Annotated in this window: 47 protein-coding genes and 1 pseudogene (2 of these 48 only partly in view); 29 read left to right on the top strand and 19 right to left on the bottom strand. The window is 73.8% G+C overall.

The features are described from left to right. Together SM573_RS25985 and SM573_RS25980 are read left to right on the top strand one after the other, a co-directional pair. Nucleotides 1–2,328: the 3' portion of a sugar-binding protein gene (locus tag SM573_RS25985; RefSeq protein WP_474617273.1), read on the top strand. 369 nt of this gene lie to the left of the window's left edge; 2,328 of the gene's 2,697 nt are visible here — the last part of the coding sequence; its start codon lies beyond the left edge, outside the window; its stop codon occupies nucleotides 2,326–2,328. 191 nt (nucleotides 2,329–2,519) lie between these two features. Then, nucleotides 2,520–2,825, top strand: a complete 306-nt coding sequence (locus SM573_RS25980; RefSeq protein ID WP_474617272.1) for a hypothetical protein — start codon at nucleotides 2,520–2,522, stop codon at nucleotides 2,823–2,825. A gap of 53 nt (nucleotides 2,826–2,878) precedes the next feature. Here SM573_RS25980 and SM573_RS25975 read toward each other — a convergent pair whose 3' ends face one another. Then, entirely contained in the window at nucleotides 2,879–4,051 is a 1,173-nt protein-coding gene (locus SM573_RS25975) for an ROK family transcriptional regulator (protein WP_474617271.1), read from the bottom strand. Nucleotides 4,052–4,106: 55 nt separating this feature from the next. Between SM573_RS25975 and SM573_RS25970 the strand changes: the two genes are divergently transcribed. Next, nucleotides 4,107–4,745, top strand: a complete 639-nt coding sequence (locus SM573_RS25970) for an HAD-IA family hydrolase (protein ID WP_474610800.1) — start codon at nucleotides 4,107–4,109, stop codon at nucleotides 4,743–4,745. A 132-nt stretch (nucleotides 4,746–4,877) separates the two neighbouring features. On the opposite strand, the gene SM573_RS25965 is transcribed toward SM573_RS25970, so the two are convergent. The 3 genes from SM573_RS25965 to pdxY form a co-directional block, all read right to left on the bottom strand. Next, the gene (locus tag SM573_RS25965) at nucleotides 4,878–5,666 is read right to left on the bottom strand and encodes an aminotransferase class IV (protein WP_474617290.1); all 789 of its coding nucleotides are present in this window, start codon (nucleotides 5,664–5,666) and stop codon (nucleotides 4,878–4,880) included. A gap of 226 nt (nucleotides 5,667–5,892) precedes the next feature. After that, on the bottom strand, nucleotides 5,893–6,354 hold the full coding sequence (locus SM573_RS25960; protein ID WP_474617270.1) for an STAS domain-containing protein: 462 nt from the start codon (nucleotides 6,352–6,354) through the stop codon (nucleotides 5,893–5,895). 236 nt (nucleotides 6,355–6,590) lie between these two features. Then, nucleotides 6,591–7,442: a pyridoxal kinase PdxY gene (pdxY, locus tag SM573_RS25955; RefSeq protein WP_474617269.1), complete on the bottom strand. Its 852-nt coding sequence runs from the start codon at nucleotides 7,440–7,442 to the stop codon at nucleotides 6,591–6,593. 237 nt (nucleotides 7,443–7,679) lie between these two features. Between pdxY and SM573_RS25950 the strand changes: the two genes are divergently transcribed. Beyond that, nucleotides 7,680–8,021, top strand: coding sequence for a YciI family protein (locus tag SM573_RS25950; RefSeq protein ID WP_474610803.1), 342 nt, complete (start codon nucleotides 7,680–7,682; stop codon nucleotides 8,019–8,021). Continuing rightward, complete coding sequence (locus SM573_RS25945) at nucleotides 8,018–9,208, top strand: RNA polymerase sigma factor (RefSeq protein ID WP_474617268.1); 1,191 nt, start codon at nucleotides 8,018–8,020, stop codon at nucleotides 9,206–9,208. The genes SM573_RS25950 and SM573_RS25945 overlap by 4 nt, the downstream gene beginning before the upstream one ends. A gap of 157 nt (nucleotides 9,209–9,365) precedes the next feature. Here SM573_RS25945 and argS read toward each other — a convergent pair whose 3' ends face one another. Further along, on the bottom strand, nucleotides 9,366–11,084 hold the full coding sequence (argS, locus tag SM573_RS25940) for an arginine--tRNA ligase (RefSeq protein WP_474610980.1): 1,719 nt from the start codon (nucleotides 11,082–11,084) through the stop codon (nucleotides 9,366–9,368). Between the two features lie 460 nt (nucleotides 11,085–11,544). On the opposite strand from argS, the gene SM573_RS25935 reads away from it, so the two are divergent. Beyond that, nucleotides 11,545–13,761, top strand: a complete 2,217-nt coding sequence (locus tag SM573_RS25935) for a hypothetical protein (protein WP_474617267.1) — start codon at nucleotides 11,545–11,547, stop codon at nucleotides 13,759–13,761. 111 nt (nucleotides 13,762–13,872) lie between these two features. On the opposite strand, the gene SM573_RS25930 is transcribed toward SM573_RS25935, so the two are convergent. Next, entirely contained in the window at nucleotides 13,873–15,711 is a 1,839-nt protein-coding gene (locus tag SM573_RS25930) for a glycoside hydrolase family 15 protein (RefSeq protein WP_474617266.1), read from the bottom strand. A 149-nt stretch (nucleotides 15,712–15,860) separates the two neighbouring features. On the opposite strand from SM573_RS25930, the pseudogene SM573_RS25925 reads away from it, so the two are divergent. Next, nucleotides 15,861–17,131 (top strand): annotated as a pseudogene (locus SM573_RS25925) (MalY/PatB family protein). Between the two features lie 55 nt (nucleotides 17,132–17,186). Here SM573_RS25925 and SM573_RS25920 read toward each other — a convergent pair. Beyond that, nucleotides 17,187–18,593, bottom strand: a complete 1,407-nt coding sequence (locus SM573_RS25920) for an aminotransferase-like domain-containing protein (protein WP_474617265.1) — start codon at nucleotides 18,591–18,593, stop codon at nucleotides 17,187–17,189. Nucleotides 18,594–18,645: 52 nt separating this feature from the next. On the opposite strand from SM573_RS25920, the gene SM573_RS25915 reads away from it, so the two are divergent. Continuing rightward, nucleotides 18,646–19,524 carry a DMT family transporter gene (locus SM573_RS25915; RefSeq protein ID WP_474610809.1) on the top strand — a complete coding sequence of 293 codons (879 nt, stop codon included), beginning with the start codon at nucleotides 18,646–18,648 and terminating at the stop codon, nucleotides 19,522–19,524. An 11-nt stretch (nucleotides 19,525–19,535) separates the two neighbouring features. Here SM573_RS25915 and SM573_RS25910 read toward each other — a convergent pair whose 3' ends face one another. Continuing rightward, on the bottom strand, nucleotides 19,536–20,324 hold the full coding sequence (locus SM573_RS25910; RefSeq protein ID WP_474610810.1) for an SIR2 family NAD-dependent protein deacylase: 789 nt from the start codon (nucleotides 20,322–20,324) through the stop codon (nucleotides 19,536–19,538). 77 nt (nucleotides 20,325–20,401) lie between these two features. Beyond that, nucleotides 20,402–21,475, bottom strand: coding sequence for a glycoside hydrolase family 19 protein (locus SM573_RS25905; RefSeq protein ID WP_474610811.1), 1,074 nt, complete (start codon nucleotides 21,473–21,475; stop codon nucleotides 20,402–20,404). 144 nt (nucleotides 21,476–21,619) lie between these two features. Between SM573_RS25905 and SM573_RS25900 the strand changes: the two genes are divergently transcribed. The 3 genes from SM573_RS25900 to SM573_RS25890 all read left to right on the top strand — a co-directional run bounded on the left by SM573_RS25900 (nucleotide 21,620) and on the right by SM573_RS25890 (nucleotide 25,316). Next, nucleotides 21,620–22,126, top strand: coding sequence for a hypothetical protein (locus tag SM573_RS25900; RefSeq protein WP_474610812.1), 507 nt, complete (start codon nucleotides 21,620–21,622; stop codon nucleotides 22,124–22,126). Between the two features lie 70 nt (nucleotides 22,127–22,196). Then, on the top strand, nucleotides 22,197–22,583 hold the full coding sequence (locus SM573_RS25895; RefSeq protein ID WP_474617264.1) for an MmcQ/YjbR family DNA-binding protein: 387 nt from the start codon (nucleotides 22,197–22,199) through the stop codon (nucleotides 22,581–22,583). Nucleotides 22,584–22,853: 270 nt separating this feature from the next. Further along, nucleotides 22,854–25,316 (top strand): M14 family zinc carboxypeptidase, encoded by a 2,463-nt coding sequence (locus SM573_RS25890; RefSeq protein ID WP_474617263.1) that lies wholly within the window; start codon nucleotides 22,854–22,856, stop codon nucleotides 25,314–25,316. Between the two features lie 99 nt (nucleotides 25,317–25,415). On the opposite strand, the gene SM573_RS25885 is transcribed toward SM573_RS25890, so the two are convergent. Next, complete coding sequence (locus tag SM573_RS25885) at nucleotides 25,416–25,955, bottom strand: GNAT family N-acetyltransferase (RefSeq protein ID WP_474610815.1); 540 nt, start codon at nucleotides 25,953–25,955, stop codon at nucleotides 25,416–25,418. 398 nt (nucleotides 25,956–26,353) lie between these two features. Between SM573_RS25885 and SM573_RS25880 the strand changes: the two genes are divergently transcribed. Both SM573_RS25880 and SM573_RS25875 read left to right on the top strand, forming a co-directional pair. After that, nucleotides 26,354–28,189, top strand: coding sequence for a hypothetical protein (locus tag SM573_RS25880; RefSeq protein ID WP_474617262.1), 1,836 nt, complete (start codon nucleotides 26,354–26,356; stop codon nucleotides 28,187–28,189). Between the two features lie 110 nt (nucleotides 28,190–28,299). After that, nucleotides 28,300–28,851 carry a hypothetical protein gene (locus tag SM573_RS25875; protein WP_474617261.1) on the top strand — a complete coding sequence of 184 codons (552 nt, stop codon included), beginning with the start codon at nucleotides 28,300–28,302 and terminating at the stop codon, nucleotides 28,849–28,851. Between the two features lie 191 nt (nucleotides 28,852–29,042). On the opposite strand, the gene SM573_RS25870 is transcribed toward SM573_RS25875, so the two are convergent. Then, on the bottom strand, nucleotides 29,043–30,440 hold the full coding sequence (locus tag SM573_RS25870) for a peroxidase family protein (protein WP_474617260.1): 1,398 nt from the start codon (nucleotides 30,438–30,440) through the stop codon (nucleotides 29,043–29,045). Between the two features lie 410 nt (nucleotides 30,441–30,850). On the opposite strand from SM573_RS25870, the gene SM573_RS25865 reads away from it, so the two are divergent. Then, nucleotides 30,851–31,588, top strand: a complete 738-nt coding sequence (locus SM573_RS25865; RefSeq protein WP_474610819.1) for an SDR family oxidoreductase — start codon at nucleotides 30,851–30,853, stop codon at nucleotides 31,586–31,588. Nucleotides 31,589–31,650: 62 nt separating this feature from the next. Here the strand turns inward: SM573_RS25865 and SM573_RS25860 are convergent, their stop codons facing one another. Beyond that, on the bottom strand, nucleotides 31,651–32,541 hold the full coding sequence (locus SM573_RS25860; RefSeq protein ID WP_474617259.1) for an RNA polymerase sigma-70 factor: 891 nt from the start codon (nucleotides 32,539–32,541) through the stop codon (nucleotides 31,651–31,653). 266 nt (nucleotides 32,542–32,807) lie between these two features. On the opposite strand from SM573_RS25860, the gene SM573_RS25855 reads away from it, so the two are divergent. The 3 genes from SM573_RS25855 (at nucleotide 32,808) to SM573_RS25845 (ending at nucleotide 36,654) form a co-directional block, all read left to right on the top strand. Continuing rightward, nucleotides 32,808–33,422, top strand: coding sequence for a TMEM175 family protein (locus SM573_RS25855; protein ID WP_474610821.1), 615 nt, complete (start codon nucleotides 32,808–32,810; stop codon nucleotides 33,420–33,422). Between the two features lie 111 nt (nucleotides 33,423–33,533). Then, a complete protein-coding gene (locus SM573_RS25850; RefSeq protein WP_474610822.1) occupies nucleotides 33,534–35,312 on the top strand; it encodes a glycoside hydrolase family 15 protein in 1,779 nt (592 codons plus the stop codon). Nucleotides 35,313–35,451: 139 nt separating this feature from the next. After that, nucleotides 35,452–36,654 carry an erythromycin esterase family protein gene (locus SM573_RS25845; RefSeq protein WP_474617258.1) on the top strand — a complete coding sequence of 401 codons (1,203 nt, stop codon included), beginning with the start codon at nucleotides 35,452–35,454 and terminating at the stop codon, nucleotides 36,652–36,654. 12 nt (nucleotides 36,655–36,666) lie between these two features. Here SM573_RS25845 and SM573_RS25840 read toward each other — a convergent pair whose 3' ends face one another. After that, on the bottom strand, nucleotides 36,667–37,767 hold the full coding sequence (locus tag SM573_RS25840) for a DNA glycosylase AlkZ-like family protein (protein ID WP_474617257.1): 1,101 nt from the start codon (nucleotides 37,765–37,767) through the stop codon (nucleotides 36,667–36,669). An 85-nt stretch (nucleotides 37,768–37,852) separates the two neighbouring features. On the opposite strand from SM573_RS25840, the gene SM573_RS25835 reads away from it, so the two are divergent. Next, a complete protein-coding gene (locus tag SM573_RS25835; protein ID WP_474617256.1) occupies nucleotides 37,853–39,058 on the top strand; it encodes a cytochrome P450 in 1,206 nt (401 codons plus the stop codon). Between the two features lie 83 nt (nucleotides 39,059–39,141). On the opposite strand, the gene SM573_RS25830 is transcribed toward SM573_RS25835, so the two are convergent. The 3 genes from SM573_RS25830 to SM573_RS25820 all read right to left on the bottom strand — a co-directional run bounded on the left by SM573_RS25830 (nucleotide 39,142) and on the right by SM573_RS25820 (nucleotide 43,347). Then, a complete protein-coding gene (locus SM573_RS25830; RefSeq protein ID WP_474617255.1) occupies nucleotides 39,142–40,329 on the bottom strand; it encodes a low temperature requirement protein A in 1,188 nt (395 codons plus the stop codon). A gap of 70 nt (nucleotides 40,330–40,399) precedes the next feature. Then, nucleotides 40,400–42,001: a glycosyltransferase family 2 protein gene (locus tag SM573_RS25825; protein ID WP_474617254.1), complete on the bottom strand. Its 1,602-nt coding sequence runs from the start codon at nucleotides 41,999–42,001 to the stop codon at nucleotides 40,400–40,402. Further along, entirely contained in the window at nucleotides 41,998–43,347 is a 1,350-nt protein-coding gene (locus SM573_RS25820; protein ID WP_474610981.1) for a glycosyltransferase family 4 protein, read from the bottom strand. The genes SM573_RS25825 and SM573_RS25820 overlap by 4 nt, the downstream gene beginning before the upstream one ends. 359 nt (nucleotides 43,348–43,706) lie before the next feature. Between SM573_RS25820 and SM573_RS25815 the strand changes: the two genes are divergently transcribed. From SM573_RS25815 to SM573_RS25780, 8 genes are all read left to right on the top strand, one after another. Continuing rightward, nucleotides 43,707–44,771 carry a glycosyltransferase family 2 protein gene (locus tag SM573_RS25815; RefSeq protein WP_474610828.1) on the top strand — a complete coding sequence of 355 codons (1,065 nt, stop codon included), beginning with the start codon at nucleotides 43,707–43,709 and terminating at the stop codon, nucleotides 44,769–44,771. A 9-nt stretch (nucleotides 44,772–44,780) separates the two neighbouring features. Then, nucleotides 44,781–45,953, top strand: coding sequence for a glycosyltransferase (locus SM573_RS25810; protein ID WP_474617253.1), 1,173 nt, complete (start codon nucleotides 44,781–44,783; stop codon nucleotides 45,951–45,953). A 34-nt stretch (nucleotides 45,954–45,987) separates the two neighbouring features. Further along, entirely contained in the window at nucleotides 45,988–46,458 is a 471-nt protein-coding gene (locus tag SM573_RS25805) for a MarR family winged helix-turn-helix transcriptional regulator (protein ID WP_474610830.1), read from the top strand. 389 nt (nucleotides 46,459–46,847) lie between these two features. Further along, nucleotides 46,848–47,471: a flavodoxin family protein gene (locus SM573_RS25800; protein WP_474617252.1), complete on the top strand. Its 624-nt coding sequence runs from the start codon at nucleotides 46,848–46,850 to the stop codon at nucleotides 47,469–47,471. Nucleotides 47,472–47,695: 224 nt separating this feature from the next. Next, on the top strand, nucleotides 47,696–48,445 hold the full coding sequence (locus tag SM573_RS25795; RefSeq protein ID WP_474610832.1) for an SDR family NAD(P)-dependent oxidoreductase: 750 nt from the start codon (nucleotides 47,696–47,698) through the stop codon (nucleotides 48,443–48,445). A 523-nt stretch (nucleotides 48,446–48,968) separates the two neighbouring features. Further along, complete coding sequence (locus SM573_RS25790) at nucleotides 48,969–49,733, top strand: SDR family NAD(P)-dependent oxidoreductase (RefSeq protein ID WP_474610833.1); 765 nt, start codon at nucleotides 48,969–48,971, stop codon at nucleotides 49,731–49,733. A gap of 63 nt (nucleotides 49,734–49,796) precedes the next feature. Next, nucleotides 49,797–50,096 (top strand): muconolactone Delta-isomerase family protein, encoded by a 300-nt coding sequence (locus SM573_RS25785; RefSeq protein WP_474610834.1) that lies wholly within the window; start codon nucleotides 49,797–49,799, stop codon nucleotides 50,094–50,096. Between the two features lie 53 nt (nucleotides 50,097–50,149). Then, a complete protein-coding gene (locus SM573_RS25780) occupies nucleotides 50,150–50,515 on the top strand; it encodes a nuclear transport factor 2 family protein (RefSeq protein WP_474610835.1) in 366 nt (121 codons plus the stop codon). Between the two features lie 65 nt (nucleotides 50,516–50,580). Here the strand turns inward: SM573_RS25780 and SM573_RS25775 are convergent, their stop codons facing one another. The 3 genes from SM573_RS25775 to SM573_RS25765 form a co-directional block, all read right to left on the bottom strand. Continuing rightward, on the bottom strand, nucleotides 50,581–52,218 hold the full coding sequence (locus SM573_RS25775) for a BCCT family transporter (protein ID WP_474610836.1): 1,638 nt from the start codon (nucleotides 52,216–52,218) through the stop codon (nucleotides 50,581–50,583). Nucleotides 52,219–52,527: 309 nt separating this feature from the next. After that, nucleotides 52,528–52,998 carry a TspO/MBR family protein gene (locus tag SM573_RS25770; protein WP_474617251.1) on the bottom strand — a complete coding sequence of 157 codons (471 nt, stop codon included), beginning with the start codon at nucleotides 52,996–52,998 and terminating at the stop codon, nucleotides 52,528–52,530. Nucleotides 52,999–53,157: 159 nt separating this feature from the next. Then, the gene (locus SM573_RS25765) at nucleotides 53,158–55,686 is read right to left on the bottom strand and encodes an alkaline phosphatase D family protein (RefSeq protein WP_474610838.1); all 2,529 of its coding nucleotides are present in this window, start codon (nucleotides 55,684–55,686) and stop codon (nucleotides 53,158–53,160) included. A 223-nt stretch (nucleotides 55,687–55,909) separates the two neighbouring features. Here SM573_RS25765 and SM573_RS25760 point away from each other — a divergent pair, with 223 nt between their 5' ends. From SM573_RS25760 to SM573_RS25750, 3 genes are all read left to right on the top strand, one after another. Continuing rightward, the gene (locus tag SM573_RS25760) at nucleotides 55,910–56,707 is read left to right on the top strand and encodes an SAM-dependent methyltransferase (RefSeq protein ID WP_474610839.1); all 798 of its coding nucleotides are present in this window, start codon (nucleotides 55,910–55,912) and stop codon (nucleotides 56,705–56,707) included. Nucleotides 56,708–56,873: 166 nt separating this feature from the next. Continuing rightward, a complete protein-coding gene (locus tag SM573_RS25755) occupies nucleotides 56,874–57,440 on the top strand; it encodes an RNA polymerase sigma factor (RefSeq protein ID WP_474610840.1) in 567 nt (188 codons plus the stop codon). Further along, a protein-coding gene (locus SM573_RS25750) for a hypothetical protein (protein ID WP_474610841.1) crosses the window boundary here: on the top strand, nucleotides 57,437–57,671 show its start. 833 nt of this gene lie beyond the right edge of the window; 235 of the gene's 1,068 nt are visible here — the first part of the coding sequence; the start codon lies at nucleotides 57,437–57,439; its stop codon lies off the right edge, out of view. Before SM573_RS25755 ends, SM573_RS25750 begins: the two co-directional genes overlap by 4 nt.

Raw genomic sequence — 57,671 nt, 5'->3', positions numbered from 1 at the left:
GCGCCGCTGTCCGAGCGGATCTGGGGCCACGACGAGACCCTGGCCCAGATCGTCCGCGTCATCCGGACCACCCGGCCCGAGATCGTCATGACCATGAATCCCTCCCCCACGCCGGGCAACCACGGCAACCACCAGCAGGCCGCGCGCTTCGCCGCGGAGGCGTTCCACGCCGCCGCCGACCCGAACGCCTTCCCCGAGCAGCTGCGCCGGGAAGGGCTGCGCGTCTTCCAGCCCGCGAAGTTCCTGCGTACCGGCGGCACCGGCACGTCGTCGGCCGGGCCGGACTGCGCGGCGAGCTTCCGGCCGACCGTCCCCACCGACCAGGTCTTCGGCGTCTGGGAAGGTGCCCGGAGCGCGTCCGGCCAGACCTGGGCGGAGATCGAGGTCGACGCCCGCCGTGACTACCGGACGCAGGGCTGGGCGAACACCGCCGCCGCACCGACCGACCCGGCCGCCATCCGCTGCGACTTCTACACGCTGGTCGACAGCCGGATCCCGTACGACCCGACGGACACCTCGCCCGAGGCGATCCTGCGCGGCTCCGTCCTGCCGCCGGCCCGGGGTGGGCTGCCCCAGGGCACCGGGTTGTACCTCACCACCGACCGGTTCGACGTCGCCCCCGGGCAGACCATCGAGGTGACCGCCCATGTCCAGGCCCCCGCCGGGCAGGCCCTCAAGGCGCCGCGCCTGGCCCTACGCGCCCCCGACGGCTGGACCGTCCGCGGCGGCGGTCACCTCGGCGCCGCCGTCCCGGCGGGCAAGGAACGGCGGGTCACCTTCACCGTCACCGTGCCGAAGGGCGCCGAGACCGGCGGGCAGAGACTGCTCCGGGCCACCCTGACCACGAAGGGCCAGGGCGGCGGCACCACCGACGAGGCGGTCCGGGTGGTCGCCGACGTGCGGGGCACCCTCGAACCGCTGCCCGAGGTGGGGACGTTCCGCACCTGGGCCGCCGAGGGCGGGTACGGCCAGCTCGACACCCTGATCAAGCCGGTGCTCACCATCGGCTCCGGCGGCAGCCGGGAGGTCCGGGTCGATCTGCGCAACCACGGCACGAGCCCGAAGAGCGGCACCGTCACCCTGGGCCTGCCCGACGGCTTCACCGCCGACTCGGCCACCAAGCGCTACACCGATCTGCCAGCCGGCGCGACCGGCGCCGTCACCTTCACGGTGACCAACAGCGACGACTCCCTGCCGACGGCGAACGAGGGCGGGGTCGGTGGCGACTACGATCTCACCATCACCACGACGAGCGCCGCCGGGAGCACCGTCGAGACCGGAGCGCTGGAGATCGTGCCGACCACCGAGATCCCGGCCAGCGGCCCGGGGCACGCCGTGGACGGGGTCGCCGGCGCGGGCGAGTACCCCGGCGAGGAGCTGGACTTCTCCCGCATCTGGGAGGGGCAGGCGGTGACCCCGCAGGACGCCTCGGTGAAGGGCCGCGTCGCGTGGACCGAGGACGCGCTGAAGGTCTTCGTCCAGGTCACCGACGACGTGCTGGGCCGCACGGTGGTGCCGCAGGACTGCAAGCGGCAGCGGCGTACGGACAGCGTCGAGATCATCGTCGACCCGAAGGGGAACTCGACGGACACCTCGACGGTCTTCAAGGCGGGGATCTTCCCGACCACCGACGACCCGGCCAACGGCAACCCGCCCTGCTGGCAGCGGGACGCGGACAACCGGCAGGGGCCGGGTGACCAGACCGCACCCGGGATGCGGGTGGTCAGCAAGGTCAGCGAGCCGTACACGGGGTACACCATCGAGGCGAGCATCCCGTTCGACGTGCTGCCGGACGCGGTCGACCCGGGGCGGATGGGCTTCAACGTGCTCGTCTACGACTCCGACACCCAGGATCTGACCTCGCAGTCCCGGCTCGGCTGGTCGACCTTCACCGGCGTACGGGCCGACCCGTACCGCTACGGCCTGGCCACCCTGCCCGGCTACGACCCGCCGCGGCGCGAGGCGAGCACGCCGGTGTTCCCCGACACCGCCGCCCGGAGCGTGCACAGCCCCCAGACGATCGCCCAGTCGGCCGTCGACGGGGTGGCCCCGGCGGCCGTGGCGAAACTGCCTGCCCGTGCCCTCACCCTGAGCCGTCCCCGGGTGGTCCACGGTGGAATCGAGGTGACGGTGCGCGCCGACCGGTCCGGCACGGCGTACCTGTACTCCTGGGACGGCGACCGGTCACTGGGCAGCCGGAGCGTCGACCTGCGCACAGGCCGTCCGGTGACGGTGCTGGTGCCGGTGGACGGCGGTAGGCCGGCCTCCGTCCTGGCCGCCTTCGAGACCGCCGGCGGCGCGCTGGCGCGGCAGGTGACGCTGCGCTGAGTCCCCGGGCCCGGCCCGGCGGTGACCCGCCGGGCCGGGCCCACCCGAGCACGCGATCTGTAACAGCGCCGCGAGGCGCGACGCCGGTACAGATGGGAGGCCGGGCCGCACGGCACTTCCCGGGTGGACGGCTCCCATCACCGGCGTTCCCGTCCGCCCGCGACCTGGACGGCACGCGCACAGGAAGTTTCATGGCTGAGTCGACACCGCGGGTCTCCCCCGCACCACCACCGTCCCGCCGCGGCGGCACCGCCGCCACCCGCCCCGCCGCGACCCGTACCGCTCTCGACGGTCCGCTCCCCGAGGCGCAGTCGGCGCCGGCGCAGGAGAGAGCGCCGGAGCCGCCGGCCCAGGAGGGGCGCACCGGCACGTGCCGGCACTGTGGGCAGTCCCTCTTCGAGGACTCGCTCTGGGGATGGATGCACGACGGCGGCCGGTACCTGTGCCAGGACCCGGCCACGGGCGAGCTGCTCTGCCAACCGGCCACGCCGGGCTGAGGTCGCCGGGAGCGCGGGCGGCCCGTCGGCGAGCAGCCGCGGCCGGCCAGGCGCTACCGGGCGGCCCACCGGGCCAGGGCCGCCTCGCTGGTCGTGTGGTCGAGGCCGGCGACGGCGGCGCCGCGCAGCGGCCCCTGCTCCCCGTGCCTCGCGTCGACGACGGGTGGGGGCTCCGCACGGCGGAAGGCCATGAGGCCCTCGGTGTAGGCACGCCCGAAGGCCTCGGGGGCTCCGCGACGGATCGCGGGGCCGAGTCCACCGAGGGTGACCAGCTCGGGGTCGTGACTGTTGACGAGGCCCGCGATGCCGGCCGCGAGGGCACCCGCGACGGTGCTGACGGCACGTCGGGCGCGTGCGTCCTCCGTGGCGCGGTCGAGGACGGCGCGAGCGTAGCCGCGCGGGTCGGCGGGTGCTGGTTCGCCGAGGTGGCGGGCGAGCGCGCGGCCGTCGACGTCGAGGTCCCAGCAGCCCCGAGCGCCGCACGGGCAGCGCACGGCGCGATCCCCCAGGGGTAGGTGGCCGTACTCGCCGGCGGCGCCGTGCGCGCCCGTCAGCGGACGGCCGTCGACGGTGAGGGCGCCACCGACGCCGACCTCGATGATGAGGTGCAGGGCGGTGCCCGCGCTGGTGGCCGCGCCGGTACGGGCCTCGGCGACACCGGCCAGGGTGGCGTCGTTGCCGAGGAGCAGCGGAATCCCGGTGCCCCCGGTCACGGCGCCGAGGTCGATCTGTCCCCAGCCGAGCGTGGCGGCCTGGACCAGATGCTGGCGGTGGATCGTGCCGGCGATGGCGAGGGACACCGCGCGCAGCCGTCGGCCGTAGCGGGCGCGGGCCTGCTCGACCACGCCACGGATGGTGGCGAGTACGGCGGTCGGTCGGCGGTCGTGCGGGTGGCGGCGCGGGGCGTGCAGCTGCCCGTCGACGGTGGCGACGGCGTGGCTCCAGTCGTCGGAACGCAGGTGGACCGCGAGGACGACAGGCCCGTCGGGGTGCGGCGCCAGGACGGTGGTGGGCCGGCCCCGGCCCCGGGCCGGCGCCGGCGACTCGGTGAGCAGCCGCAGTTCCCGCATGCGGGTGGTGAGTTCGGTGGCGAATCCGCTGGTCAGGTGCAGCTCGCGGGCCAGCTCGGCGCGGGTGATGCCGGGCCGGCGGAGGAGCGTGGCCAACACCTGCGACACGGTGTGCCACCGGGCCGTGTCGGCGCGCTGTCGGGACGGGGTTGCCATCGAGGGCCTGCACCACCTTATCCTCGTGTCACGAGCATATTAGTGGAGGTGGGGCGTGGACCTGTCGACGGTCGCTGCCGTGCTGCTGGACATGGACGGCACTCTCGTGGATTCCGACGCGGCGGTCGAGCGGGCGTGGCGGGTGTGGGCCGCCGAGTACGGCGTCGAGCCGCACGCCGCCGTCGCGATCGCGCACGGCAGCCCCGCCGAGCGCACGGTGCGCCGGCTGCTGCCGCGACTGAACGACGCGGCGGTCGACACGGCCGCGGCCCGGCAGCTCGCGCTGCAGTACGACGACCTCTCCGACGTCACCGCCACCCACGGCGCACGGCAACTCCTGGCGACGCTGGCCCGGCTCGGCCTGCCCTGGGCCGTGGTGACCAGCGCCGACACCCGCCTGGCCAAGGCCCGCCTGGCGGCCGCCGGCATCGACGCGCCGGTCCTCGTCACGGTCGACGACGTGAGCGTCGGCAAGCCCGACCCCGAGGGCTACCGACGCGCCGCCGAGCTGCTCGACGTGCCACCCGAGCGGTGCCTCGTCGTCGAGGACGCCGCCGTCGGCGTGCGGGCGGGGCGCGCGGCCGGCGCGCTGACGGCGGGCCTCAAGGGCGTCGACGCCGACCTGCGCCTCGCTGACCTGGCGCACTTGGCCGACCTGCTGTCCCGGGCGCGCCGACAGCCGCTCGCGGAGTGACGACCCGACCCGGGACGCGTCCGGCCCCGGGCGGCGCTGGGAGGGCGCGGGGCATCGGCTGTGCGCCCGACCCCGTGCGGCGGGTCGGTGCGCACCGGCCGGGGCGAGTCAGAAGGGCACGGCCGGGACGGGTCAGAAGGGCTCGGCCGGGATCGCCTCGTAACCGGCGCGCAGCCGGTCGAGCAGCCGCGGCTCGGCGGCGAGCGCGCGGCCGTCGATCGCGTCCACCGCGCGGATCCCCGCGCCGGAGCTGGTGACGAAGGCCGCGTAGCCGGGCGGCAGGTCGTCGAGCCGGACCGGCACCCGGCGCACCGGCACGCCGATCGTCCCCGACACCCGGTCGAGCAGGCGGGCCGTCACCCCGGGCAGGCAGTCCGCCTCGGGCCACCACACCTCGCCCGACACGACGAAACCGATGTTCCAGGTGGCTCCCTCGCTGACCCGACCGCCACCGTCGACGAAGAGCACGTCGTCGAAACCGGCGCGCTGGGCCAGGCGCCGCTCGCGTACGGCGCCGAAGACGCCCACGTGCTTGACCCCCGGCAGGTCCCGCCGATGACGGACCGTCCGCAGGCGTACCGCGGGCGCCACCGCCGGCCCCGCCGGGCGCAGGCTGACCAGCACCCGGGGCCGCGCCTCGGCGCCGGGGCGGACGACGCCGAGATCCGGGTCGAACACGGTGATCCGCAGCATCGTCGGTGGATCGGCCCGGGCGGCCACCCGCCGGGCCAGCCCGCGCACCCGATCGGTGTCGAGACGGACGCCGAAGAGCGCGTCGCAGTCGCGCACCAGGCGGTCGAGGTGCAGGTCGAGCCCGCGCACCCCACCCCGCTCCACCCGGACGGTGGTGAAGTGGCCGTAGTTGACCAGCGCCAGCGCCGCCAGGTCCCCGGCGCGCGCGGGCTCGCCGTCGAGTTCCATCACCGCCCCATCCTGGCATCGCGGAGCGCTCGGGCCAGCCGCCCGTCACGAGCAGCGCCGGGTCGCTGTCGTGGTCGCCGCGCGGCGGCAGCCCGTCGGCACCGGGACGGCCGGCGTGCCGGCCGCGCCGCCGGCCCCCGCCGGTCGCGGGTCCTCTGGGGACGGGGGCCGCCGCTGGGTGCGGGCGGCATCAGCCGCCCTCCGATGACGGGCACCCGCCCGGACCCTATTCGACGAGAGGATCTCGACCGCCCACCCGGGCGGTGGTGCGGTGGTGGTGCCGGGACAAGGGACCCGCGTTGACGGAGCTGACGTGGGCGAGCACCGCCGCGGCCCCCGTCGGAGCGGGTGGCGGTGGGAAGTCGAAGAGCCGCCCGACCGCGCTGAGCGTCAGCACGCGCTCGGGCACGCCGACGGCGGCGGTGATGGTCACCCGCTGTCCGCGGGCCAGCGCGGTCTCCCGGAGCCGCACCAGCACGGCGAGCGCGGCGCAGTCGAGATACCGCAGCCCGGTCAGGTCGAGGGCCAGGTGCACGACCCGCGGCGCGGACAGCAGATGGCGGAGGTCGTGCTCCAGTTGGTCGGCGGTGGCCAGGTCTGCCTCACCACTCAGCGTGACCTCTCGCACCGCCGGGCCGGTGTCGTGGTGGTCGCAGCGCAGCACGCCACGATCGGCAAGCGTGTTCATCGAAGAACTCGATCCTCGCTCCGGCGAAGGGCGATCGCAGGGCCGGACGAGGTAGCCACCTTCGGTCCGGCGCCGGGGAGGACAAAGCTATGTGCGGCGGTGCCGACCTCGACGTGGCGCATGGGGCGCCACCCCGAACGGTACCCGCGACCACCGCAGCCCGCCATCGGTCGCGCCCCGGCGCCTGCGGCTGACGGCCGTCACGGATGCGGAACGGCCGACGTGTCGGTCTCGCCTCAGCGCAGGCGCCGCGCGGCGAATCGCGCCGGCGGGTCGGCGATCGCGTCCTGCGCGGCGATCAGCTGAAGCTCCCGGGTGCCGGCCGCGAGGGTCGCCTCGAGGACGGCGAAGACCGAGCCGACCGTGCGCTCCAGTGCCACGGCGGGCGACCGCGTCGTCCACAGGTGGGCGAGGTAGAGCGCCGCCGTGATGTCGCCGCCGCCGTTCGGGGTGATCGGCAGCAGCGGGGTGGTCACCGCCCAGGCGCCCTCGTCCGAGACGGCCACGACCTCCAGGGATCCCTCGGGCACGTCGCGGTGGAGCACGCTGGTGACCAGGACGTGCCGCGGGCCCGTCTCGCGCACCACGTCGACCGCCGCCAGCAGCTCCGCCAGGGAGTTCGTCGTGCGGTTGGCGAGGAAGTCCAGCTCGAAGTGGTTCGGCGTGATGATGTCCGCCCGCGGCACCACCACGTCGCGCAGGTACTCCGGGATCCCCGGCCGCACGAACATCCCCCGGCCGACGTCGCCCATCACCGGATCGCAGCAGTACACCGCCCGCGGGTTCGCCGCCTTGACCTTCGCCACCGCGTCGAGGATCACCGCGCCCATGGCCGGGTCGCCCTGGTAGCCCGAGAGCACCGCGTCGGCGCTGCCGAGGACCCCGCGGTCCCCGATGCCCTCGATCACCTCCGCCACGTCGGCCGGCGCCAGCAACGGCCCGCGCCACGCCCCGTACCCGGTGTGGTTGGAGAAGTGGACGGTGAGGACGGGCCAGACCTCGTGCCCGAGCCGCTGGAGGGGGAAGACGGCCGCGGAGTTGCCGACGTGGCCGTAGGCGACCGAGGACTGGATGGACAAGATCTTCACCGGCTCATCATGGCGGTTCCCGCCGGCGCCACGCGCACGACCCGGCACTTCTGTCGGCCAGGCCGCACCGGGCAGCCTCGCACGCCGGTCGACAGCACGCCGGACGACGTCGTGCCGCGCGGGCGACAGGTCCGGAAGAATGCCAGCCTGATGTCGTGTCCGGTCCCCCGCCGGTCGTCTGCTCTGTAGAGGGGCCGGCGCCCGCGGGCACCTCGCGACGAGGGGAAGGTGTGACCGATGAAGTACGTGCTGATGTTCGTCGACACGGAGGAGTTCGCCGCCGATCTGGCCGCCATGGACGAGACCGAGCGGGACCGGGCCTACGCCCGGGTCCGGCAGTGGTTCGCCGACAACCAGGAGAAGATCACCCACCACCGCTACCTGCTGCCGGCGGACACCGCGACCACCCTCCGGCTCGACCGGGCCGAGCCGTTGGTCACCGACGGGCCGTTCGTGGAGGGCAAGGAGGTGGTCAGCGGCTACGCCGAGATCGACGTCACGGACCTCGACGAGGCCCTGCGGCTGGCCCGGTCGTGGCCCGCCTGCCCGGTGGTGGAGATCCGTCCGATCGCCGGATGAGCGAGCCGTCGCACGCCGAGTTGGCCCGCGTGGTCCGCGACCACGCGGGCCGGCTGGCCGCGTCGCTCGTGCACCTGGTCGGGGACTTCGCCACCGCCGAGGACCTCGTCCAGGACGCCGTCGAGGCGGCGCTGGCCCACTGGCCGGTCGACGGCATCCCGGAACGGCCCGACGGCTGGCTCTACACCGTCGCCCGGCGCCGTGGCCTGGACCTGCTGCGTCGGGGGCACCGACACCGGAGGAAGCTCGCCCTCGTGCCGTGGCCGTCCGAGCCGGTGCCCGACGACCGGCTGCGGCTCATGTTCACCTGCTGCCATCCCGCCCTGCCGCGTCCCGCGCAGGTGGCGTTGACCCTGCGCGTCGTGTGCGGGCTCACGACCGCGCAGATCGCCAGGGCGTTCCTCGTGCCGGAGACGACCGTGGCGCAACGCATCACCCGCGCGAAACGGAAGATCAGCGACGCCGGCATCCCGTACCGCATCCCGGACGCCGACGAGCTCGGCGGCCGGCTGGCCGAGGTCCTCGCGGTGGTCTACCTGCTGTTCAACGAGGGCTACCTCACCAGCGGCGGCCCGCAGCCGCAGTCCCGTGACCTGGTGGACGACGCCGAGTTCCTCGCCACGCTGCTGCACCAGCTCATGCCCGCCGAGCCCGAGGTGGCCGGGCTGCTCGCCCTGATCCGGCTGCACCGCGCCCGCACGGCGGCCCGCTTCGCACCCGACGGTCGCATCATCCAGCTGCCCGAGCAGGACCGCGCCCGCTGGGACCAGGACGCGATCGCCGGCGCCACCCGGCTGCTGGCCCGTGCCGCCGCGGCCGGGCGGCCCGGGCCGTACCAGCTCCAGGCCGCGATCGTGGCCTGTCACGCGGAGGCCGACCGCTGGGAGGCCACCGACTGGGCGCAGATCGTCGTGCTCTACGACATGCTGCTGCGCCTCGCCCCGTCGCCCGTGACCCGGCTGCACCGCGCGATCGCGCTGCGCTACGTCGACGGCCCCGCGCCCGCCCTGGCCGAGCTCGACGGCCTGGGCGCCGCGCTCGACGGCTACCACCTCTTCCACGCCACCCGGGCCGAGCTGCTCCGCGCCCTCGGTCGGCAGGACCAGGCTCGCGCGGCCGACGAGCGGGCGCTCCGGCTCGCCACCAACGAGGCCGAGCGACAACTCCTCCGCCGACGCTTCGCGTGACCGGCGCCGCCGCCGCGGCCGGCGACCGTCCGGTGACCGCGGCCGGCGGCCGTCCGGTGACCGCGGCCGGCGACCGGGGACAGCGGCCGGGGCCGGCGACCGGGCGGCGGAGCCCGGTCGGAGCGACCGGCGACGCCGCGCGCGGGCGGGGTACGGGTCACATCCGCTCCATGGTGCGGATACCGAGCAGGTGCAGCCCCTGGCGCAGCGTCCGGGCGGTCAGCTCGGCCAGCAGCAGTCGGCTTCCCCGCAGCTCGTCGGGGGCCCGCAGCACCGGACAGCGCTCGTAGAAGGCGCTGAACGCCGTCGCGAGCCGGTACAGGTGGCCGGCGAGGTGGTGGAACTCCAGGCTCCGCTCCACCTCCCGCACGACCGTCGCGAGGCCGAGCAGCTCGATCGCCAGCGCCCGCTCGGCCGGCTCGGCGAGCACGACCGGGGTGTCCGGCCGGACGGCGGTCCCGGCCCGCCGCAGCAGCGACCGGATCCGGGCGTACGCGTACTGGAGGTAGGGCGCCGTGTCCCCGTTCAGGGAGAGCATCCGCTCCATGTCGAGGACGTAGTCCTTCGTCCGGTCGGTGGACAGGTCGGCGTACTTGATCGCGCCGATGCCCACGGCCCGGCCGATCTCGGCGGCGGACTCCGCGTCCAGGTCGGGATTCTTGGCGCGGGCGAGATCGGTGGCGCGGCGTACGGCCTCCTCCAGCAGCCCGACCAGCTTCACGGACTCGCCGGCCCGGCTGCGCAGCATCCGACCGTCGGCGCCGAGGATCGAGCCGAAACCCACGTGCTCGGCCCGGACGGGCGGGCGCAGCCAACCGGCCGCCCCGGCGACGGCGAAGACCATCGCGAAGTGGTCCCGCTGTGGCAGCCCGACCACGTACAGCAGCCGGGTCGCGCCCACGCCCTCGATGCGCTGGCGCAGCGCGGCCAGATCGGTGGCCGGGTAGCCGTAGCCGCCGTCGCTCTTGCGCACGATCAGCGGCAGCGGATCGCCGTCGCGGCCGGTGAACCCGGGCGGGAACACGCAGTCGGCGCCACCGCTGGCCACGAGCAGTCCCAGCCGGTCGAGGTCGTCGACCACGGTGCCGAGCCGGTCGTTGTACGCGCTCTCACCCCGGAAGTCCGCACCGGTCAGCGTCACGTCGAGCAGGTCGTACACGGACAGGAAGTAGCGCTCGGACTGCGCGACGAGCAGCCGCCACAGGCGCCGCGTGCGCTCGTCGCCGCGCTGCAACGCGACCACCCGCCGACGCGACCGCTCCCGGAACGCCTCGCTGCCGTCGAACTTCGACCGGGCCGCCCGGTAGAAGGCGTCCAGGTCACCCACCGACAGCTCGTGGGCGGCCCCGGCCTCACCGAGGTCAAGCAGGTGCTCGATCAGCATCCCGAACGGGGTGCCCCAGTCGCCCAGGTGGTTGACCCGCACCACGCGGTGACCGAGCCAGTCGAGCAGCCGTACGGCGGCGTCGCCGATGACGGTGGACCGCAGATGCCCCACGTGCATCTCCTTGGCCACGTTCGGTGCCGAGTAGTCGACCACCACCGTCTCCGGCGCCGGGGTGAGCGGCACGCCGAGCCGCTCGTCGCCGGCCAGCCCGGAGACCATCCGGGCCAGGGCGCCGTCGGCGACGGTCAGGTTGAGGAAGCCGGGCCCGGAGACCACCGCCGACACGCCGAGGTCGTCGAGCGCCGCGTGCTCCAGCACCTGGCCGGCGATGTCACGCGGGGGACGGCCGAGGCGCCGGGCCAGCGCCAGCGCCGCGTCGGACTGGAAGTCCGCACGCGGCGACCGGCGCACCAGCGGGTCGACCGGGGAGCCGGCGACGGTCGCGAACGCCGGCGCCAGCCGGTCGGTGAGCAGCCCTTCAAGATCCATGTGTACGCCGATCTCGCTCGGCCCGCGCACGACGCGGGCCACCGGATGGGGAGACGCGGGCGGATCGAGGGCGAACGGTGACCACCGGCGGCTCGATCCGCCGGTCGCAGGGGGAAGGTCAGCGCGGGCGGGCGACGGATCGCCGGCGTCGCTCCGCACCGACCTGGACGTCGTACGACGTTCCGGTGCACTGAGCGGTCGCGCTGGTCATGCAGGGCACCCTAGCGGACCAACGCGGCCGGCGGAACCGCGATCCCGAGTCGGGTCGGCCGGCCGGCGGCATCCGGCTCCGAGAACCGCCCGCGACACGGGCTCGTCCACGGACGGGCCGCCGAACGCGGGCGCCGGTCCCGGTGGTCCGGCGGTTGGCTCCGCCCGGGCGGGGTAGACCGGCCCGATGGCGGAGGCGTGGCCGACCGGCGTGATCCGGTCCGGCCGCCCAGGACGGCTCGGGGGGCCGATGTCCGATGCGTCGCGGTTCGGCGGGCCGGGGCCCGACGACGTGGTGGAGCTGCGGGTGCACGGGGCTGCCAGCGCGGACACGGGCCTGGTGTGGGACCTGCCGCGGATCGAGCAGGTCGCGGGTGACGTCAACGGTGGCTTCTACCGGGCCCGCCCCTGCGCCGACCCGCCCGGTCGACGCGTGACGGTGGAGGCGTACCGCTGGGCCGACCTGCCCTCCGGGACCGTGCTGCGGACCCTGTCGCTGGTGTTCCTGCTGCCGTTCATGCTGGTCAACGTGGCGATCTGGATGCGCCCGGACAGCCCTGCCTCCGACGCGGCGGTGCGGTCCGTGTGCCGGCTGCTGGCCCTCACGCTCACCGCGCTGTACGTGCTCGCCGTCGCCGGCGTCGCGCTGGACCTGATCGCGTGGCGGTGCATGGGCTCGCCGCACTGCCTGGCCGGGCGCAGTTGGCTGTCCTGGCTGGGCGGGCAGCCGGTCGGGCTGCGGCTGGCGGTGCTCGCGCTCGTCCCGGCCGCCGCCATCGCCGTGGTCTGGCGCCTCGGCGCCCGCCCCGGACGGGTGTTCGAGGCGTTCCGCGCCCCCGGGACGGAGGGCTCCGGGCACCGGCTCGGCACGGTCGGCCAGTGGGACGCCGAGCCGCTCGTGGGTCGGCTGCGCTCCCTCCACGTCGCGGCGGCGTTCGCGACGCTCGACGTCACCCTGCTCGCCGCGCGGATCCCGACCGGGGGCTCGGCCGGCACGATCGCGCTGCTGGTCGTCGCCGGGGCGGTCCTGGCCGCCTGCGCGGTCCTGCTGTGCACGCCCTCGCTGATCGACCGGGCCGCCGTGGAGTCGCGACGCGACCGGGTCGCCCGGACGCTGCGGACGGCCGCCGTCGTCCTGACGGTGGTGGTGGCGGCCCACGTCCTGACCGCCCCGCCAGGTTGGCACGACGGAGGTGGGCTACCGGGCTACGACTCGGTCCTCACGGGGCTGTTCGTCGCCCAGACGGCCCTGCTGGTCGTGCTGGCCGCCGTGCTGCTCTGGGGCCGGGACCGCCGGCCGGGAGCCATGCCGCTGCTCGGGCTGGGCGCGCTGGCGATCGCGGCCGCGGCGGTCAGCCTGGCGGTGGCGTTCTCCGCCGAACTCGTCTACCGGGTCGCGGACTACCTGGACCGGGACACGCCGACGGGCGAGGGTATCGCCACCGGTCCGCCGCGGGCGTACACCTGGGCGATCGTCGGGTTCTTCCGGGCGGTGCTGGTCACGCTCGTCGTGGCGGGCCTGGTGACGCTGATCTCCCGACGGGCGCGCCTGCGCGCCGCGGCGGCGGTCGTCGCCCGCGACCATCCCGATCCGCCGGCCGGAGCGGGCCCGCGGCTGCGGCAGGTGCGCAGGGCCGTGGCCCGGGCCCGGTTCTCCGAGAACCTGATCCCGCTCGCCGTGGTCTACGCCTGCCTCGCCGGGTTCGGCACGGCGACCACGACCGTCGGCCTGCTGGGGCTGCACCCGATCGGTGTCGTGGAGCGGTACGCGGGAGTGCCCGCCGGGGCCGCCACCCTCGCCATCGCGTTCGGCAGCTGGGTGATCGCCGGGATCGTCGTCGGCCTGGTGGCCGGCGGGATCTTCGCCTACCGCACCGTCCCGTTCCGGCGTCACATCGGCATCCTGTGGGACCTCGGCACGTTCTGGCCCCGCGCCGCCCACCCGTTCGCGCCGCCCTGCTACGCCGAACGGGCCGTGCCGGAGCTGGCCCGGCGGATCACCTACCTGGTGGGACGCGGGCACGCCGTGCTGCTCACCGGGCACAGCCACGGTTCGGTGCTGGCCGCCGCGACGGTGCTCCAGCTGCCGCCCGGGGTCAGCGGCCGCGTCGCGCTGCTGACCCACGCGTCGCCGCTGCGCCGGCTCTACGCCCGGCTCTTCCCCGCGTACGTCGACGAGGAGGTGCTGCACGAGATCGGCACGCGCGTCGGCTGGCGGTGGGTGAACCTGTGGCGCGAGACCGACGCGATCGGTGGTGGGATCTTCTCCGGCCACCGACCGGGCACGCCCGCCACCGTCCGCGGGCCGGCGGCCTCGGTCGACCGGAGGCTGCGCGACCCGGTGGACGTGGTGGCTCCGCCCGGCGACAGCGTCCCCCCGCCGATCCAGGGTCACCGGCCCTGCGAATCCGACCCCCGGTTCGCCGAGGCGGCGCGCGAGCTGGTCGAACGCCTGCGCGGCGCGTGACAGCCGCCGCGCGACAGTGCGGCGTCTCGCGGAGCCGAGAACTGTCACAGCGCCTCGGCAACGTCGCCCGCGTGACCGGCCCCGCAGACGTCCCCGCCCGCTCTCCTCGACTCAGGGTCGGGCGTCCAGCAGTTCGTCGAGCTTCATGGCCGTGTTGATCAGGGAGAGGTGGCTGAATGCCTGCGGGAAGTTGCCGGTCTGCTCGCCGGTGGGCGCGATCTGTTCCGAGTAGAGCCCGAGCGGGCTGCTGTAGGTGAGCATCTTTTCGAAGGTCAGCGTGGCGTCGTCCAGGCGCCCGGACTGCGCGAGGGCCTGGACATACCAGAACGTGCACATGGTGAAGGTGCTCTCGCTGCCGGGGAGGCCGTCCGGTGCGGCGCTCGGGCGGTACCGGTAGACGAGGCTGTCGGAGACGAGTTCGGCGTCCATGGCCCGCAAGGTGGACTGCCAGATCGGGTCGGTGGGCGAGACGAACCCGACGGCCGGCATCGCGAGCAGGGCCGCGTCCGGGACGTCCGTCTCGTAGTGCTGGGCGAAGGCGCCGCGTTCGGGTCGGAAGCCGCGGCTCATGATCTGCTCGTAGACCTGGTTCCGGTTGCTCGCCCACCGGGTGGTGTCGCCCGGCCTGCCGAGCTGGTGCGCGAGCCGGACCGCGCGGTCGAGCGCCACCCAGGACATGAGCCGTCCGTAGGTGTAGTCCTTCCGGTCGCCCCGGGGCTCCCAGATCCCGTCCTCCGGCTGGTCCCAGTGCCGGCAGAGCCAGTCCACCATCCGTACGGTGCTCAGCCACCCCTCGTGGCCGATCTGCAGGCCGTGGCGGTCAGCCACGAGCAGGGCGTCGAGCACCTCGCCGTAGATGTCGAGCTGCAGTTGGCCGGCAGCGTCGTTGCCCACCCGCACGGGCGCCGAGCCGCGGTATCCCTCGAGGTGGCCGAGCAGCTCCTCGGAGAGGTCGGGTGATCCGTCCACCCGGTACATGATCTGCAGCGGCGCCCCCTGCTCCCCCGCGTCCCGGATCCGGTCGTTGACCCAGCGCATGTAGTCCTGCGCCTCGTCGGTGAAGCCCAGGCCGAGCAGCGTGTGCACGGAGAACGACGCGTCGCGGATCCAGGTGTAGCGGTAGTCCCAGTTGCGTTCGCCGCCGATGTGCTCCGGCAGCGCGACCGTGGGCGCGGCGATGAGCGCGCCGGTCGGGGCGTACGTCATGAGCTTCAGGGTCATGGCGGAGCGCTCCACCATCTCGCGCCATCGCCCGCGGTAGCGGGAGCGGGCGAGCCAGCGCCGCCAGAACTCCCGCGTCTGGTACAGCATGTCGCGCACCTCGGTCGGATCGAGGAAACGCGGCCGGCCCAGTGACACCCCGGTCTCCAGGACGACGGCCCCGGACTCCCCCTCCCGCAGGGTGGCGGTCGCCCAGACGCCACCGTCGTCGACAGCGTGGGTGTCCCGCTCGTCGGGTCGACTCTCGGGATATCGCACGATGCTCACGGAGAGGGAGAGCAGGCGAGCGCGGAACACCGTCCCCTCGGGATACCTGTCGACCTCGTGCGGATCCCGGCCGTAGTTGAAGCGGGGCCGGCAGTCGACCCGGAAACGCATGACGCCCCGGACCACCCGCAGCATCCGCACCACGCGATGCCGGTCGGTCGGCTGGTCGCCCGCCACCGGCATGAAGTCCACGAGCTCACCCACGCCGTCGGCGCTGAGGAACCGGGTGATCAGGATCGGCGTGCCGGGCAGGTACAGCTGCTTGCTCACGTACTCGACGCCCTCGTCCGGCGACACCTGGAAGTACCCACCCCGGTGCCGGTCGAGCAGCCCGCCGAAGATGCTGGGCGAGTCGAAGCGTGGCGCGCAGAACCAGTCCAACGTCCCGTCCATCGCGACCAGCGCCGCCGTCTGCAGGTCGCCGATCAGGCCGTGCGCCTCCACGGCAGGGTACGAATCCACCCGGCCCCCCGTCGTCCTCATCGGGCAGAACACCCATCATTGCCGATAATCGGCACAGCCACGGCTCAACCGACCACTCTGGCCGCCGGCGCCGCCGGGAGGATGCGGCCGGCCGGGCACGCCCACGGCGTACGCCTATGGTGGACGGCATGGCCGGCTCCGCCCCCTCCCCCGACGGCTCCCCCGGAAACCCGCTCTCCCGGCTCAGCCTGCGCGAGCTGCGGGAGCGCACCAGCGTGAAGTGGCGGATGCACCCGCCCGACGTGCTCCCCCTCTGGGTGGCGGAGATGGACGTCCCCTCGCTCCCCCCGTCGCCGACGCACTACGCCGCGCGGTCGACCTCGGCGACACCGGCTATCCGCACGGCACGGCGTACGCGGAGGCGCTCGGCGACTTCGCCGCCCGGCGCTGGGGATGGCACGACCTCCCCGTCGACCGCACGACCGTCGTGCCCGACGTGATGATGGGCGTCGTCGAGGTCCTCCGGCTGGTCACCGACCCGGGCGACGCGGTGGTGGTGTGCTCCCCCGTGTACCCGCCGTTCTACGCGTTCGTCAGCCACGCGGACCGGCGGGTGGTCGAGGCCCCGCTCGGCCCCGACCTGCGCGTGGACCTGGCCGCGCTCGACGAGGCCTTCCGCCGCGCGCGACGGTACGGGCGCCGGCCGGCGTTCCTGCTGTGCAACCCGCACAACCCGACGGGCGTGGTGCACCGCCGCGACGAGCTGGAGGGTGTCGCCGCGCTGGCCGACCGGCACGGCGTACGGGTCGTCTCCGACGAGATCCACGCTCCCCTGGTGCTCCCCGGTGCCCGCTTCACCCCGTATCTCACGGTGGCCGGCTCGGCGACCGCGTTCGCCCTGACCTCGGCCTCCAAGGCGTGGAACCTCGCCGGCCTCAAGGCGGCGCTCGCGATCACCGGGCCAGAGGCCGCCGCCGACCTGGCCCGCATGCCGGAGGAGGTCGGCCACGGCCCCAGCCACCTGGGCGTCCTGGCGCACACCGCGGCGTTCCGCGACGGCGGCGGGTGGCTCGACCTCCTCCTCGACGGCCTCGACGCCAACCGCACACTGCTGGAGACCTTGCTGCCGGCGCACCTGCCGTCCGTCGGTTACCACCGTCCGGAGGGCACCTACCTCGCCTGGCTGGACTGCACGGGGCTGGGCGTCGACACCGCCCAGCCGACCGGCGAGCCCGGCGCGGCCAGCGACCTGGCCGGGCCGGCGAGGATGTTCCTCGACCGGGCGCGGGTCGCCCTCAGCTCCGGGCACGTGTTCGGCACCGGCGGGGTGGGCTTCGTACGACTCAACTTCGCCACCTCACCCGCGATCCTCACGGAGGCCGTCACCCGCATGGGCCGGGCCGTCGAGGAGCCGCAGCCGCCGGCCGGCCACACCACCGAGCGCTCACGGGTCGGCTGACGCCACCGGCTCCGGTGCCCGCGCCGGGCGGCAGCGCCAGCGCGTCCCGCCGGGGTCAGGGACGTGTCGTCTCCCGCCCGAGGGCGCGGGCGAGGCGGCCGACCGCCTCGTCCATGACCTCGGGCGGGGCGGCGGCGTAGGTGAGACGCAGGTGCGGCGCTGGCGGCTCGGCCGCGTACCAGGGGCGGCCGGGGAAGACGACGACGCCCTCGGCGGCGGCCGTGGCGGCCAGCGCGACGTCGTCGACGCCGTCGGACAGCCGGGCCCACAGGTGCAGGCCGCCGCGCGGGACCACGGGTGGGACGAGGTCCGGCAGCCGCCGGCGCAGGGCGGCCAGCAGCGCCTCGCGCCGGGCCCTTAGCGCCGTGCGCAGGGCGCGGCGGTGCCGCGTCCACGCGGGAGCGCTGACGAACTCCAGCGCAGCCTGCTGCATCGGGCCGGCGACGAAGAGGTCGTCGAGCAGCCTGGCCGAGCGCAGCCGGGCGCCGGCCGGGCCTCGGGCGCCGATCGCGGCGATGCGCAGGCCCGGCGCGGCGGCCTTGGTCAGGGAACGCAGGTAGATCACGTGCCCGTCGGGGTCGTCCGCGGCCAGCGGTGGCGGCGCTTCCCCGTCGATGGTCAGGTCACGGGCGTAGTCGTCCTCGATCAGGAACGCCCCGGCGTCGCGGGCGACGGCGGCGACCTCGGGCCGGCGGTGCGCCGCCAGCGTCGCTCCGGTGGGGTTGGCGTGCAGCGGTTGGCAGTAGAAGAGTCGTGCGCCGGTGCGGGCGAACGCGGCGGCGAGCTGGTCGGGCCGCACACCGTCCGCGTCGGCGGGCACCGGCACCACGCGCAGCCCGGCCGCCCGGGCCACGGCCAGCGCCCCCAGGTAGGTCGGGGACTCGACGAGCAGCGTGTCGCCGGGCGCGGTGAGGGCACGCAACGCCGACGACAGCGCCGCCTGCCCGCCCGGGCAGATCACCATGTCGTCGGCGCGCAGCCCGGCGCCGGCCTCACGCGCGAACCACGCGCGCAGGTCCGCGCGCCCCTCCGTCGGCCCGCGCAGCCACGCGGCGGGTTGGCGGGCGGCGCGAGCCAGCGCCGCGCCGAGCGCCGCGGCCGGCTGGAGGTCCTCGTCCAGGTAACCGCCGGACAACGGGATCATCCCCTGTGGAGGCGTCGCCAGCAGCGCCTGCAACTCCTCCTCACCGGGTCTGCGCGCGCCGAGCGCCACCGTCTGCCACGACAGGTCGGGCGCGCGCGGCTCGTCCGTGACGGCGGCGACGAAGGTGCCCTTGCCGGGTCGCGTCTCGACGAGGCCCTGTGCCACCAGGTGCCGGACGGCCTCGGAGACGGTGACCGGCGAGGCCTGGTGCCGCGCGGTCAGCTCACGCACCGAGGGCAACCGCGCCCCGGGGGCCGACTCGGTGACCACCCGACGCAGATCTTGGATAACGCGGTCAACAGCGTTACCGTTGTCCATGAGTGGTAAGAGTAGCGTTACTGTCGCCGTCCCGGTAACGGCGGATCGGGTCGTGGGCCTGTCCCTCGGCGCGCTGGGCGTGCTCGCCTTCAGCATGTCGCTGCCCGCCACCCGGGTGGCCGTGCAGCAGCTCGACCCGTGGTTCGTCGCCTTCGGCCGGGCCGTCGGCGCGGCGTTCCTGGCCTGGGCGTACCTGCGGGTCACCGGCGCGCCCCGGCCGACCCGCGGCCAGTGGCGCCGGCTGTCTATCGTCGCCCTCGGCGTCGTGGTCGGTTTTCCGCTGTTCACATCGCTGGCGTTGACGACCCAGACCTCGGCGCACGGCGCGGTCGTCATCACCGTGCTGCCCGCCGTGACCGCGGTGTTCGCGGTGCTGCGTGCCGGTGAGCGCCCATCGCCGTTGTTCTGGCTCGGCACCGTCGCGGGCCTGGTGGCCGTACTCGCCTTCCTGGCCACCAGCGGGTCCGTGCCCGGCTCGCTGTCCACCGCCGACCTGTTCCTGCTCGCGGCGGTCGTCCTGTGCGGGCTGGGGTACGCCGAGGGCGGCGTGCTGGCGCGGGAACTGGGCGGCGCCCGGACGATCTGCTGGGCGCTGGTGCTCTCGCTGCCCGCGACCCTGCTCCTCACGTTCGTCGCCGCCGCGGCGCACCCGCCACGCGCCGGCGCCACCGCCTGGTCGGGGTTCGCCTACCTCACCACGGTCTCCATGTTCCTGGGCTTCTTCGCCTGGTACGCGGGGCTGGCCCGCGGTGGCATCGCCCAGGTCGGCCAGATCCAGCTCGCGCAGCCCGTGCTCACCCTGCTCTGGTCCGCGCTACTGCTCGGCGAGCCGATCACCGCCGCCTCGGTCGGGGCGGCGCTGGTGGTGCTGGCCTGCGTGGTGCTGATCCAGCGCACCCGCGGCGGCGCGGCGGCCGTCCGGGAGTGCTGAGCGCGCGGGCGTCACCCGGCGGCGGTCCCGTCCCAAGCGGCGGCGAGCAGGGGCGGGAGGACCTGCGCGGCGGTGCCGCGCAGGTTGACGGCGCAGACCTCGTCGAGCGGGGTCCGCTCCGGGTTCACCTGGATCACGGTGGCTCCCGAGCGCGCCGCGACCCGGGGAAGCTCGGCGGCCGGGTGGACGACGCCGGAGGTGCCGACGGTGACGAACACGTCGCAGGTGGCGGCCGCCTCGACCGCCGCGGTCAGGGCCGCCTCCGGCAGCGACTCCCCGAACCACACCACGCCGGGGCGGACGAGCGCCGCGCAGGACCGGCAGCGGGGCGGCGGAATCCGGCCACCGTCGTGCGGCGGCGCGGACTCGACCCCTGCCGCGTCCTCGAAGGCCGCCGGGTGGGCGTCCGCGGCGACGCAGCGGGGCGCGAAGAGGCTGCCGTGCAGGTGGACGACGCCCGAGCTGCCGGCCCGTTCGTGCAGGTCGTCGACGTTCTGGGTGACGACGGTGGTGCCGGGGATCCGGGCCTGGATGGCGGCGATCGCCAGGTGCCCGGGGTGGGGCTCGGCCCGGCGCACCCGCGCGCGCCGCCACTCGTACCAGCCCCAGACCAGGTCCGGGTCGGCGTGGAACGCCTCCGCCGTGGCGAGTTGCTGGGGGGCGAAGCGCGCCCAGAGGCCGGTGAGGTCGTCGCGGAAGGTGGGCACCCCGCTCTCGGCCGAGACCCCGGCGCCGGTGAACACGACCACGCGACGGGCCTCGCCGAGGAGCCGCGCGGCGGGCAGCAGGTCAGCGTCCATAAGGGCGATCCTGCCACCGGGAGGAGGGCTACCCGGCCGGGCCCCGCCACCGCGTGGTGACGAGGCCCGGGCACGGATCAGCAGTAGAGGTTGGCACCGGCGGGCACGCCGAGGATGCCGACGAACTGCTGGTACCTCGTGACACGGCTCTGCACCTGCGCGGGGTTGCCCCCGTTGCACTCGATCGAGCCGTTGATGCTGCGGATGGTCTCGCCGAACCCGGCGCCGGTGACCATCGCGTGGTGCGCGGTCATCGTGCCCGGCCCGTTCTGGGTCATCCAGTACCAGATGGCGGTCTTCCAGGCCACCGCGGCGTCGTTCTGCACCAGCCACGGGTTGGTCAGCAGGGGCAGCCCGAGGGCGTTGCCGGCGGCGTTGTAGTTGAAGTTCCAGCTCAGCTGGATCGGACCGCGTCCGTAGTAGGCCGCCTGCCCGGCCGGGCAGCCGTACGGCTGGTTCGGGTCGCAGTAGTGCGGGTAGTTCGCCTGGTTCTGCTCCACGATGTGGACGAGCCCGCCGGTCTCGTGGTGCACGTTCGCGAGGAAGGCCGCGGCCTCCTGACGCTGGACGGTGACGCTGCCGGTCTTGGTGAACGCCGGGTACGCGCTGAGCGCGGCCACGAGACCGGAGTACGTGTAGAACGAGTTGCGGCTCGGGAACATCTGGTTGAACTGGGCCTCGCTGACCGCGAAGCCGCCGGTGGGGGGCGGGGTGGTCGGCGGCGTGCCGCTACAGGTGTAGGGCTCCCAGTACCAGGTGCTGATCACGGGGTCGTAGCCGGGATTGTCGTGCTCGGCGATGTAGTAGAGGCCGTTGGTGTACCGCACGATCGACCCGGCCGGGTACCAGGTGCCGGCGACCCAGTTCGGGTGGTCGCAGCCTCCGGTGGGCGGTGGCGTGCCGCCACCTCCGCAGGCGCCGAGGTCCTGCCAGACGCCGGTGCTGCCCGGCGGTGCCTCGTTCTGGGTCCACCACTTCGCCTGGTAGTTGCGGCCGTTGTGGGAGGCCTGGTCGCCTCCCCAGTAGACGGCCGAGGACTGCCACGGTGCCGCGCAGGCCGCGGCCGATGCCGGGGCCGACGGGATGATCGCCACCAGTGCGCCGGCGGCAGCCAGTGCCGCGAGCGCGACCAGGGCGCGCAGTCTCGACATGCGCTCACTCCTTTCCGGGATACCACGGGCCGACGGCGGGGGTACGCATCGACGACAATGACTGTAACACTTTCTGTTCACAAACCTAACTATTGGGCGGGCCCGGGCTCCCGCCATGTCGGACGCGGCTGAGATGATCAGCTCATGGAGTTCGTGCTCGATCCGCCGCGCGGCGTCGGACCGCTGCGGCTCGGGATGACATCCGCCGAGGCACGCGCGGCGCTGGAGACGCTCGCCCCGTTGGCGCCGACCGCTCACGGGGAGCTGGCCCTGCACCTGCCGAGCGGCCTCGGTTTCAGCGTGGGCTTCGGGGTCGGCCCGACCCGGGGCCGGGTGAACGCGATCGAGCTGTGGCGTCCGCACGAGCGCGACGTGGTGCGGTACCGCGACGTCGACGTCTTCGGCCTGCCCGCGCCGGAGGTCGTGCAGCGGTTGCGCCGCCACATCGACCTCGTGCCCGACGAGGACGACGACGCCTTCACCGCGCGCGAGGTGTACCTCGCGCTGTGGCGGCCGTACGAGGCGGACGACGACCCGGCCGACGAGCAGGGCCACTACTTCCAGTCCGTGCTCATCGCCCGCCCCGGCTACGACGACACGCCCGCCGAGGCGGCGGCCCGGCTGGCCGCCGGCGGCGAGCCGGGATACTGACCCGCGGGGCGGGACCGCGCGACCGGTTAGGCTGTCCGGATGCGGCGAGCGGCGTCCCGGAGGGATCTGGATGGCTGACGCCGACGACGTCCGCCGGCTGGCTCTGGCACTCCCGCATGTGGTCGAGATCGACAGTGCGGGCTTCGACTTCCGGGTCGGCGACAAGGGATTCGTGTGGTCGTATCCCGAGCGCCGCCCCGGCCAGCCCCGCCGGATCCGCACCGATGTCGCGGTGCTGTACGTCGGCGACGAGGCGGAGAAGCAGGCGCTGCTCCTCGGCGAGCCCGACCTCTTCTTCACCACCCCCGCGTACGACGGGCTGCCCCTGGTCATGGTGTGGCTGGCGCGGGTGACGGTGGATCGCCTGACGGAACTGGTCACCGACGCCTGGCGCATGCGCGCCCCGGAGTCGCTGGCCGGTGCCCTCGACGTCACCGATCCCGCGCACCGCGCCTGACCCGCCGACGGAGCGCCACGGCACGGCCAGCGCCCGGCGACGCTCAAGTCTTGCTCAAATCCTGATCACGCCGCCCATCGATGTGACGGATGCACATACGCTCACCGCAGCCGTCCACCCACGGCTCTCCCGATCCTTCTCGCGGCGGCGACCGTCGTCGTGCCCGGCCCCGCCGTGCGCGACCGGGCTCCACCGTCCCGGATGGATCAGCCCGGCCCGCACGAGGGCCGGACACACGTCGACACACGCCGCAAGCAGAAGGAGGGGAGAATGCGACGCAGACAACGCGTCATGGCGCTCATCGCGCTGCCCGCCCTGGTGGGGGGCATCCTCACCGCGACCACACCCGCGGGCGCGGACCCGAGCGCCACGGCGAGCCGGTCAGCGCTCGAGCAGCAGGACCAGGCACGCCTCGTACACCTGCGGCTGGCCGGCGCCGACATGCTCGACAGGGTGCTCGCCGCCGGCTTCGACCTCGAACACGGCCTCCGGCGCGTGCCGGACGGCATCGAGGCCGAGGCGGTGGTGACCGCCGAGCAGATCGCCCAGTTGGAGGCGATGGGCGCCGAACTCCTCGCCGACGGCGAAGGCTTCGTGTGGAGCGACGAGGCCGACGGCGGCTTCGGCGCCTCCGGCGCGCGAGCCGTCCAGCCGCTCAGCCACGAGGCGACGGTGCGGATCGTCCGCGCCGACTGGTTCACCACGAAGGGCCAGGGTTTCCTCTACGTCGAGGCGCGGACCACCGAGGGGCAGCAGTCGGACCCGGTCGTCGGGATGCAGCTCGAGAACGACTCGGGCCGGGGCACCGCGTTCGGCTTCGCCCGGACCATGAGCCGCTTCGTCGACTCCGGGCAGTACATGTTCCACCGGAACCTGTTCAAGCTCGACGCGCGGCCGAGCCAGATCCGGGTCACCAGCTCGACCGGCGGCGTCGCCAGCGGCAGCGTCTCGGACTGGCTGGAGGACGCGCCGCCGCCGCTGACGGAGAACCGCGGTTACCGGTACGACTTCGTCGACGGGTACCGGACCCCGCAGCAGCTCTACGCCCGCGCTCACGAGATCGCCCGGCAGTACCCGGACATCGCCCAGATCATCTACCTGCCGAACAAGACGAACGGTTACCAGCGCAAGGCGCAGGCCACCATCGGTGGCACCGGGCAGTCCGCGGTGGTGGTCAGCTCGGCGGCGTGGGGCCACGAGGGCGGCAACGAGATCACGGTGGAGTTCGTGGACCGGCCGGGAGCGGACCTGCCGCTCGGCGTCGAGGTGGCGGGCAAGGCGGTCCGGGTCCTGCTCGGCAAGGACTCCTCGGGCGCGCTCGCGAGCACCGCGGCGCAGGTGGCGGCGGCGCTGGAGAGCGGGTCCCAGGGCCTCATCGACCGGGCGCACCCGTACCGCACCAACGCGGGCACCGGCATCGTCGCCCCCACGGCCGCGCCCGTCGCGCTGACCGACTTCCTCGACCAGAAGCGCGCCGGCGCGCCGGAGGGCGAGGTGCCGCGCGGCCCGGCCACGATCCCGGTCCTGCGGATCGGCACGCACCGGGACGGCAGCAAGCCCGGCGTCCTGATCCAAGCGCAGGACCACGCCCGCGAGTGGGTGCCCGCGACGACCACGCTGGAGACGGCCGAGCGTCTGGTGCACAACTACCGGTCCGACCGGGAGACGAAGAAGATCGTCAACGACACCGACATCTTCCTCATCCTGTCCAACAACCCCGACGGCGCGAACTACAGCTTCTACAACAACAACATGCAGCGCCGGAACCTGACGAACCACTGCCCGGACGAGAACGCCGACCCGGGCCGGCGCAACTCCTGGGGCGTCGACCTGAACCGGAACTACCGGGTCGGGTCGGGTCACGACGGCTACGCGGGCGCGTCCACCAGCTGCGTCAGCGACACCTACCAGGGCCCGGAGAAGCTCTCCGAGCCCGAGGCGAAGAACATCATCTGGCTCGTGGAGAAGTACACCAACATCAAGTTCATGATGTCGGTGCACTCCAACGGCGGCCAGCTGTTCTGGCAGCCCGGCGCGTACATCGCGAACGGGCGGATCACCACGCCGCGTCCCCCGCTCGGCGACGAGGCGTTCTACTGGCAGTCGGCCGCCCGGATCCTGTCGCAGGTCAAGGCGCACCGGGAGACCGTCGTGACGCCGGAGAACGTCGGCGGGTCGTCGGACGTCCTCTACTCCTCCGCCGGCAACGTGCGCGAGGACCTGTACCACACGTACGGGATCTACGCCTTCGGCTGGGAGGTCGGCGGCTCGGTCTACAACCCGGCCACCGGCAACTGGCAGGGCGGCTCGTTCCAGCCGGAGTGGGTGGGCAACCCGGAGCTGGTGAGCGGGCACGCCGAGACGATGGAGTACGCCAACGGGATCATGGAGATGTTCCGGGTCGCGGCGGAGTGGGGCAAGGACAAGAAGGACCCGACGTCGCGCCTCGTTCCGGGCGGCGGGAAGTACCGCGGACCGGTCGACGTGCGTTTCGAGACGAACGAGCCGGCGACCATCTACTACACCACGGACGGCAGCCGGCCCACGCTCCAGTCGCCCCGCTACGAGGCGACCGAGTTCCGTGAGCCGGGTCAGGTGTTCCACGTGACCGAGACGACGACGTTCAAGTGGTTCTCGGTCGACGCCGCCGGCAACGTCGAGCGCAACTACGACCCGACGAAGAGCAACAAGCGCAACAACTACCGCACGGCCACGATCACCGTCAGGAATTAGGCCGCTGTCGTCGCCTCGTCGGTGTGGGTCCGCCCGCACCGGCGAGGCGCTGGCCGGTCGCGATCGGGTGGTCTCCCGTAGGGCCGACCCGCCGCCCCGTCAGCCGAGCTTGCGGGTCAGCGTCTCGAACGCGAGGTCGGGCCGGCGGGGCTGGCCGAACCGCTCGTCGCCGTACGGGAACGGGGTCAGCTCCCCGGTGCGGACGTAGCCACGCCGCACGTACCAGGCGATGAGGTCCTCGCGTTGGGTGATGACCGTCATCCGCATCTCGCCGGCGCCCCACTCGTCGCGGGCGAACCGCTCGGCCTCCGCGAGCAGGTGCCGCCCCAGGCCGTCGCGCTGCCGCAGCGGCGAGACCGCGAACATGCCGAAGTAGGCGTGATCGTCACGGCGCTCCAGTTGGCAGCAGGCCACGATGCCCGCGCCGTCCTCCTCGGTGACCAGCATCGTCCCGTTCGGGCTCGTCACCGCGGCCGCCACCATGTCGGGGTCGACGCGCTGGCCGTCGAGCAGGTCCGCCTCGTGGGTCCAGCCGACCCGACTGCGGTCTCCCCGGTACGCCGACTCGACGAGGTCGACGAGGACGTCGACGTCCTCGACGCGGGCGACGCGGGTGGTGCGGGCTCCAGGGCTGGTCATCAGTGGTGCTCCAGGTGTCCGGGAAGGTCGCCGACCAGCGTACGCAGGCCGACCCGCGGGCGCCCACCGACCCTGCGGCGCGCGCCAGGCGTACGGGCCCGTTCGGGAGGACGGGCGGCGGGCCGGTGGCGCCGCGGCGGCCTCGAGGGCGGGCGCGGGCGCGGTCGGGCCGTTGACGACGGCATCGACCTGCTTTAGGGTCCCCGGTTAACGGTCCGGGCCGTAATGTCGGGTGGCTGCGGGCAGCCTCGGTATCACACCGCTCGAAGGGATGCACGATGTCGGGAAACCTCTCACGGCGGGCCGTGCTCGCAGGCATCGGCGCGGTAACAGCCGGAGCCGTATTTCCACCGTCTGCGCATGCCGCGTCCGACGAGGACCCCGCTGACGCGCCCGGCGTGACGATCAGCGACCTCGGTCCCGCCTCCCAGGTGCTCAACTTCGGCAACGGCGTACGGGTCGGCGACGAGATCTGGTTCGCCACCCGGCAGATCCTGCCGACCCGTGTCGCCGCGTACGACCTCACCCAGCGCCGGATCACCAAGACCGCGCTGATCCCCGGCGTGCCCGGCATCTGGGGCATCGACGCGGTGGGCACCGACGTCTTCGTCTCCTCCTACTCCCCCGGCCTGCTGTTCCGGGTGGACACCCGCACTCTCGACGTGACCCGGGTGCTCGACCTGCGCCAGGAGGTCGGCTGGACCACCAAGGCCTCTCCCGACGGGCGGATCTTCGTCGGCACCTACCCGTCCGCCCGGCTCTGGGAGTACGACCCGGCGACCGGCCGCGCCACCGACCACGGCCGGATGGACCCCGACGACACCTACGTCCGCGACCTGGTGGCGACCGAGACCACCGTCTACTGCGGCATCGGCTCCCGGGCCGGGCTGGTCGCCTACGACCGGGCCACCGGAACGCGGACCGACATCCTCCCGGCCGGCCTGCGCGACCGCACCTTCGGCGCGGTCTGTCACCTCGCCGGTGACCACCTCGTGGTCGGCATCTCGCCCACCGCCGAGGTCCTCGTGGTCGACACCCGCGACCACAGCCGGCACCAGGTCCTCACGACGCCCGACGACTCGTTCGTCGTCGGCGTCACCAGCCGTGGCGACGAGATCTTCTACACCACCCGCCCGAGCGGTTCGCTCTACCGCTTCCGCCTCGGCGACAGCGCGCCCACACTGGTCGCAGTGCCGGTGGCGGAGGCGTCGAACGTGCGGCTCGGCTTCCTCGACGACGGCCGGCTGTGGGCCGTCCAGAGCGCTGGCGGCATCGTCTTCGACCTGGACGCCCGCACCACGGAGGCGCTGGACATGAGCTCGCCGGAGCTCGCCCCCACGCCGGAGCGGCCGATGTCGCTATGCCACGCCGGGGACCGCGTCGTCGTCGGGGGCACCCTCGGAGTGCAGGTCGTCTCCACCGAGGTCGACCCCGTCTTCCCCACCTTCCGGGTGCCCTTCGGCGGCGAGGCCAAGGACATGGTGGCGTCCGGCGCGGTGGTGCACATGGGCGTCTACACCCTGGCCCGCTACCTCACCATGCCCGCCGACGGACGGACGGCGACCGAGGTGGCGCGGGTCGACGCCGCCCAGGAGCAGACCCGGCCGACGGCGGTGGCCGTCGACCGGCGCCGCGGCCTGGTGCTGATGTCCACCGAGCCGGACTACGGCCGGTGGGAGGGCGCCCTCAACATCTTCGACGGCCGGCGGTTCCGCAGCTGGCGGGGCATCCTGCCGGACCAGACGGTGCAGTCCCTCTGCCCCGACCCGCACGGCGTCTTCCTCGGCGGCAGCATCGTCAACGGCTACGGCACCACCCCGACCACCACCCGCGCGAAGCTCGGCTACTTCGACCACCGCACCGAGCGGCTCGCCTGGCTCGTCGAGCCGACCGCGGGCGAGGTGATCGTCGACCTGAAGCTCATCGGCCGGGTGCTGGTCGGCGTGACCCGCGACGGTGAGCTGTTCGCCCTCGACCCGCGCACCCGGACGGTGCTCTGGCGAGTCGACGTCGGCGCGGTCGGCGGAAAGCTGGCGGTGATCGACGACCGGGTCTTCGGCACCGACGGGGGCAGCCTGTGGACGGTTCGCGTCGGTCGGCGGGCGCCGGAGCCGTACGTGCTCGCCGACGGGCTCGACCAGACCTGGTTCGGTGCGCCCGAAGTGGTCACCGACGGGGCGAGGAGCCTGTTCACCATCCGGGGCGTCAATCTGATCCGGGTCGACCTGGACTGACGGTCGCGGCGCGTCGGCGTCGGGGCGTCCTCCGACGCCCCGACGGCGGCCCCGCGGGCGGCCCGGCGGCCCCGCGGAGGTTGGCGTGTGGTCGTCAGCGCGGTGGGTAGATGTCCCGCATGCTGACGCGCGCGATGTGGCAGGGCATGCTGGCTGGTCTCGCCGGCACGGCCGTGATGACGATGGCGGAGAAGACCGAACAGCGGTTCACCGGCCGACCCGACTCCTACGTGCCGGCCCGCGTGCTGGAACGGGTGGCGAACCTGCCGGAGAAGCCGGGACGCCAACCCCGTTCGCTCAACCTCGCCATGCACTACGGGCAGGGCGCCCTCGTCGGCGTGCTGCGCGCGGTCATGGCGAACGCGGGGCTGCGCGGACCGTGGGCCTCGACGATGTTCAGCGTGGTCCGGCTGACGTCCGACCAGATCCTGGAGAACGCCACCGGGGTGGGCGCCCCGCCGCAGACCTGGCCGCGTCGGGAGCTCGCGGTCGACCTGCTTCACAAGACGATCTACGGGTTCGCGACCGGCGTCGTCGCCGACGCGTTGGCCGCGCGGAGCGGACCGGGGCCCGGGCAGCTCCACGCGGCCAAGCGGCCCGGCCGGCGGGAGGACGTGGGCCCGGTACGCCGCGCGGTGGCCGCCCGGAGCCGCCGCGGCTGAGGCTCCCGCTCCGCCTGAGCGCGCCGGCAGGTGCCGGCACGACACCGGCTACCACGACCGCCGCGCGTCCCAACCGCGCCGTGGTGGTCGTCCGCGGCGCCATCCGCCACGAGCGCCCGCGACTGGCGGACGAGCCGGAGGGCGACCGCGTGGGCGCCGGCCCCCGGCAGCCGGTGCGGGCGCGCGCCCCGTCACGCCGCCCCGGCCGGCCGGTGACGGTCGCCCAGGGTGAGCAGGTCCGCCAGGCCGAAGCCGGCGCCCGCGGCGGGCAGGTCCGGCGCCCAGTCCGGGTCCAGGTTGAGGTAGCTCCCCGGGTCGGCGCGGAGCAGCCCGATCAGCACCTCGGCCACGATCCGGCCGCCGACCGGCCCCAGCCGGTCGCCGCCGGCCCGGTGCTCGGCCTCCTTCAGCACGTAGAACCAGAGCGGGGTGCCCTGCGGCCACGTCTGCTCCAGTTCGTCGGCGGTCAACGGCGTCACGCCGAGGAGCCGGGCGACGGCCTCTCCGCTGGGCAGTCTCGTGGTCTCACCGCGCAGCAGGTCGCGTACCGCGAGGGAGCGGTAGGCGGCGGCGTCGACCGCCCCGGTGACCTGCTCGGGAAGCCCGATGAGGCTCGCGGCGAGCCGGCCGTCTAGGCGCTTGGCGCGCTGCGCGGGCGGACGGCCGGGCACGTCGAAGATCTGCGCGAGGTCCAGCCGACGGTCGGCCGGCAGCGGGCCGAACCCGACGAGGTCGGGGAAGAGGGGCACCGCCGGGCCGCCCTCGACGAGTCGGTAGGTGTGCCGGATCTGGCCGTGGCCGTAGCGGTAGGCCGCGTCGGCGAACTCCAGCGGGATGTACGCCTCTCCGGGCGGCGGCGCGAACCAACGGCCGCCCTCGTCGAGCACCTGCTCGACCAGGGGCGCGCCGACGAGCCGGGGCAGGAAGTCGTGCACCACGATCCACTGGTAGTGCCGGACGAGGCTGCCGCGCGCCCGCTCGAAGACCTCGGCCTCCGGCACCCCCTGCTCGCGCAGCAGGTCGACCAGGCCGTTGTGCGCGTGCAGCAGGGCGACGTGCAGGCTCAGCGAGAACAGGTGCACGTCGTTGCGGGGGTCGCCGATGAGGGCCACCCCCTGCTGGTTACGGGGGACGTCGCGCCCCTCCCCGCCGAGCAGGAACTTCGCCGGGTCGGCGACGTCGAACAGGTACGGCGAGCCGATCGGCCCGTCCGAATAGATGATCTCCAGGTTGAGCATCGGGGTGCGGGCGTTGCGCAGGGCCTCGGGGGCGACGCCGCCGGTCAGGGATGAGCGGTCGGCCGTGATGTCGTGGGCGACGAGCTGGCCGAAGAAGGGCCAACCGGCGGCCTCGGTGGCGTCGTCGCCCCCGGCGGTCAGCTGGTCCAGCACCGCCGCGGCGTCGCAGATCCCGCCGTCGCCGCCCGCGCGCACCAGCAGCTCGGGGTCGGTGCCCAGCGGGTCGAGGTCGCGGAACATGCGGCCGTAGCGGGCCGCGCCGGTGGGCCGGTCCACGGCGCGCAGCGGGCTGAGACAGTGGTCGCGGGACGCCCCGCGGCGGCCGTGCGGAGGTGGCGGAGCGCTGCCCACCCGTCGAGGGTATGCCGGCGCGACGTCCGGGCCGGCCCCGTTGGGCAACAGCGCCGCCGTCCCGCCGGCCGGCACCGACGCGGCGCCTTGCCGGGCGCCGCCCTCGACGGCCCGGTGACCGCCGTCCGCGGCCCGGGCGGCGTCGAGACGCGCGTGTGGGCAGGCTTGCCCGCCGGGGTTGCTCATGGTTCCTCCGTGGCAGGGGTGGGGTCCGGGACGGCGGTGACGTGCCGCCCTCCCGGTGCCAGCTGGGACCGGGCAGCGGCCCCGCCTGTGACAGCCCGGCGTGTCCCGCCGGGTGCCGTGGCGCTGTTCGCCGGATCACACCCGGCGCTGTCACAACCCGCCGACCAGTCCGGTCGTAGCGCGTGAGAGCGCATTTCTCCTCCGGGAAAGGGAAGGTCGAGCACATGAAGATCGCTGTCATCGGTGGTACCGGGCTCATCGGATCGCAGGTGGTCAAGATCCTGAACGCGGCCGGGCACGAGGCGGTGCCCCACTCCCCGTCGACCACCGGCGTGGACCTGCTCACCGGGCAGGGCCTGCCCGAGGCGCTGAACGGGGCCGACGTCGTCGTCAACCTGACGAACTCGCCGACCTTCGACGAGGCCTCCCCCGCGTACTTCCAGACCACCATGGACAACATGCTCGCGGCCGCCAGGGACGCCGGCGTCGGTCACGCCGTCGTCCTGTCGATCGTGGGCGCCGACGAGGTGCCGGACCTGGTCTACTACCGGGCGAAGGTGCTCCAGGAGGACATCCTCAAGGCCGGTCCGGTGCCGTACTCCGTCGTCCGGTCGACGCAGTTCTTCGAGTTCGTCGACGCGGTGCTGTCGTGGACCGCCGACGAGAACACCGTCCGCCTGCCCGCCACGCTCGTCCAGCCGATCGCCGCGGCCGACATCTCCCAGGCCGTGGCCGACGTCAGCGCCGGCGCCCCGCTGCAGGGCACCCGCAACGTCGCCGGCCCCGAGGTCTTCCCGCTCGACGAGCTGGGCAGGATCACCCTCGCCGCGCACGGCGACCAGCGCACCGTCGTCACCGACAACAGCGCCGGGATGTTCGCCGCCGCCTCGGGCGACGCCCTGATCGCCAAGGGCGACGCCGTGATCGCGAAGACGACCTACCGGGAGTGGCTCGCGCGCTGACCCCGGCGGGGCCCGCACGACACCCGTTCGTGCGGGCCCGCGGGCGGTTCGTGACACGGGCCTCAGGCCGGGGCCGAGACGGCCGTGTTCTTCTCCGGGTTCATCTGCCACAGCACCCGGTCGATGCCGTCGGCCGAGGCGGTGACCGTGAGCACCGCGTACACCTCGCCGTCGCGCCGCAGCACGGCGGACGTCCGGCCGTTGGTCTCCGCCCAACTCACCTCGACGTCCCGCCAGAACCAGGAGATCGCGTCCAGGAACCTCACGACGGGCGCGATCCCCACCACCGGCCGGCGGGCGACGCCCAGCGCGCCGTTGCCGTCCGACAGGCTGGTCACGTCCGCGGCGAGGAGCCGCTCCAACGCGGTCATGTCGCCGGAGCGGGCGGCCGCGACGAACGTGGTCAGCAGCTCCCGCTGCGCCGCGGCGCTGACGGGAGCACGCCGCTCACTCGCCATGTGCCGCCGCGCCCGGCTCACGAGTTGGCGGACCGCGGGTTCGGTCGACTGCAGGATGTCGGCGATCTGCCCGTACGGGTAGTCGAACGCCTCGCGCAGGACGTACGCGGCACGCTCGTGCGGCGTGAGCTTCTCCATCAGCAGCAGGGCCGCGAACTCCAGCGCCTCACCCCGCTCGGCGCCGAGGTACGGGTCGGCGCTCGTGTCGACCGGCTCCGGCAGCCACGGCCCGACGTACGTCTCCCGCCGGACCCGCGCCGACCGCAGCGCGTTGATGGCCAGCCGGGTGGTCGTGGTCGCCAGGAATGCGCCCGGGTTGACCACGGCACGGCGGTCGGTCGCCTGCCACCGCAGCCACACCTCCTGCACGAGATCCTCGGCCTCGGCGGCGCTGCTGAGCATGCGGTACGCGATCCCGAACAGGCGCGGCCGCACGCTGGTGAAGACGGCCGCGGCCTCGTCGAGATCGTCCGAGCCCACCGGCTCCTGGGCCACACCGGAATCCGTCACCGCTCGCCCCCGTCCGCTCGTGCCGTGGCCGCCGCCGAGCCCATGGTGGGCCGGTCGCACCGGGATCGCCAACTGCGGGTCCACGGCAGTGACGTTGGCGACGCCGCGCCTGTCACAGATACCGCGGCTGCCCTGTCTCGACTCGGTGAAGACACCGGAGACCTCCGAGCGGGGAGCCGCATGACCGACCAGAAGCCGACAGGCGGGCCTCCGGGCCGCCCGAGACGTGCCGACCGGCGAAGGGGGACGTGGTGAGAACCAGTCGACTGGAGGCCTTCAGCGACGGGGTGCTCGCCATCATCATCACGATCATGGTGCTGGAGCTGACGGTGCCGGAGGGTCACGACCTCTCCGACCTCGTCCACACCACCGGCGTGGGGCTGCTGACGTACCTGCTCAGCTTCGTCTACGTGGGGATCTACTGGAACAACCACCACCACATGTTCCACCTGGTCGCGCGGGTCAGGGGCGCGGTGCTGTGGGCGAACCTGGCGCTGCTGTTCGCCCTGTCGCTGTTCCCCTTCACGACGGCCTGGGTGGACGAGTCGATGTTCGCGCGGACCCCGGTCGTCGTCTACGGTCTGAACCTCCTCGGCGCCGCCGTCGCCTACTTCGTGCTCCAGACCGTGATCATCCGAGGTCAGGGGGCGGAATCGCCGCTGCGCAGAGCCGTCGGCAGGGACCTCAAGGGCAAGCTCTCCCCGCCACTGCACGTCGTCGGGATCCTCAGCGCCCTGACGGTCGACCGGAGCGGGCACGTCGGCGTCTGGCTCGCCCTGGCGTGCTTCGTCGCCGTGGCGGTCATGTGGATCGTCCCCGACCGCCGCATCGACCGGGTGGTCCGTGAGCACGAGGCGGCGACCTGAGGGCGCGGTTCCCCCGCCCCTGGAGGTGGGCCGGGCGCGTACCCGACGGTGGACCGTCGACGGGAGTGCCGCCCGCGTTAGCGGGGCCGGGATCGCGGGTAAGCGCGCCGGGTGTCCGCGGTCGCCATCGCCGACTACGGCCTGCTCTCCGACAGCACGACTGCCGCGCTGGTCAGCCGCGACGGCTCCGTCGACTGGTGGTGCCCGGGCCGGTTCGACGCACCGTCGGTGTTCGGCCGGCTGCTGGACCCCGACGCCGGGCACTGGGCGCTCGGCCCGGTGACCACCGGGCCGGGCACCCGCTCCGAACGGGCGTACGTCGAGGGCACCCTGGTGCTGCGCACCGTGCACCACACCGGCGACGGCAGCGTCGCGGTGACGGAGGCGCTCCTCGCCGAGCCGGGGGCGCGCGGGCACGAACTGGGGCGCACCTCCCCGATGGTCCTGGCCCGCGTGGTCGAAGGGCTCACCGGCCGGGTGCGGATGCGGTGCGAGTTCGTTCCTCGTCCCGAGTACGGGCTGGTCACGCCGTACCTGCACGGCGCCGACGGTGAGGTGCGGCTCGGCGCCGGTCCGCTCGCCCTGACTCTGCGCGCCCCCGTCCCGCTGGAGTGCACGCAGGGCCGGGCATACGGTGAGTTCACCGTGACCGCCGGCCAGGTCCTCGCCTTCGACCTGGCGCACGCGCCGGCCTACGGTCCGCCCCCGCGCCGCCTGGATCCGGTGGCGTCGCTCGCCGACACGATCGAGGCCTGGCGGGCGATGCGGGAGATGCACCCCTACCGGGGGCGCTACCCCGATCTGGTGCGGCGGAGCATGCTCGTGGTGCAGGGCCTGACCTACCAGCCCAGCGGCGCCGTGGTGGCCGCGGTGACCGCCTCGCTGCCGGAGGACCTCGGCGGCGCGCGCAACTACGACTACCGGTACGCCTGGCTGCGCGACTTCTTCCTCACCATGCGGGCCCTCTGGGTGGCCGCCTGCCCGGACGACACCGGCCGGCTCTTCGGTTGGGCGGCCCGCTCCGCCGGTCGCAGCGGCGACGAGCCGGTGCCGATCATGTACGGGGTGACGGGCGAGCGGAACATCTCCGAGTACACCCTGGAGCACCTGCGGGGGTACGCCGACAGCGGACCGGTCCGGATCGGCAACGACGCCTGGCGGCAGCGCCAGAACGACGTGCCCGGCGAGGTGTTGCTCTGCGCCTACCTGCTTCGGGATCACCTCGGCGAGCTGTCGGACGAGCTGCGGGCGCTGCTGATCGGTCTGGCCGAGCAGGCGACCCGCTGGCGCGAGCCGGACGCCGGCATGTGGGAGGAGCGGGGTGCCGGGCGGCACAACCTGGCCTCGAAGGCGCTGTGCTGGGGTGCGCTGGACAGCGCGGTCAAGCTGGCGCCCGTGCTCGGCCGGCAGGCGGATCCACGACGATGGGCGGCCGTCCGGGACGAGATCCGGGCCGAGGTGCTGCCGGCGGCCTGGAACGAGCGCGTCGGCGCCTTCACCGGTGTGCTCGGCTCACCGGAGCTGGACGCGTCGGTCCTGGTGCTGCCGTTCACCGGGATGGTGTCAGCCACCGATCCCCGGATGCGGGCCACCGTCGAGGCGGTCGCCCGGGAGTTGACGACCGACGGTCTGGTGCGACGGTGGCCCGACGACCCAGCCGGCTTCGTGGCGTGCACGTTCTGGCTGGTCGAGTGTCTGGCGATGGCCGGTGAGGCGGAGCGCGCCACCGCGCTGTTCGAGCGCACGGCTGCCCGGGCGAACGACCTCGGACTGTTCGCCGAGCAGATCGATCCCCGCACCGGCGCGCACCTGGGCAACGCTCCCCTGGCGCTCTCCCACGTCGCCCTGGTCGGCGCCGCGTGGCGGCTCACCAGGCCGAGCTTCGTCTGAGACGGGTGCCGCGGAATGCCCCGCGCCGCCGAGCCGTCCGCCCGCTCGCCGAGGTCGGGCCGGTTGAGGGTTTTGCCCTCTAGTCGTGCTGGAATCGGTGAAAAGTCTCCACCGATGGTTCAACGATACGGTCGAGGTCATGACTGCCGGCATCACCGACATCGCCCATCCCGTGACCGCTTCCACCGTCATGAGCCTGCTTCCGGGCCGGCCACGGCTGCTCGCCCTCGGCGAGCCCACCCACGGCGAGGACGCCCTGCTCGACCTGCGCAACGACCTCTTCCGGCAGCTCGTCGAAGAGGAGGGCTACCGGACGATCGCGATCGAGAGCGACTGCCTCATGGGTCTGACCGTCGACGAGCACGTCACCGCGGGCACGGGCACCCTCGACGCGGCCATGGAGCACGGCTTCAGCCACGAGTGGGGCGCCTTCCCGGGCAACCGTGAGCTGGTGCGCTGGATGCGCGCGTACAACGACGGTCGACCCGCGGCCGAGCAGGTGCGCTTCGCCGGTTTCGACGGCCCGCTGGAGATCACCGGCGCCGCGAGCCCTCGACAGGCCCTCACCGCGCTCCACCGCTACCTCGCCGCCCGGGTCGACGCCGACCTGCTCCCCTGCACCGCGGAGACGCTCGACCGCCTGCTCGGCGCCGACGACCGGTGGACCGAGCCCGCGGCGATGACGGACCCGTCCCGGTCCGTGGGGCAGACGCCCGAGGCCCGGGAGCTGCGGCTGCTCGCCGACGAGCTGGCCGCAACGCTCGATGCGCAGACACCCCAGCTCGTCGCGGCCTCCTCCCGGGAGGACTGGGATCGGGCGCGACTGTACGCGCGCACCGCGACCGGGCTGCTGCGCTACCACTTCGGGATGGCCGACGCGTCACCGAGCCGCCTGGCGCGGCTGGTGGGCCTGCGGGACTCGATGATGGCCGCCAACCTGCTCGCCCTCGCCGAGCGGGGCCCGGTGCTGGTGCACGGCCACAACGGCCACCTCCAGCGGACCCGGAGCAGCATGCGGATGGGCGGCCGAGCGGTGCGGTGGTGGAGCGCCGGCGCGATCGTCGACGCCCATCTGGGCGCGGGGTACGCCTTCCTCGCCACCGCCGTCGGCACGATCCGCCACCGGGGAGTCGACGCCCCGCCGCCGGACACCGTCGAAGGGCTGCTGTACGCGCTGCCGCAGGAGCGTCACCTCGCCGACAGCCGCCGGCTGGCCGGCGCCCTCGCCACCGCGCCGGCCGTCGCCCGGGTGTCCCCCTGGTTCGGCTACGCCCCGCTCGATCCGGCGCACGTGGCCGACACCGACGCGATCGTGTTCGTCAGGGACTCCCGGCGGAGCTGACCTACCGGGTGTTCAGCCCGGCAGGACCAGGCTCAGCCGCAGCCAGTCCGCCAGGTCGCCGATCTCCCGGCGGACGGCCTCGGTCATGGCCCGGGTGAACGGCACGTCCTCGTGGATCGCGTCCACGCGGAGCAGCCCGGCCCCGCGGTCGGCCGTCGCGTCGAGCTTGCCCACCAACCGGTCCCCGGACAGGATGGGCATCGCCCAGTAGCCCCAGCGGCGCTTGGCGGCCGGCTTGTACATCTCCAGTTGGTAGTCGTACCCGAAGAGCTCGGCGATCCGGGTGCGGTCGTAGACGAGCCGGTCCAGCGGGGACAGCAGCGCCGTCCGGCCGGTGAACGGCCGGTCCAGCAGGTCGGGGTCGACCCGCCACTGGCCCTTCACGCCGTCGACGACGGCGGGTTCGCCGGCGGCCGACACGTCGTTCGGCTCCCCCGGGCTCTTCGGGGCGCGGGCACGGGCGATCCCCAGTGCCCGGAGGCGGCGCGCGTCCCGCACGCGCGCCGCCTCCTCGTAGGGCACCACCTCGTCGGGGTAGACCCGCTCCGCGAGGTCCCACAGGCGCTCGGTGCCGCGGCGGCCGGCGGCCGCGACCTCACCGCGCCGCACCAGGAAATCGATCATCTTGGCGACGTTGCGGTTGTTGGTCCAGCCGGAGGAGCGCCAGGGGACGACGCACGTGTCGGGGAGGTCGCGCACGGTCAGCGGCCCGTCGGCGCGCAGGCGGGCGAGGATGTCCAACCGGCAGCCGTTGTTCGCCGCCAGCCAGTCCCGCAGCTCCTCCTGCCAGCCCCGCAGCGGAGGACGGCCGGGCCACTCGGCCATCTCGGCACGGTAGAGCGCGATGTCCTCCGGCGGGCGGACGTAGCCGTCCAGCTCCAGCAGGGTCTGCTCGTCGAGCGCTTGCCGGAGCCGGCCGGGCGAGTACGAGGAACCGAGCCGGCTCCACAGGACCAGGTCGGCGCTGGGCGCGACGGCGGCGGTCGGGTCGTTCTGCACCAGCGTCAACCGGCGTACGACACCGACCATCCCGGTCGGACGGGGCGCGTCCAGGAGTTGGGCGCGCACGGCGAGGCGACGCGCGTCGGCGCGGGACAGCGTGTGCACGGTCACCGCCTGACACTAGTGGCGCTGTCGTCGCCTGGGCGACGCCGGAGATGATGCAGGAGAGCAGAGGGCTCTCAGGGGAGGCGCAAGGATGGACTACCAGAGCGCACTGGCGTCGCTGTTCCAGCCCGAGGGACGCGTGGACCCGTACCCGGCCTACGACGTGCTCCGCGCGCACGCTCCGATCTTCCAGGCGCTCGACGGCCGCTGGTTCGTCACCACCCACGCGCTCACGAACCGGGTGCTGCGCGACCCGGGCCTGCGCGTCGCGGACGCCGCCGACTACGACGGCTTCTGGCCGGACTGGCGGCGCAACCGCGGCGTCGCCTCGATCGTGCTGTCCATGCTGCAGACCAATCCGCCGGACCACACGCGGGTCCGCCGCGCCGCGGCGGCCACCTTCACCGCCCGCCGGATCGCCGAGATGCGCGACGTCGTCAGCGGCCTGGCCGAGGACCTGATCAAGGCCATGCCGGCCCGGACCGACTTCATGAGCGCCTTCGCGTTCCCGCTGCCGATCGGCGTGATCTGCGCGCTGCTGGGCGTGCCGGAGGCGGACCGTTCCTGGTTCCGGCAGCGCGCCGCGGACCTGACCGTGGTGTTGGAGCCGATCAGCACGGAGGAGGAGATGCGGCTCGCCGACGTGGCCGGCCGCGACCTGGAGGCCTACTTCACCGACCTTATCGAGCAGCGGCGCCGCGCCCCTCGGGAGGACCTGACCAGCGCCCTCGTCGCCGCGCACGACCACGGCACCGCCGGCGCCGCGCTGACCGGCGAGACCCTGCTCGCCAACCTGATCCTGCTGCTGATCGCCGGCTTCGAGACCACCACCAACCTGCTCGGCACCGGCCTCCGGCTCCTGCTGGAGCGTCCCGAGCAGGCGGACCGGTTGCGCGCCGACCCCCGCCGCGCGCCGGCGTTCGTCGAGGAGATCCTCCGGTACGACTCCCCGGTGCAGCTCACGACGCGGTTCGCCACCCGCCCGACGGATCTCGGCGGCGGGGTGCGGCTCGCCCCCGGCGCGGAGGTGACCATGCTGCTGGGTGCCGCCAACCGGGACCCGGCCCGCTACCCGGACCCGCACCGGTTCGATCCGGACCGCCCGAACGTGCAGCCGGTCTCGTTCGGCGGCGGCGCGCACTACTGTCTCGGCGCCCCGCTGGCGCGGCTGGAGGCTCAGGTCGCGTTCCCGCTGCTGCTGACGATGCTGCCCCGGTTGCGCCTGGCCGGCCCGGCCGAGCGGCGCGACCGGCTGGTGCTGCGCGGCTACGCCACGCTGCCGGTCACGACCGACTGATCCGCGCCGGGGGTTCGGCCCGAGGCCCCTGCCGGTGACGGCGTCGCGATCCCGCTGGTCGCGGCGGTCGGGCCGGGACCGGATCACCAGCGGGTGCGGATGCGCCAGCGGGTGCGGTAGACCGGCCGCCCCCAGTGCGGAACGAAGGCGATCACCATCATCCCGACGGTGACGACGGCGGCCACGGCGAGCGCCGGTAGTCCTCCCGTGAACGGCACCGTCACCGCGAGGACGAGCAGGCCTACCGGCAGCCGCCACAGCATCGCCCGGAACACCACGAGCGCGTACACGGTGCGGCCGGCGAGGAAGACCAGCGGGCCGGTCACCACCACCGCCAACTGGGTGGCGTCGATCTCGCCGCCGGGATCGCTGGCCACGATGTCGCCACCGGCGGCGACCAGCACCACACCGGCCACCATGACCAGGTGCGCGTAGGCCGCCACGAGGGCGATGCGGCCGGGGCTGGTCGCCTCGTCGATCCCCGTGGCGAGGTGGTCGGCCACGTAGACGATGTAGATCCGCCACATCGTCACCGTCAGGACGAAGAGGAAGATCACTCCCACCGTCCGCAGCGACACGAACGGTGGGTCGCCGTAGTGCCGCACCCCGACCAGGATGATCTCGCCAAGGCAGACGATGAACATCTGGCGGTAGCGTTCCGCCAGGTGGTCACCGCCCACCCGAAGCTCCTCGGCGCCGGCGCGGCCGAGCCGCGGCAGCGGATAGCCGAAGAGGCCGACCGCGTAGTCAGTCGCGATCGCCGCGCCCCAGAGGACCAGCCGGATCGGGCTGGGCAGGAACGCGCCGGCCAGCCACAGCACGCCGGTCAGGCAGAACCAGACGAGCACCCGCAGGGGCCGTCTCTGCAGCGCGTGCCCACGCAGGGCCGTCACCAGGATCAGCCCGCGACAGAGGTGCAGGCCCACGTACGCCCCGGCGAAGGCGATCCCGCTGGCTCCCTCGAAGGCGCTGCTGACGGCCAACGACATCAGCAGGCCCCCGAAGAGCACGCCGAGGACGATCACCTGGACGAGCGGCTGACGCGGGTCGTACCAGTCCGTCGTGTAGGCGGTGACCGTCCAGACCCACCAGATCGCGGCGAGCAGGACCACGGTCTCCACCGCGTGGAGCCAGCTGAGGTGGCCGGTCAGCCGGTCGGAGAGCCGGGTCAGCGCGACGATGAGGCCGAGGTCGAACAGCAGCTCCAGGTAGGAGATCCGGCGGGGAGTCTCCTGACCGCGCAGGATCCACCCCGACCGCGCCCGCGCCACCGCCCCCGTTCCTCCGGACAATCCCGTCCAGAATTCGTACCACGGCCGGCCCGGCACTTGTGCCGGGTTGCTACCGGCGGCGGGGCAGCACCCGGCGCAGCTGCGCGGCGACCCGGGCGGCGGTCACCGGCACCACCGAGATCATCAGTCGGCCGGAGGCGTCACGGACCGGCGTGACCACGTACAGTCGGGCGCCCCGCCGGCGCAGCAGGGGCGCGGTCGAGCGTACGGCGGGGGCGCGCACGGCGGCCGAGCCGGCCGCGCCGGTCGCCGTGGCCGCGCCCACGGCGCGCGCCGGGTCGAAGGCGCCGACCTGGGCGGACAGCGCCCGGCGCTGGCCGGTGGCCCCGGTGTTCGCGAGCAGGTCGGCCACCCGGAACCGGATCCGCAGCGTGGTGCCCCGCGGTCCCCGGCCGGCGGGGGTGACCTCGCCGGGGATCTCCTCGGCGCTGACCGACAGCGGCTGCGCGCCCGCCGCGGGCAGCTCGGGCAGGGGGCTGACCGCGGTGACGGTGAGCACCCTCTCGCCTCGCTCGTCGGTCTCCCAGGCCAGCCCGGTGGCGTCGAGCTTCGCGGACCAGTCCGGCGCGTCGGTCACGTCGAAGCAGGAGTCCGGCAGGCCGCGGTCCGGTGCGCGGAAGCCGGGGTAGGCCGCGTACCGGCGGTCGCCCTCGACGACGGTGGGTGGCACGCCGCCGCGGGCGTCCTGCCGGATCACCGCGAGCAGGTCGTCGAGGGCGCCGTCGCGGGTCAACGCCAGCCGGATCCGGGTCTCGGCGTTGATCTGCGCGGCGATCGGCTCGGTGAGGTGCGTGCGGACCAGCCGTCCCACGCCGTCGTGGACGAGCTGCTGGGTGTCCCGGTCCAGGAGCAGCAGGTCGTCCTCGACCAGCTTGGCGATCTCGTGATCGAAGCGGCGGGCGAGGACGGCGTCGCGCTTCGGACCGGCCGGGATCAGTTCGGCCACGAACGCGGTGGTGGCCTCGACGGTCCGCAGCCGGTCGGCGTGCCGGCTGAGGTAGGTGATGTTGGTGGCCCGGTGCCGGCGGACGGCGTAGTAGTAGTCGTAGTCGGCGAGTACGGAGATGCGCCGGGCCCGGTAGCACGCCTCCAGCGTGAAGGGCAGGTCACTGCCGAGCGGCAGGTCCTCCCGGTACCGGATACCGTGCTTCTCCAGCAGCTCACGCCGGAACAGCTTCGTGTTGGCCAGTGAGCGCGGCAGCGGCGAGTCGAACAGATCCACGTCGGCCTGCGTTCGGGCGAAGATGTCCTGGTAGATGTGGCGGCTGTTGACCCCGACGACCCGGCCGAGCACCACGTCGGACTCCCACCGGTCGGCCGCCTCGACGAGCCGGCGCAGCGCGTCGGGGCCGAGGTGGTCGTCGGCGCCGAGGAAGAACACGTACCGGCCGGTGGCCGCGTCGAGGCCCCGGTTGAACGGGCCGGCCGGGCCGCCCGAGTTGGCCTGGTGGAGAACGGTGAAGACGCCGGGGTGCCGGGCGGCGTACCGGTCCAGCTCGGCGCCGCCGGCGTCGGTCGACCCGTCGTCGACCGCGACGACCTGGAGCCGGCCCGGGCCGATGGTCTGCGCCACCAGCGAGTCCAGGCAGCGGGTCAGGTAGGGCATGGTGTTGTAGACCGCCACCACCACGCTGACGTCGGGGACGGTCACCGGGGCGGCACCGCCAGGCCCGCTTCGGCGTCGGCGGGCGCCAGCAGCCGTCGGTAGAGCGCGTCCAACCGGCTCGCCTGGGCCTCCCAGGTCCAGCCCGGCAGCGGCGAGTCCGGCCCGTCGTAGACCGCCCGGTAGCGCGCCGGGTCGGCGAGCACGGCCCGCACGGCCCGGACCAGGTCGGCGACGTCCCGGGCCCGGAACACCTCGCCCTGGCCGGTGGCCCGGACGGTCTGCGCCATCGTCCGCACGTCGCTCACCACGATCGGCAGCCGGGCGTGGGAGTACTCGAAGAACTTGGTGATCAGGGCGATCTCGTGGTTGGGCCAGTGGTGCAGCGGGATGAGCCCCACGTCGGCGCCGCTGAGGAACGCCACGAGCTGCCGGTACGGCACGTACGGCACCGCGTGCACGCGGTCGGCCGCGCCGAGCCGGTCGGCGCGGGCCAGCACCTGTCGCACGTACGGCGCGTCGAGGTCGCCGACGACCAGGGCCAGGTGCACGCCGGGCAGCCGGGGCAGCGCGTCGACCACCGTGTCCACGCCGCGCTGCACCGCCATCGCGCCGCTGTAGACCAGCAGCGGGGTGTCCGGGGCGACCCCGCAGCGCTGCCGCAGGTCCGGGGCGGGCTCGTCGTCGTCGCCCGCCGCCTCGCCGGCCACCGGGGCGTTGAGCAGCACGGCCGGGCGCTCGGCCAGACCGTGGTCGCGTTGCAGGAGTTCGGCGAGGGCCTCCGACACGGTGACGACCGCGTCGGCCTCCCCCACGTACTCGCGCACGTACGCGAGGTGGGCGGGGAGCCAGCGGGCGTTGTCGCGGCGGGGCTTGGCGCCGGGCAGCCACTCGTGCGCGTCCCAGACCAGCCGCACCGGGCGCCCGTCGGCGCGGGCGCGTCGCACGGCCCGGGCGGCCACGCCGAGCATCCGGAAGTCGTGCGCGTGGACGAGGTCCGGCCGCAGCTCGTCGATGACCGGGCCGAAGAGGCGCTCGTAGCCCCAGAGCCCGGGTTCGAGCCGCCGCCAGGACCGGTCGCCCTGCACCGAACGCCAGAACACGACCTGGGCGTGCTCGACCGGCCGGCGCGCCAGCCGGGCGGCGCGCAGCGGCACCCCACCCCGACGCACCAGCCGCGCGCGCAGGCCGCGCAGCCCGCCGGGCGGCGAGGTGGCGGTGTTCGCGTGGCCGCCCATCGGCAGCACCCGCACCCGGGCCTCGCCGAGCTGCCAGGTCCGCTCGTCGTCGCGGCGGGCACACCCGAGCAGGATCACGTCCCAGCCCGCGTCCGCCGCCGACCGGGCCGCCTTCTGCACCCGGGAGTCGCCCTCGACCGCGTTGTCGACGAGCATGACCACCCGCCTCCGGCGCTCGTGCGGCGCGGCGTCGAGCTGCATGAACGATCTCTCCCATTCTCCGTCCGGCTGGTGCCCGGCGAGTGTACGGCAGATTCTCGCGGTCACGACAGGACCGGCAAGGGGCCTCGGAATTGTCCACCAGGCGCCCTTCAGCACCGCGTTGGCCTGGGAAGACACCCGGAATCGCCCTTTTCGGCAGACGATCGACACCCGCCATTAACCCGGCGCACACAATGCGCCCACTAGCGTTCCGATAGCCATTCGATCGCGAATTTCCAGGACACGACCGGATCGCCGGCTGGTTCGACGTCGGCGAATACATCTCGAAATCACGTACGAGTGAGCGAGTATTCATGAGCCGTACACCTGACGTCAGCGTGGTGATCCCCACCTGCGACCGGCCGGACCTGGTGATCCGCGCGGTCCGCAGCGCCCTGACCCAGACCGTCGACACCATCGAGGTCCTCGTCGTGGTGGACGGCGGCGACGAGGCGACCCGGCGGGCCCTGGCCGCCGTGCCCGACGACCGGCTACGGGTGCTGTCGCTGCCCGAACGCGGCGGCGCCCCCAACGCCCGCAACGTCGGTGTCGCCGCGGCCCGCGCGCCGTGGACGGCCTTCCTCGACGACGACGACGAGTGGCTGCCCGAGAAGCTCGAGGTGCAACTCGCCACGGCGGCGACGGCCCGGGAGAGCATGCCCGTCGTGGCCAGCCGGCTGGTCAACCGCACCCCGCGGGCGGAGTTCGTGCTGCCGCGTCGGCTGCCCGAGCCCGGCGAGCCGATCAGCGAGTACCTCACCGTGCGGCGGGGCCTGTTCCACGGCGACGGCTTCATCCAGACCTCGACCATCATGGCGCCGACCGAGTTGCTGCGCCGCGTGCCGTTCACCGTCGGGCTGCGCCGCCAGCAGGAGCTTGACTGGACGCTGCGGGCCGTCGCCCACCCCGACGTCGAGCTGCTGATGACCGCCGAGCCGCTGGTCGTCTGGCACCAGGACGAGGACCGCCCACGGATCAGCCTCCAGTCGCCGTGGGAGGCGCAGTTCGAGTGGCTGAAGGGCATCCGTCCGCTGCTCACCCCGCGCGCGTACGCGGCGCTGGCGATGAGCGTGATCAGCTCGATGGCGGCCACGACGCGCAGCCTCCGGGTGTTCCGGATGCTGCTCGCCGAGGCCCGCCGGCACGGCCGGCCCAGCCTCATCGACTACGTCACCTACCTGCAGATCTGGGTGCTCCCACCGGACCTGCGGCACACGCTGCGCGACCGCCTGCTCGACCGGCGGCGGGGCCGGAACACGACGCCGGACCCGGGACCGGTCCACGCCCCGCACGATTCACGGGCCGTGCACGCCGAGCCACGACCGGCCGTGTTCGCCGAACCGGATCCGGTCGCCGGTTCCGGTGTCCGGCCGCAGTAGGGTCCGGTCATGCCGCAGCCGACGGTGGTCGTCTGGCGCAGCCACCTGCTGCCCGGGTCGGAGACCTTCGTCCGTCACCAGGCCGACGCGCTGACCCGGTGGCGGCCCCGGTTCCTGGGTGCGGTCGGGGTCGCCTCGCCGGTGGCCCGCGACAGCGACGTCATCGCCTTCCCGGACGATCCGCCGGGCCGGGCCGAGCTGCTGCTGCTCAAGCTGACCGGCCGGTCTCCGCGGCTGGACGCGACGCTCGCCCGGCTTGCGCCGGATCTCGTACACGCCCACTTCGGTGGTGACGGCTGGCTGGTCAGCGCGGCCGCCCGACGGCTCCGCGTCCCCCTGATGGTGACCCTGCACGGCCAGGACGTGACCCGGCAGGCCGCCCTGCCCGGAGCGCGGGGAGCCCGCCACCGGCGGCACCTGCGGCAGGCGTTCGACCGGGCCGCCCTGGTGATCGCGGTGTCGGAGTTCATCCGGGACCGGGCGCTCGCTCTCGGTGCCGACCCGGCGAAGGTCCGCGTCCATCACACCGGCGTGCCGGTTCCGCCCCCACCGGCGACGGAGCCGCCGAAGCGGTGGGACGTGGTCTTCGTCGGGCGGTTCGTGGCCAAGAAGGGCGTAGACGACCTGGTGGAGGCGGCGGGAATGCTGCCCGTCGCCCGCCGTCCCCGGCTGCTCCTGATCGGCGACGGGCCGCTCGCCGCACCGGTGCGCGATCGCGCCACCGCGCTCGGCCTGGACGCCACGTTCGTCGGCGCGCAGCCACCCGACGTGGTCCGCCGCCATCTGGCCGAGTCGCGGATCCTGGCGGCCCCGTCGCGGACCGCCCCGGACGGCGACTGCGAGGGGCTGCCCACCACCATCCTGGAAGGGGGCGCGGCCGGCCTGCCGACCGTCGCCACCTGTCACAGCGGCATTCCGGAGGCGGTGCGGCACGGCGAGACCGGGCTGCTCGGCGCGGAAGGTGACCGGTCCGCTCTCGCCGAGCACCTGGACGCGCTGCTCGGCGACGAGGCGTTGCGGCGCCGGCTCGGCCGGGCCGCCCGCGCCCACGTGGCCGCGCACTTCGACGTACGGACCCAGACCCGGCGGCTGGAGGAGCTGTACGACGCGGCACGCTCCGGCGTGGGTGACCGGCCGGGGCGCTCACCGGAGGCGGCGGGGGTGGGCCGGTCACCGGCCTGAGGGTCCCGCGTCCCCCTGCCGGTAGCGTTGAGGGGTGACTGAGCCTGAACGGCTGAACGATCGCGAGCGGCGTGCCTGGTTCGGCTTCCTGACGATGCAGGAGGACATCCGGCGGCACATGAACCGCCAGTTGCTCCGCGAGGCGGGGATCTCCCTCGCGGACTTCGCCGTTCTGAGCAGTCTGCGGCTGCACAAGGAAGGCCCCATGCGGGTCTTCGAGCTGCGGGAGGCCCTGCGATGGGAGAAGACCCGCCTCACCCACCAGATATCCCGCATGATCCGGCGAGGGCTGGTGGAGCGGCGCAGCTGCGCCGAGGACGGTCGGGGGACGCACGTCGCGCTGACGGAGGAGGGGCGTGCGGTGATCGACCGGGCGACTCCCCTGCACCTCCGCTACGTGCGGCGGCTCTTCCTCGACGTGCTGAGCCCCCGGCAACTCGACACCCTGGCCGTGGTGTCGGAGACCGTGCTGGACAACCTGAAGGACGAACCCTTCGAGGAGTGACCCCTCCCGGCCGCGGCCGAGGCTATGGGTGACTCGTCACCGCTCTACCGCTGGAGTTCGGCGACCTCTCCCCGTCCGCGAAGCTGACGGATCACCACCTGGTCCGGCCCCGCGGAGCACGGCACCGATTTCGGTCTTTCCTCCCAGCTCGACCGTTGGTGGCGGATAGTACCGGCCCAACACCGCGTCGTCGGGGGTGCACGGGGGTCTTCGCGGCCGTCCCGCAGGCACGACGCGGCGAGTCGACGCACCCGTCGGTCGCACCGAAGGTTGATGTGTCATCTAACACTAAGCGATGACGCGTCACCCTCTTCTCGTTACGGTTGGCCCCGGCTCGCCCGCCCGGACGGCGCCACGGAAACCACACCCACGAGAAGGAGAGCGATCACATGTCCCACCCCGTCAAGCTCGCGCTGATCTACTACTCCTCGACCGGCACCGGCACGGAGATCGCCAGGACGATGGCCGACGCGGCCGAGGCCGCCGGGGCCGAGGTGCGTGTGCGCAAGGTCGCCGAACTGGCGCCGCAGGCCGCGATCGACTCGAACCCGGCCTGGGCCGCCCACCACGCGGCCACCGCGGACGTGCCCGCCCCGGCCCCCGAGGATCTGACCTGGGCCGACGCGGTCATCTTCGGGTCGCCGACCCGGTTCGGGAACGTCGCGGCCCAGTTGAAGCAGTTCATCGACACGCTGTCACCGCTCTGGCTGGCCGGTGGGCTGGCCGACAAGGTCTACAGCGGATTCACCTCGGCCGGGACGCGCCACGGCGGGCACGAGTCCACATTGCTCGCCCTCTACAACAGCATCCACCACTTCGGCGGCATCATCGTGCCGCCGGCGTACACCGACCCGGTCAAGTTCGTCGACGGCAACCCGTACGGCACCTCGCACCACGCGGTGTGGGGCCCCGACCTCGGCACGATCGACGACGACACCCGCAACGCCGCCCGCCACCAGGCCACCCGCGTCGTGCGGATCGCGGGCGCCCTCAAGCAGGGCAGCACCGCCTGACGCAGCGGCCACGACCCCGCGAAGATCGCCCAGGCCATCCTCACCGCACTGGCCCACGAGACACCCCGCTACGGCTGCCGATGGGCAACGAGACCCTCGACCGCCTCAACGCCGCCGCCCAGCAGACGCAGGACGAGCGGGCCGCCTGGGCGGCCGTCAGCAGGGGCACCGACTTCGAGGAATGAGACCACCCGCATCACGGGTGCGGGAGAGAGGAACTCGCAATGGAACGAGTGGCAGGAAAGACGGCAGTGGTCACCGGCGGCGCGATGGGCATGGGCGCCGCCACCGTCCGAAGGCTCGTGGCCGAGGGCGCGAACGTGGTCGTCGCCGACGTGAACGTCACGGCGGCCGAGGCCCTGGCCGCCGAGATCGGGCCCCGGGCCGTCGTCGAGCGACTCGACGTCCGGTCACCGGAGCAGTGGGCCGCCCTGGTCCGGCGGACGGAGGAGCGGTTCGGGTCCGTCGACATCCTCGTCAACAACGCGGGCATCGCCGATCCCGCCCCACTCGAACAGTGGGACACCGCGCGGCTGCAACGCACGCTGGACGTCAACCTCATCGGGGTCTTCAACGGCATCCAGGCCGTGGTGCCGGCGATGAAGCGGGCGGGTGGCGGCTCGATCGTCAACATCGGCTCCGTGGGCGCCCTGCAGGGGGTCCCCCGGATGTCCGGGTACGTCGTCTCGAAGTGGGCGGTCCGCGGCCTGACGAAGACCGCCGCACTGGAGCTGGGCGCGTACGGGATCCGGGTGAACGCCGTCCACCCCGGTCAGATCAGCACCCCGATGACGAGCGGGGTCACCTTCGACACCAGCGGCGTGGCGCTGGGTCGCGTCGGGCAGCCCGACGACATCGCCCGGATCGTCCTCTTCTTCGCCAGCGACGACTCGCAGTTCGTCACCGGCAGCGAGGTGGCGGGCGACGGCGGGCAGATCGCAGGCCAGGCCGACTACCAGGGCCTGCCGCGGTAACAGCCGCCGGTCCCTTCGGCCACGAGCCGGAGGACACGCCGCCGGTGCCCGCCGTCCGCCGGCCCGACCGGGTCGGGCCGGCAGACGGCCACCGCGACCCGTGACGACTCGCGACCGAGGAGTCCGGGGCGCGGCGCCGGCGGCGGGCCGGGCGGTGCCGGTCGGCCCGCACGCCACCTCATCGAGCACGAGAAGGCGTGGGCGCGGCGCTGATGGGCGGCGCCCTGAGCGCCCACACCGCCCGCCGACCGAGGCCCGCTACCGTCTCGGCTTCGCGGCGCTGGGCATCGCCGGTGCCATCGCCCTGCTCGCCGCGCTGGCGGTGCCGGCACGTCGGGCCACGCCGCCGGCCTGAGCACCCGGATTGCTTTCCTCCGATCCGCGACCGGCGGCACCCCCTCGCCGCGTACCGTGCGGGTTAGCGGCCGAAGCCACCCCCACACCGTCGGGGGCGCGGCGGCTGTGGGATCCCGCGATCGCCGGAGGGAGCCGCCGGAGCAGGTCGCTCACCTGGAGGAGTTCCATGGGAACGCTCGACGGAAAGGTCGTGCTCGTCACCGGCACCGGTGGTGGGATGGGCCGCACCGCGGCACTGGTCTTCGCCCGCGAGGGTGCGAAGGTCGTGGGCTGCGACATCCAGGCCGCCGGCAACGACGAGACGGCGGCTCTGGTCCGGCGAGACGGCGGGGAGATGACCGGTGTCGCGCCGGTCGACCTCACCGACCCGGACGCGGTACGGCAGCTCGTCGAGGACGCCGTGGCCGCCTACGGCGGGCTCGACGTGGTCTACAACAACGCCGCCTCGCTGCGGTTCGGTCCGATGCCCGACTTCTCGGTGGAGGACTGGCGGGCGACCATCACCGGGGAACTGGACATCCCCTTCTTCGTGTCGAAGTTCGCGTGGCCGCACCTGGTCCAGCGGGGCGGGGGCGTCATCATCAACGTGGCGTCGATGGCCGCGATGATCGCCGGCGAGGTTCCCCCGATGGTCGGGCACTGCGCGGCGAACGCCGGGATCATCGGCATGACGCGACAGCTCGCGCTCGAGGGCGCGCCCCACGGCATCCGGGTCCTGGCGATCAGCCCCGGGCCCGTCCTGACCCCGGCCAGCGACCGGGACCTGGGCGACGACCAGGCGGCCCGGGACGCGATCACCCGCAAGACGCTGCTCAAGCGCTTCGCGCGACCCGAGGAGGTCGTGGAGCTGGGCGCGTTCCTCGCCTCCGACCGGGCGGCGTACCTGACGGGATGCAACATCCCCGTCGAGGGCGGCGCGACCGCCTGGTAGCGTGCGGCGGCTCCCCGGCGCCGGGCGGGCCGGGCCGCGCGACGCGACCGATGGAGGGAACCTGTGGAGTTCTTCGTCGACATGGTGACGTCGGTGCCGGAGGGCACGACCGACGACGAGGTCGCGGCCATGCGCGAGCGGGAGGCCGCGCGGTCGGCACAGCTGGCGGCGCAGGGGAGCCTTCTGCGGCTGTGGCGGCCGCCGTTGGGGCCGGGCGAGTGGCGGACGTGGGGGCTCTTCCGGGCCGACGACGAGGACGAGCTGGAGGCGGTGCTCGCGTCCATGCCGCTGCGCGCCTGGCGCACGGAGACCGTCACGCCGTTGACGCCGCACCCGAACGACCCGGGTCCGTCGACCCGCTGATCAGACCGGACCCGCCGGGCCCGCCACCTACCTGGAGAGTCGAGCAGACGATCATGACCAGCACCGAGACCGGGATCCTGCGCGGCGTCCTCGACCAGTGGCGGTCCGCCGTCGACGCCCACGACCCCGAGCGGGTCGCGTCGTACTTCACCGACGACGCGATCTTCCAGGGCCTGCACCCCTACAGCGTCGGCCCGGGTGGCGTCGCCGCGTACTACGACGCGCAACCGATCGGCATGACGGCGTCGTACGAGATCCGGGAGACCCGGCGCCTCGCCGACGACGTCGTCCTCGGCTACCTGGACGTCGAGTTCGCGTTCACCGACCGGCCGGCCCTGAACGTTCACCTCGGCGTTATCGTGCGCCGGATCGGCGATCGCTGGCTCGTCAACCACTACCAGGTGTCCCGGCTCGGCTGACGGCGGAGCCCGGGCGGCCCGGGACGCGGGCCGGCCACCAGCGGCCCGGCCCGCGTCGCCGCGGGTCAGGTCGCGTCGGACGGAGCGGCTGCCGGGCCCGCGGTGGCGGCTGCCAGGACCCTGGCCTCCGGCGCCATCGTCGCGGTGGCGGGCTCCCGGCGCAGCTCGCGCAGCAGCCCGGCGACCATGCCGACCATCACGAACAGGAACGGCAGCGCCGCGAGGATGGTCAGCGACTGGAGGGCCGACAGGCCCCCGGCGAGCAGCAGCACCGCGGCGACCAGGCCGGTCAGGGTGCCCCACATGGCGACCAACCAGTTCCTCGGCTCGATGGCGCCGCGCGAGGAGAGAGTGCCCATCACGACGGAGGCGGCGTCCGCACCGCTGACGAAGAAGAGCGCCACCAGCACCATGACCAGGACGGCCGTGACCGTGAAGAGCGGGTACTCGCGCAGCACCGCGAAGAGCGCCGCCTCCGGGCTCTCGGCGACGGCGGCCGACAGGTCCGTCCCACCGAGTTGCAGGTGTACGGCGGTGCCGCCGAACACCGAGAACCAGACGACGCTGACGAGGCTGGGGATGAGCACGACGCCGAGGACGAACTGGCGGATGGTCCGGCCCTTGGAGATGCGGGCGATGAACGCGCCCACGAAGGGGGTCCAGGAGATCCACCACGCCCAGTAGAAGATCGTCCAGCTCGCCATCCACGCCTCGCCGCCGAACGCGCCGGTGCGGAAGCTCATGGGGATGAGGTCGTAGAGGTAACCGCCGGTGGAGGCGGTGAGCGTGTTCAGGACGAACACCGTCGGGCCCACCACGAGCAGGAAGAACAGCAGCGCCACGGCGAGCACCATGTTGGTGTTCGACAGAAACTGGATGCCCTTCTTGACGCCGGTCACAGCGGAGATCACGAAGGCGACGGTGAGCAGGGCGATGATGCCGATCGCGAGCGGGGTGGACGCGGGCACGCCCCAGAGGTTGGTGAGCCCGCTGTTGATCTGCAGGGCTCCCAGCCCGAGAGAGACCGCCGACCCGAACAGCGTCGCGAGAATCGCGAAGATGTCGATGGCCCGGCCCGGGCCTCGCTCGGCGCGGTCACCGATGAGCGGGAAGAAGGCGCTGCTGATGAGTCCGCGCCGCCCCTTGCGGAAGGTGAAATAGGCCAGCGCCAGCCCGACGACCGCGTAGATCGCCCACGGGTGCAGGGCCCAGTGGAAGAACGAGTACTCCATGGCGACCCGGGCGGCCTGCGGAGTGTTCGGCTCGTTCAGCCCGCGGGGCGGGGTGCCGAGGTGGGACAGCGGTTCGGCCGCGCCCCAGAACATCAGCCCGATACCCATCCCGGCGCTGAACATCATGGCCACCCAGGAGACGGTCGAGAACTCCGGCTGGTCGTCGTCGCGGCCGAGCTTGATCCGGCCGTACCGACTCAGCGCGAGCCAGGCCGACAGCACCACGAACCCGGCGCTGGCCAGCACGAACACCCAACCGAACGACCCGCTCACCCAGTCCAGCGCGGCGCTCGTGACCGACGCCAGGCTGTCGGTGGCCACGATGCCCCACAGGACGAAGAGCACCGACGTGGCGGCGGTGACGCCGAGCACCACCCGGTCGACCTGGCGGGGCGGGCGCGCCGGGCGTACCGCCGGGTCGCCCGGTGGCAGGTCGTTCTCCGTCGCCGTCCTTCTCGCGGGCACGGTCATGGGCAGGGATCCTCCGTGATGTCGCGAGACCCCGGGCCGCCGCCGGGCGCTGTCCGCGCCGCGGACCCGGGTGCCTCTCGTGATCCTGGCGAGTCAGGCGTTCGGGAACCGGAAGCCGTCGCCGGTCACGCGCGTCGTCGCAGGGGTGGCGATGATCCTGGTTCCGCCGCGGCTCGCACTCCAGTCGTCACGACGAACGCGCCCACCACTCTGGGTGCGGATCGTGGAGAACCGTCTGCGGTTCCATGACGGTTTCGTGAAACCGGCGCCGGGTCGCGCCGCGCGTGCTCCCGGCGGGACCGTGGGAGCTCACCCGCGCCGGTTGAGGCTCACGATGGCGGTGTTGAGTGCCGTGGCGAACACCGTCCACGCGGCGTAGGGGGCCAGCGCCAGACCGGCGACCCGGTCGGCGCGGGCGGCACGGCGCAGCACGACGAGGTTGGACACGTTGAGCGCGCCGATCTCGGCCAGCGCGATGGCCGGCCTGCGGGCGCGGAAGAACAGCGCGGTCCAGCCGGCGTTGAGCGCCAGGTTCAGCGCGTAGGCGCGCGCGAACGCGGCGCGTTCGGCGCCGCTGCCGCGGTCCAGCGCGCGGGTGCCCGCCACCGCGATCAGCGCGTACACGGGGGTCCACACCAGGGGAAACGCCGCCGGCGGCGGCTGCCAGCGGGGCTTGCGCAGCCTCCGGTACCAGCGCGAGGAGGGGTCGGTGGCCACCGCGCCGGCGACCGCCGTCGCGGCGACGGCCGCGCCGGTCGTGATCCAGGTGGGTGCGCGCATGCCCTCCCCTACCCGTCGACGTGGCGGTCAATCCGGTCGCCGCACGCCGGGGCGTTCGCCCCGGCCGGTCGCCGCCGGCCGGCGCCGCGTCATCGTGCCCGCCGACCTGTGCCGGGGCGTGCGGGCGGCCGCACCCCGGCCGCCCGCAGGCCGGGGCGCTCAGAGGCGGCCGAGCACCGCGAACGGGTCGGCGTCTGCGCCGCTGTCGACGGCGACGATCCGCCGCCGCAGGGTGAACGCCGCACCCGGGGCGAGCGTCACCTCGTACTGGCTCATCACCCAGTTGTAGGCGGCGTACGCGCCGAAGCCGGCCGTCTCGTAGAGCAGGCCGTAGGTCTGCCGGTCGCTGCCGGTCATTCCGATCCACGGGGCCGCCGGCGGGTAGTCGGCCGGCGCGCTGGCCTCGATGGTTCCGTGGCCCGGCACCCCGCTGCGCTGGCCGGCGCCGTCGTAGTCGATGGCGTCGCCGGCCCAGAAGGTGCGGGCCGTGGCGCCCCGGTTGGTGAAGACGCTCTCCGCCGTCACCCACGGCTCGCCCGGCCGGACGGTGTACGTGGTGACCACGTCGAGGTCCGGGACGGCGGTGCTGGCGCCCACCGCCCGCACCGACGCCGTGGCGCCGCCGGGCGAGAGCACCTCGACACCGGTCGACCGGACGGTCCGCTGCTGCCAGGCGTTCGTGCCGCGCGGCCGGGTCGCCGACGCGTACGGCAGGTTGATCCAGTCGAGCTGGTCGAGGCGGCCGACGGCGGCCAGGTCGAGCGGCTTGCCGACGGTCGTCGGGCTCAGCTGGGAGTCCTCCGTCCCGGTGGAGACGGCCATGGCGATGAGGTCGTTGCCGATGACGATGTCGGCCGGGGTCGCCTCGGCCAGCGGGCCGGGCACCGCCCGGCCGGTGCCGGCCCGGACGGCGGCGCGGGCCAGCCGCAGGTCGAGCGTGGTCGGCCGCCCCTCGACGACCGTCGCGGGACGGGTGAGCGGCTCGTAGCCGACCCCGTTGACCGCCACCGTGTAGCTGCCGGGGGGCGCGAACGCGAGGACCTCGCCCGACGGGTCGGTGGTGTTCGACGCGAGGCGGCTCCCGTCCGCCCGGATCACCGCCACCTCGACGTTCGGCAGGGCGACACCGGTGGTCGCGTCGGTGACGCGCCCGACGATGCCGTCCCCCGCGTCGATCCGGCGGGCTCCGGGCCGGCCGTCGCGCACCTCGAACGCCGCGATCGTGTACGCCGGCGAGGCGGCGTCCCGGGCGTCGAGCACGATCCGCAGGTGGGACTGCCAGCGCTTCTCGGTGACGTCGCAGATCACGTACCCCCGGTAGCTGCCGTTGTAGAACCTGACGTGCGGGTTGGCCGCGAGGCCGGCGCGCACGTCGGCGTCCCAGCCGGCGCCGGACGAGATCGACGTGCCGACGAACTCGGTCGCGACGACCCGGGCGTGCGGGTCGCCGAAGTCGGTCTTCAGGTCGTTGACCCAGTGGGTGTGCCAGTCGCCACTGAGGACGATGGGGTTGGCGATGCGCTGCGTCGCGATGTGGTCGAGGATGCGCGCGCGGGCCAGCGGATAGCCGTCCCACTGGTCGAGGTTGACGATCTTCTTGGGGCCGAGGTCGTAGTCGAACTCCGCCATGATGGTCTGCTGCGCGATGACGTTCCAGCGCGCCCTGGAGTCGCTGAGCCCCTTGAGCAGCCAGCGTTCCTGCTCCGGGCCGGTCATCGTCCGCTCCGGGTCGAACACCTCGCCGACGGGCTCCTTGCGCCCGTCACCGAGCGCCTGGTCGGTGCGGTACTGCCGGGTGTCGAGCACGCTGAACCGCGCGAGCCGGCCGTAGTCGGCCCGGCGGTACATGAGGGCGTCGGGGCCGTCCGGGCGCTGGTGCGGGCGCAGCGGCAGGTGCTCGTAGTACGCCTGGTAGCCGTTGGCCCGGCGCTCCGGGAAGGGCCGCCCGTCGCCGGCGCTCCCGGCAACCTCACCGGCGTAGTTGTTCTGCACCTCGTGGTCGTCCCAGGTGAGGATGAACGGGAACCGGGCGTGCGCCTCGCGCAGGTCGGGCGAGGTCTTGTAGAGCGCGTGCAGCCGCCGGAACTCGGTGAGGCTGCCGTCGGTGGTCTCGTAGATGTAGTCGCCGAGGTGCACCACGAAGTCGAGGTCCTGGCCGGCCATGTCCCGGTAGGCCGGGTAGGGGCCGCCGACCCAGGACTGGCAGGAGGCGAAGGCGAACCGCATGTGGTCGACCTTCGCGCCCGGCCGGGGAAAGGTCCGGGTCCGTCCGGTACGGCTGTGCACCCCGTCGGCCCTGAACCGGTACCAGTACCAGCGGTCCGCCTTGAGGCCGTCGACCACGACGTGCACGGAGTGCGCCGACGCCGGTTCGGCGGTCACCCGGCCCGCGTCGACGACGTGCCGGAACTCCGGGTCGGTGGCGATCTCCCAGCGGACCTGGACCGGCTCCGGGGGCATGCCGCCGTCGACGGCGTTGAGCGGGTCGGCGACGAGCCTCGTCCAGAGCACGACGCTCTCGTGGTCGGGTTCACCGGACGCGACCCCGATGGCGAACGGCGCCGGATCCAGTTCGTCGGCGTACGCCGCGGGAAGTCGGCCGATCAGCTGGCTGACGGCGATCGCACCGGCGGTGCCCCCGGCGAGGGTGAGGAAATGTCGCCGGCTGATCGGGGAAGCGTCTGTCATGGACCACACCTGCTCTGTCGAAGCGAGATCGTGTCGACAGCGTGGTGGGTCCGGTCACCCGGCTCCTGAAGATGGTGTTGCCGCCGGGGGTACGGCACATGGCGACATCCCGTCGTCACGAGAGCGGCCACCGGGCCGGCGGTATCCGAAGTGGACGCGCCGTGGGTAGCATGCCCGTCGTGTCGACCAGTGGCACACCACAACCGATCGACGGGAGCCCGGCATGGCAGGCCGCGAGGCCGATCTGGCCGCGAAGATCCAGTCCGACGTGCCGCACGCGGCACGGATCTGGAACTACTGGATGGGTGGCAAGGACAACTTCCAGGCGGACCGGGCGGCCGGCGACGCGGTGGCCGAGGTCTACCCGGAGATCGTCGTGATGGCGCGGGAGTCCCGCCGGTTCCTGCTGCGCGCGGTGCGCTTCCTCGCCGCCGAGGCGGGGATCCGGCAGTTCCTGGACATCGGCACCGGCCTGCCCACCATGCAGAACACCCACGCGGTGGCCCAGCGGGTGGCGCCCGAGTCGCGCGTCGTCTACGTGGACAACGACCCCATGGTCCTCGTGCACGCCCGCGCGTTGCTGGCCGACTCGACCTCCGAGGGCGTAACGGCCTACGTGCCCGCCGACTACCACGAGCCGGACCGGATCGTGGCCGAGGCGGCGCGCACGCTGGACTTCGACCGGCCCGTCGCCGTGATGTTCATGGGGGTGATGGGCTACGAACCGGACCTGGACACGGTGCGCTCGATCGTCGACCGGGTCGTCGGCGCCACCGCGTCCGGCAGCTACCTCGTGCTGTGGGACGGCACGGACACCAGCCCCTCGGTGGTCGCCGGCGCCGAACGGCTGGCGCGGAGCGGGGGCGTCCCGTACATCCTGCGCAGCCCGCGCGACCTCGCTGGCTGCTTCGCCGGGTTGACCATGGTGGAGCCTGGGCTGGTGCCCATTCCGCTGTGGCGTCCGGACGACGCCGACGCCGAGGCGATCGACGCGTACGGAGCGGTGGCCCGCAAGCCCTGAGCAGGTCCGCCGCCCGCGTCAGCCGGCCGCCCGAGAGCCAATTCCGGCCTCTCCCCCGCGCCGTCCTCGGACCTCGGCCCTGTCGTGCCACACCCGGATTGCGGATCGGCCGTGCGGGCGACGGCAGCGCTGTCACGATCGGCGCCCTCCCGGACATGAGGTGGGTGTGAGCTCCGGGACCGACCACGAGGACCGCTTCCGACGCGTCTACGCCGGCAACTTCCACCCCTTGCTGGCGTACGCCCTTCGGCGCTCCGCGCAGCCCGAGGACGCCGCCGACGTCGTGGCCGAGACCTTCCTCGTGGCCTGGCGCCGCAGCCACGAGATGCCTCCCGACCCCGACGTCAGGCTGTGGTTGTACGGCGTCGCCCGCCGTGTGCTCGCCAACCACCACCGCACCGGCCTGCGCCGTGAGCGCCTGGGTGAGCGGCTCCGGCAACGGTTGAGGGACGTCGTCTCCGCCGACCCCGGCACGGAGGTGCCCGAACGGCTCGCCGTCCGGGCCGCACTGGCCCGCCTCAACGAGCTGGACCGGGAGGTCCTGACGCTCACCGTCTGGGAGGGCCTGGAACCGCGTGAGATCGCCGCCGTCCTCCAGGTGACGCCGGCCGTCGTTCGCACCCGCCTGTCGCGCGCGCGAGCCCGGCTGCGCGAGGTGATCGGTGACGACGTCGGCCCACCCGGACATGTACTCGACGTCCTGACCGCACGCGCCCCGAGGGAGGGCAGATGACCGACGAGCACCTCGACCAGATGGTCCGGGACGCCGACCCCTACCGACCCGATGCCATCGGACAGCTCGGCGGGGCGCAACAGCGCCTCCTGGAGGAGATCATGTCCGTGCCCACTCTCCACCGCGTCCTCGAACCGGCGCCGTCTCGCCCCCCGGCGCGGCGCGGCCTGGCCCGCCGCGCCGCCGGCGCGGTGGCCGCGGCGGCGGTCCTCACCGGCGCCGTCGCCGTTC

This window comes from Micromonospora xinjiangensis, assembly GCF_056150165.1.
Note: the sequence above shows the minus strand (reverse complement) of the source record. Positions and strands in the feature narration are given on the sequence as shown.

Excerpts from the sequence above, each read along its gene's own strand:
- SM573_RS25980 (WP_474617272.1), top strand. The coding sequence starts at position 2,520 with ATGGCTGAGTCGACACCGCGGGTCTCCCCCGCACCACCACCGTCCCGC.
- SM573_RS25975 (WP_474617271.1), bottom strand. The coding sequence starts at position 4,051 with ATGGCAACCCCGTCCCGACAGCGCGCCGACACGGCCCGGTGGCACACC.
- SM573_RS25965 (WP_474617290.1), bottom strand. The coding sequence starts at position 5,666 with ATGGAACTCGACGGCGAGCCCGCGCGCGCCGGGGACCTGGCGGCGCTG.
- SM573_RS25960 (WP_474617270.1), bottom strand. The coding sequence starts at position 6,354 with ATGAACACGCTTGCCGATCGTGGCGTGCTGCGCTGCGACCACCACGAC.
- SM573_RS25950 (WP_474610803.1), top strand. The coding sequence starts at position 7,680 with ATGAAGTACGTGCTGATGTTCGTCGACACGGAGGAGTTCGCCGCCGAT.
- SM573_RS25945 (WP_474617268.1), top strand. The coding sequence starts at position 8,018 with ATGAGCGAGCCGTCGCACGCCGAGTTGGCCCGCGTGGTCCGCGACCAC.
- argS (WP_474610980.1), bottom strand. The coding sequence starts at position 11,084 with ATGGATCTTGAAGGGCTGCTCACCGACCGGCTGGCGCCGGCGTTCGCG.
- SM573_RS25935 (WP_474617267.1), top strand. The coding sequence starts at position 11,545 with ATGTCCGATGCGTCGCGGTTCGGCGGGCCGGGGCCCGACGACGTGGTG.
- SM573_RS25920 (WP_474617265.1), bottom strand. The coding sequence starts at position 18,593 with ATGGACAACGGTAACGCTGTTGACCGCGTTATCCAAGATCTGCGTCGG.
- SM573_RS25910 (WP_474610810.1), bottom strand. The coding sequence starts at position 20,324 with ATGGACGCTGACCTGCTGCCCGCCGCGCGGCTCCTCGGCGAGGCCCGT.
- SM573_RS25905 (WP_474610811.1), bottom strand. The coding sequence starts at position 21,475 with ATGTCGAGACTGCGCGCCCTGGTCGCGCTCGCGGCACTGGCTGCCGCC.
- SM573_RS25900 (WP_474610812.1), top strand. The coding sequence starts at position 21,620 with ATGGAGTTCGTGCTCGATCCGCCGCGCGGCGTCGGACCGCTGCGGCTC.
- SM573_RS25895 (WP_474617264.1), top strand. The coding sequence starts at position 22,197 with ATGGCTGACGCCGACGACGTCCGCCGGCTGGCTCTGGCACTCCCGCAT.
- SM573_RS25890 (WP_474617263.1), top strand. The coding sequence starts at position 22,854 with ATGCGACGCAGACAACGCGTCATGGCGCTCATCGCGCTGCCCGCCCTG.
- SM573_RS25885 (WP_474610815.1), bottom strand. The coding sequence starts at position 25,955 with ATGACCAGCCCTGGAGCCCGCACCACCCGCGTCGCCCGCGTCGAGGAC.
- SM573_RS25875 (WP_474617261.1), top strand. The coding sequence starts at position 28,300 with ATGTCCCGCATGCTGACGCGCGCGATGTGGCAGGGCATGCTGGCTGGT.
- SM573_RS25865 (WP_474610819.1), top strand. The coding sequence starts at position 30,851 with ATGAAGATCGCTGTCATCGGTGGTACCGGGCTCATCGGATCGCAGGTG.
- SM573_RS25845 (WP_474617258.1), top strand. The coding sequence starts at position 35,452 with ATGACTGCCGGCATCACCGACATCGCCCATCCCGTGACCGCTTCCACC.
- SM573_RS25835 (WP_474617256.1), top strand. The coding sequence starts at position 37,853 with ATGGACTACCAGAGCGCACTGGCGTCGCTGTTCCAGCCCGAGGGACGC.
- SM573_RS25820 (WP_474610981.1), bottom strand. The coding sequence starts at position 43,347 with ATGCTCGTCGACAACGCGGTCGAGGGCGACTCCCGGGTGCAGAAGGCG.
- SM573_RS25815 (WP_474610828.1), top strand. The coding sequence starts at position 43,707 with ATGAGCCGTACACCTGACGTCAGCGTGGTGATCCCCACCTGCGACCGG.
- SM573_RS25810 (WP_474617253.1), top strand. The coding sequence starts at position 44,781 with ATGCCGCAGCCGACGGTGGTCGTCTGGCGCAGCCACCTGCTGCCCGGG.
- SM573_RS25800 (WP_474617252.1), top strand. The coding sequence starts at position 46,848 with ATGTCCCACCCCGTCAAGCTCGCGCTGATCTACTACTCCTCGACCGGC.
- SM573_RS25795 (WP_474610832.1), top strand. The coding sequence starts at position 47,696 with ATGGAACGAGTGGCAGGAAAGACGGCAGTGGTCACCGGCGGCGCGATG.
- SM573_RS25790 (WP_474610833.1), top strand. The coding sequence starts at position 48,969 with ATGGGAACGCTCGACGGAAAGGTCGTGCTCGTCACCGGCACCGGTGGT.
- SM573_RS25780 (WP_474610835.1), top strand. The coding sequence starts at position 50,150 with ATGACCAGCACCGAGACCGGGATCCTGCGCGGCGTCCTCGACCAGTGG.
- SM573_RS25775 (WP_474610836.1), bottom strand. The coding sequence starts at position 52,218 with ATGACCGTGCCCGCGAGAAGGACGGCGACGGAGAACGACCTGCCACCG.
- SM573_RS25770 (WP_474617251.1), bottom strand. The coding sequence starts at position 52,998 with ATGCGCGCACCCACCTGGATCACGACCGGCGCGGCCGTCGCCGCGACG.
- SM573_RS25765 (WP_474610838.1), bottom strand. The coding sequence starts at position 55,686 with ATGACAGACGCTTCCCCGATCAGCCGGCGACATTTCCTCACCCTCGCC.
- SM573_RS25760 (WP_474610839.1), top strand. The coding sequence starts at position 55,910 with ATGGCAGGCCGCGAGGCCGATCTGGCCGCGAAGATCCAGTCCGACGTG.